The sequence below is a fragment of the Alkalihalobacillus deserti genome, from assembly GCF_020734105.1.
Taxonomy (GTDB): Bacteria; Bacillota; Bacilli; order Bacillales; family Bacillaceae_D; genus Halalkalibacter; species Halalkalibacter deserti.
In genome coordinates this window covers 403,700-461,370 of sequence record NZ_JAJAFR010000002.1, presented here as the reverse complement: position 1 = coordinate 461,370, position 57,671 = coordinate 403,700, and the positions used below count along the sequence as shown (strand labels likewise).

At 37.6% G+C, this 57,671-nt stretch carries 55 protein-coding genes (2 of these 55 running past the window's edge); 3 read left to right on the top strand and 52 right to left on the bottom strand.

Annotated elements, in window-relative coordinates:
• The 4 genes from tkt to LDX58_RS05825 form a co-directional block, all read right to left on the bottom strand.
• On the bottom strand, positions 1-872 hold the start of the coding sequence (gene tkt, locus LDX58_RS05840; protein ID WP_227935907.1) for a transketolase. Its footprint begins 1,126 nt before the window's first position; only the first 872 of its 1,998 coding nucleotides appear in the window; it begins with the start codon at positions 870-872; its stop codon lies beyond the left edge, outside the window.
• 126 nt (positions 873-998) lie between these two features.
• On the bottom strand, positions 999-1,238 hold the full coding sequence (locus tag LDX58_RS05835) for a DUF896 domain-containing protein (protein ID WP_227935906.1): 240 nt from the start codon (positions 1,236-1,238) through the stop codon (positions 999-1,001).
• A 64-nt stretch (positions 1,239-1,302) separates the two neighbouring features.
• Positions 1,303-1,956, bottom strand: coding sequence for a YneB family resolvase-like protein (locus LDX58_RS05830; RefSeq protein WP_227935905.1), 654 nt, complete (start codon positions 1,954-1,956; stop codon positions 1,303-1,305).
• On the bottom strand, positions 1,949-2,161 hold the full coding sequence (locus LDX58_RS05825) for a hypothetical protein (protein ID WP_227935904.1): 213 nt from the start codon (positions 2,159-2,161) through the stop codon (positions 1,949-1,951). Before LDX58_RS05825 ends, LDX58_RS05830 begins: the two co-directional genes overlap by 8 nt.
• A 150-nt stretch (positions 2,162-2,311) precedes the next feature.
• Here LDX58_RS05825 and lexA point away from each other — a divergent pair, with 150 nt between their 5' ends.
• Entirely contained in the window at positions 2,312-2,935 is a 624-nt protein-coding gene (gene lexA, locus LDX58_RS05820) for a transcriptional repressor LexA (RefSeq protein WP_227935903.1), read from the top strand.
• A 25-nt stretch (positions 2,936-2,960) separates the two neighbouring features.
• On the opposite strand, the gene LDX58_RS05815 is transcribed toward lexA, so the two are convergent.
• Both LDX58_RS05815 and LDX58_RS05810 read right to left on the bottom strand, forming a co-directional pair.
• The gene (locus LDX58_RS05815; RefSeq protein ID WP_227935902.1) at positions 2,961-3,254 is read right to left on the bottom strand and encodes a hypothetical protein; all 294 of its coding nucleotides are present in this window, start codon (positions 3,252-3,254) and stop codon (positions 2,961-2,963) included.
• Between the two features lie 176 nt (positions 3,255-3,430).
• Positions 3,431-3,658: a phage holin gene (locus LDX58_RS05810; RefSeq protein ID WP_227935901.1), complete on the bottom strand. Its 228-nt coding sequence runs from the start codon at positions 3,656-3,658 to the stop codon at positions 3,431-3,433.
• A 731-nt stretch (positions 3,659-4,389) separates the two neighbouring features.
• Between LDX58_RS05810 and sda the strand changes: the two genes are divergently transcribed.
• Positions 4,390-4,539, top strand: a complete 150-nt coding sequence (gene sda / locus LDX58_RS05805) for a sporulation histidine kinase inhibitor Sda (protein WP_227935900.1) — start codon at positions 4,390-4,392, stop codon at positions 4,537-4,539.
• A gap of 850 nt (positions 4,540-5,389) precedes the next feature.
• On the opposite strand, the gene LDX58_RS05800 is transcribed toward sda, so the two are convergent.
• The 6 genes from LDX58_RS05800 to spoVK form a co-directional block, all read right to left on the bottom strand.
• Positions 5,390-5,548 (bottom strand): hypothetical protein, encoded by a 159-nt coding sequence (locus LDX58_RS05800; protein ID WP_227935899.1) that lies wholly within the window; start codon positions 5,546-5,548, stop codon positions 5,390-5,392.
• A gap of 167 nt (positions 5,549-5,715) precedes the next feature.
• Positions 5,716-5,838 carry a DUF3954 domain-containing protein gene (locus LDX58_RS05795; protein WP_227935898.1) on the bottom strand — a complete coding sequence of 41 codons (123 nt, stop codon included), beginning with the start codon at positions 5,836-5,838 and terminating at the stop codon, positions 5,716-5,718.
• Between the two features lie 318 nt (positions 5,839-6,156).
• On the bottom strand, positions 6,157-7,506 hold the full coding sequence (gene glnA / locus LDX58_RS05790; RefSeq protein ID WP_227935897.1) for a type I glutamate--ammonia ligase: 1,350 nt from the start codon (positions 7,504-7,506) through the stop codon (positions 6,157-6,159).
• A gap of 240 nt (positions 7,507-7,746) precedes the next feature.
• A complete protein-coding gene (locus tag LDX58_RS05785) occupies positions 7,747-9,000 on the bottom strand; it encodes a methionine gamma-lyase family protein (protein WP_227935896.1) in 1,254 nt (417 codons plus the stop codon).
• A 10-nt stretch (positions 9,001-9,010) separates the two neighbouring features.
• Entirely contained in the window at positions 9,011-10,285 is a 1,275-nt protein-coding gene (hflX, locus tag LDX58_RS05780; RefSeq protein WP_227935895.1) for a GTPase HflX, read from the bottom strand.
• Positions 10,286-10,580: 295 nt separating this feature from the next.
• Entirely contained in the window at positions 10,581-11,534 is a 954-nt protein-coding gene (spoVK, locus tag LDX58_RS05775) for a stage V sporulation protein K (protein ID WP_227935894.1), read from the bottom strand.
• A gap of 388 nt (positions 11,535-11,922) precedes the next feature.
• Here spoVK and LDX58_RS05770 point away from each other — a divergent pair, with 388 nt between their 5' ends.
• The gene (locus tag LDX58_RS05770; protein ID WP_227935893.1) at positions 11,923-12,921 is read left to right on the top strand and encodes a tyrosine-type recombinase/integrase; all 999 of its coding nucleotides are present in this window, start codon (positions 11,923-11,925) and stop codon (positions 12,919-12,921) included.
• A gap of 305 nt (positions 12,922-13,226) precedes the next feature.
• Here LDX58_RS05770 and hfq read toward each other — a convergent pair whose 3' ends face one another.
• The 40 genes from hfq to LDX58_RS05570 all read right to left on the bottom strand — a co-directional run.
• Positions 13,227-13,460, bottom strand: a complete 234-nt coding sequence (gene hfq, locus LDX58_RS05765) for an RNA chaperone Hfq (RefSeq protein ID WP_227935892.1) — start codon at positions 13,458-13,460, stop codon at positions 13,227-13,229.
• 30 nt (positions 13,461-13,490) lie between these two features.
• Positions 13,491-14,432, bottom strand: a complete 942-nt coding sequence (gene miaA / locus LDX58_RS05760) for a tRNA (adenosine(37)-N6)-dimethylallyltransferase MiaA (RefSeq protein ID WP_289623462.1) — start codon at positions 14,430-14,432, stop codon at positions 13,491-13,493.
• A 43-nt stretch (positions 14,433-14,475) separates the two neighbouring features.
• The gene (locus LDX58_RS05755) at positions 14,476-15,249 is read right to left on the bottom strand and encodes a class I SAM-dependent methyltransferase (RefSeq protein WP_227935890.1); all 774 of its coding nucleotides are present in this window, start codon (positions 15,247-15,249) and stop codon (positions 14,476-14,478) included.
• Between the two features lie 281 nt (positions 15,250-15,530).
• Positions 15,531-17,396, bottom strand: coding sequence for a DNA mismatch repair endonuclease MutL (mutL, locus tag LDX58_RS05750; protein WP_227935889.1), 1,866 nt, complete (start codon positions 17,394-17,396; stop codon positions 15,531-15,533).
• A gap of 39 nt (positions 17,397-17,435) precedes the next feature.
• On the bottom strand, positions 17,436-20,036 hold the full coding sequence (gene mutS / locus LDX58_RS05745; protein WP_227935888.1) for a DNA mismatch repair protein MutS: 2,601 nt from the start codon (positions 20,034-20,036) through the stop codon (positions 17,436-17,438).
• A 253-nt stretch (positions 20,037-20,289) separates the two neighbouring features.
• The gene (locus LDX58_RS05740; RefSeq protein WP_227935887.1) at positions 20,290-20,850 is read right to left on the bottom strand and encodes an outer spore coat protein CotE; all 561 of its coding nucleotides are present in this window, start codon (positions 20,848-20,850) and stop codon (positions 20,290-20,292) included.
• 564 nt (positions 20,851-21,414) lie between these two features.
• Positions 21,415-21,843: a YlbF/YmcA family competence regulator gene (locus LDX58_RS05735; protein WP_227935886.1), complete on the bottom strand. Its 429-nt coding sequence runs from the start codon at positions 21,841-21,843 to the stop codon at positions 21,415-21,417.
• The gene (gene miaB / locus LDX58_RS05730; RefSeq protein WP_227935885.1) at positions 21,840-23,468 is read right to left on the bottom strand and encodes a tRNA (N6-isopentenyl adenosine(37)-C2)-methylthiotransferase MiaB; all 1,629 of its coding nucleotides are present in this window, start codon (positions 23,466-23,468) and stop codon (positions 21,840-21,842) included. Before miaB ends, LDX58_RS05735 begins: the two co-directional genes overlap by 4 nt.
• Positions 23,469-23,742: 274 nt before the next feature.
• Positions 23,743-24,609 carry a 2-oxoacid:ferredoxin oxidoreductase subunit beta gene (locus LDX58_RS05725; protein ID WP_227935884.1) on the bottom strand — a complete coding sequence of 289 codons (867 nt, stop codon included), beginning with the start codon at positions 24,607-24,609 and terminating at the stop codon, positions 23,743-23,745.
• Complete coding sequence (locus tag LDX58_RS05720) at positions 24,610-26,373, bottom strand: 2-oxoacid:acceptor oxidoreductase subunit alpha (RefSeq protein ID WP_227935883.1); 1,764 nt, start codon at positions 26,371-26,373, stop codon at positions 24,610-24,612.
• Between the two features lie 236 nt (positions 26,374-26,609).
• A complete protein-coding gene (locus LDX58_RS05715; RefSeq protein ID WP_227935882.1) occupies positions 26,610-26,870 on the bottom strand; it encodes a stage V sporulation protein S in 261 nt (86 codons plus the stop codon).
• Between the two features lie 158 nt (positions 26,871-27,028).
• Entirely contained in the window at positions 27,029-27,823 is a 795-nt protein-coding gene (locus LDX58_RS05710) for a TIGR00282 family metallophosphoesterase (RefSeq protein ID WP_227935881.1), read from the bottom strand.
• Between the two features lie 359 nt (positions 27,824-28,182).
• Positions 28,183-29,748 carry a ribonuclease Y gene (gene rny / locus LDX58_RS05705; RefSeq protein ID WP_227935880.1) on the bottom strand — a complete coding sequence of 522 codons (1,566 nt, stop codon included), beginning with the start codon at positions 29,746-29,748 and terminating at the stop codon, positions 28,183-28,185.
• Between the two features lie 161 nt (positions 29,749-29,909).
• Positions 29,910-30,575, bottom strand: a complete 666-nt coding sequence (locus LDX58_RS05700) for an OLD family protein (protein ID WP_227935879.1) — start codon at positions 30,573-30,575, stop codon at positions 29,910-29,912.
• A complete protein-coding gene (locus LDX58_RS05695; RefSeq protein ID WP_227935878.1) occupies positions 30,568-30,816 on the bottom strand; it encodes a hypothetical protein in 249 nt (82 codons plus the stop codon). The genes LDX58_RS05700 and LDX58_RS05695 overlap by 8 nt, the downstream gene beginning before the upstream one ends.
• A 15-nt stretch (positions 30,817-30,831) precedes the next feature.
• On the bottom strand, positions 30,832-32,259 hold the full coding sequence (locus tag LDX58_RS05690) for an AAA family ATPase (RefSeq protein WP_227935877.1): 1,428 nt from the start codon (positions 32,257-32,259) through the stop codon (positions 30,832-30,834).
• A complete protein-coding gene (locus tag LDX58_RS05685) occupies positions 32,252-33,241 on the bottom strand; it encodes a metallophosphoesterase family protein (RefSeq protein WP_227935876.1) in 990 nt (329 codons plus the stop codon). The genes LDX58_RS05690 and LDX58_RS05685 overlap by 8 nt, the downstream gene beginning before the upstream one ends.
• Positions 33,242-33,451: 210 nt before the next feature.
• A complete protein-coding gene (recA, locus tag LDX58_RS05680) occupies positions 33,452-34,501 on the bottom strand; it encodes a recombinase RecA (protein WP_227935875.1) in 1,050 nt (349 codons plus the stop codon).
• A 204-nt stretch (positions 34,502-34,705) separates the two neighbouring features.
• Entirely contained in the window at positions 34,706-36,334 is a 1,629-nt protein-coding gene (locus LDX58_RS05675) for a DEAD/DEAH box helicase (protein ID WP_227935874.1), read from the bottom strand.
• Positions 36,331-37,584 (bottom strand): competence/damage-inducible protein A, encoded by a 1,254-nt coding sequence (locus LDX58_RS05670; protein ID WP_227935873.1) that lies wholly within the window; start codon positions 37,582-37,584, stop codon positions 36,331-36,333. The genes LDX58_RS05675 and LDX58_RS05670 overlap by 4 nt, the downstream gene beginning before the upstream one ends.
• A 15-nt stretch (positions 37,585-37,599) precedes the next feature.
• Positions 37,600-38,178 carry a CDP-diacylglycerol--glycerol-3-phosphate 3-phosphatidyltransferase gene (gene pgsA / locus LDX58_RS05665; RefSeq protein ID WP_227935872.1) on the bottom strand — a complete coding sequence of 193 codons (579 nt, stop codon included), beginning with the start codon at positions 38,176-38,178 and terminating at the stop codon, positions 37,600-37,602.
• A gap of 284 nt (positions 38,179-38,462) precedes the next feature.
• Complete coding sequence (locus tag LDX58_RS05660) at positions 38,463-39,371, bottom strand: helix-turn-helix domain-containing protein (protein WP_227935871.1); 909 nt, start codon at positions 39,369-39,371, stop codon at positions 38,463-38,465.
• Between the two features lie 12 nt (positions 39,372-39,383).
• Entirely contained in the window at positions 39,384-40,157 is a 774-nt protein-coding gene (locus tag LDX58_RS05655; protein WP_227935870.1) for a DUF3388 domain-containing protein, read from the bottom strand.
• Positions 40,158-40,361: 204 nt separating this feature from the next.
• Positions 40,362-40,613, bottom strand: coding sequence for a DUF3243 domain-containing protein (locus tag LDX58_RS05650; RefSeq protein ID WP_227935869.1), 252 nt, complete (start codon positions 40,611-40,613; stop codon positions 40,362-40,364).
• A 205-nt stretch (positions 40,614-40,818) separates the two neighbouring features.
• Positions 40,819-41,538: an elongation factor P 5-aminopentanone reductase gene (ymfI, locus tag LDX58_RS05645; RefSeq protein ID WP_227935995.1), complete on the bottom strand. Its 720-nt coding sequence runs from the start codon at positions 41,536-41,538 to the stop codon at positions 40,819-40,821.
• A 1-nt stretch (position 41,539) separates the two neighbouring features.
• Positions 41,540-42,835, bottom strand: a complete 1,296-nt coding sequence (gene yfmH, locus LDX58_RS05640) for an EF-P 5-aminopentanol modification-associated protein YfmH (protein ID WP_227935868.1) — start codon at positions 42,833-42,835, stop codon at positions 41,540-41,542.
• On the bottom strand, positions 42,832-44,124 hold the full coding sequence (yfmF, locus tag LDX58_RS05635; protein WP_372459114.1) for an EF-P 5-aminopentanol modification-associated protein YfmF: 1,293 nt from the start codon (positions 44,122-44,124) through the stop codon (positions 42,832-42,834). Before yfmF ends, yfmH begins: the two co-directional genes overlap by 4 nt.
• Before the next feature lie 34 nt (positions 44,125-44,158).
• Positions 44,159-44,878 carry a GntR family transcriptional regulator gene (locus LDX58_RS05630; protein ID WP_227935866.1) on the bottom strand — a complete coding sequence of 240 codons (720 nt, stop codon included), beginning with the start codon at positions 44,876-44,878 and terminating at the stop codon, positions 44,159-44,161.
• 33 nt (positions 44,879-44,911) lie between these two features.
• A complete protein-coding gene (locus LDX58_RS05625; protein WP_227935865.1) occupies positions 44,912-47,251 on the bottom strand; it encodes an FtsK/SpoIIIE family DNA translocase in 2,340 nt (779 codons plus the stop codon).
• 118 nt (positions 47,252-47,369) lie between these two features.
• Positions 47,370-47,591 carry a YlzJ-like family protein gene (locus LDX58_RS05620; protein ID WP_227935864.1) on the bottom strand — a complete coding sequence of 74 codons (222 nt, stop codon included), beginning with the start codon at positions 47,589-47,591 and terminating at the stop codon, positions 47,370-47,372.
• A complete protein-coding gene (locus LDX58_RS05615) occupies positions 47,588-48,337 on the bottom strand; it encodes a ClpP family protease (RefSeq protein WP_372459113.1) in 750 nt (249 codons plus the stop codon). The genes LDX58_RS05620 and LDX58_RS05615 overlap by 4 nt, the downstream gene beginning before the upstream one ends.
• 220 nt (positions 48,338-48,557) lie before the next feature.
• Positions 48,558-50,225, bottom strand: a complete 1,668-nt coding sequence (locus LDX58_RS05610; protein WP_227935863.1) for a ribonuclease J — start codon at positions 50,223-50,225, stop codon at positions 48,558-48,560.
• A gap of 331 nt (positions 50,226-50,556) precedes the next feature.
• The gene (gene dapA / locus LDX58_RS05605; RefSeq protein WP_227935862.1) at positions 50,557-51,435 is read right to left on the bottom strand and encodes a 4-hydroxy-tetrahydrodipicolinate synthase; all 879 of its coding nucleotides are present in this window, start codon (positions 51,433-51,435) and stop codon (positions 50,557-50,559) included.
• Between the two features lie 38 nt (positions 51,436-51,473).
• A complete protein-coding gene (gene dapG / locus LDX58_RS05600) occupies positions 51,474-52,697 on the bottom strand; it encodes an aspartate kinase (protein ID WP_227935861.1) in 1,224 nt (407 codons plus the stop codon).
• Positions 52,698-52,713: 16 nt separating this feature from the next.
• On the bottom strand, positions 52,714-53,754 hold the full coding sequence (gene asd / locus LDX58_RS05595) for an aspartate-semialdehyde dehydrogenase (protein ID WP_227935860.1): 1,041 nt from the start codon (positions 53,752-53,754) through the stop codon (positions 52,714-52,716).
• 146 nt (positions 53,755-53,900) lie between these two features.
• Complete coding sequence (locus tag LDX58_RS05590; protein WP_227935859.1) at positions 53,901-54,494, bottom strand: dipicolinate synthase subunit B; 594 nt, start codon at positions 54,492-54,494, stop codon at positions 53,901-53,903.
• Positions 54,495-54,507: 13 nt separating this feature from the next.
• Positions 54,508-55,392, bottom strand: a complete 885-nt coding sequence (gene dpaA, locus LDX58_RS05585; protein ID WP_227935858.1) for a dipicolinic acid synthetase subunit A — start codon at positions 55,390-55,392, stop codon at positions 54,508-54,510.
• Positions 55,393-55,709: 317 nt separating this feature from the next.
• Positions 55,710-55,952, bottom strand: coding sequence for a YlmC/YmxH family sporulation protein (locus LDX58_RS05580; RefSeq protein WP_227935857.1), 243 nt, complete (start codon positions 55,950-55,952; stop codon positions 55,710-55,712).
• Between the two features lie 158 nt (positions 55,953-56,110).
• Complete coding sequence (locus LDX58_RS05575; RefSeq protein WP_227935856.1) at positions 56,111-57,349, bottom strand: M16 family metallopeptidase; 1,239 nt, start codon at positions 57,347-57,349, stop codon at positions 56,111-56,113.
• A gap of 11 nt (positions 57,350-57,360) precedes the next feature.
• Positions 57,361-57,671: the 3' end of a polysaccharide deacetylase family protein gene (locus LDX58_RS05570; protein WP_227935855.1), read on the bottom strand. It continues 670 nt past the right edge of the window; 311 of the gene's 981 nt are visible here — the last part of the coding sequence; the start codon falls outside the window, past its right edge; the stop codon is at positions 57,361-57,363.

The window sequence follows — 57,671 nt, the reverse complement described above, 5'->3', positions numbered from 1 at the left end:
TCTGACGGAACATGGAATTCTTCTTCATGTTCCCACTTGTAAGCCGATTTCGTTAAGACAACTTCGTCTTTTCCAAGTGGAGCTCCGTGAGAAGCTGACTTTCCAGACTTGTTAGGAGAACCATAACCAATGACTGTCTTTATTTCAATTAATGTTGGTCGATCATCTTTCTTTGCTTCTTCAAGCGCACTACTGATTTCATCTAAATCAGTACCATCTTCGACACGAATAACCTGCCAACCATAAGCCTTATAACGCTCCTCTACACTCTCAGAAAAAGAGATATGCAAATCTCCATCTAACGAAATATCGTTTGAATCATATAAAACGACGAGACGTCCTAATTTAAGATGGCCAGCTAAAGAAGCTGCTTCAGCAGAAACCCCTTCCATTAAATCGCCATCACCACAAATTGAGTATGTAAAATGATCAACTATATTAAAGTCCTTTTTATTATATGTTGCAGCAAGATGACGCTCTGCCATTGCCATACCAACCGCCATTGCAACACCCTGTCCAAGTGGTCCTGTCGTTGCTTCAACGCCAGGTGTATGTCCAAACTCAGGATGACCTGGTGTCTTGCTACCCCATTGACGGAATTGTTGTAACTCTTCTACTGATAAATTATACCCGCTTAAATGCAATAAACTATATAACAGCATTGATCCATGACCTGCCGATAAAACAAAACGGTCACGATTAGCCCACTCTGGGTTTGATGGGTTATGATTCATAAATTTAGTCCAGAGGCTAAGGGCCATTGGTGCGGCTCCCATAGGTAATCCCGGGTGTCCTGAATTTGCTTTTTCAATACTATCTATTGATAGTGTACGAATCGTATTCACTGCAAGTTGTTCTACTTCCTTAGCCATACTATATTCCCTACCTTCCAAAAATACTTTTTCTATGCTTTACATCATATACTTTATCCTTATTTTCTACAAGCATGCAAAAACTATTTTCCGCAAAAAAAAACCTCTTTAAAACAGTAAGAGGCTTTAGTGCATACGTTTATTTTGACTTTTTTTACTTTCCTTTAAAGCATCAGGAGTTACATCATTTCCATTCTCATCAACGACCGTAACACTATGAAGTTGGTTTTTAAAAGAATTACGAAAAGTTTGAAGATACTCTTTCCGTAGCAATTGTTGTTCCTTTTCCTCTTGTTTAGTTAATCCTATTGTTTTCGCGCGTTTTGATAATTCATTTATTCGATTTAACTTTTCTTTTGATAACATACAGCACCTACCTTCGTCAAACGTTCACCCATCATACTCTACAACATTGCATGGACGTTTTCAACTATGACGAACTTTCATTTCGTCTGCAATATTCTAAATAGCGTCTATTGACTGTAGCCTTAGAAATATCATATCCGAACCCTCTAAGTGTAGCGGCTATGTCGTGAAATGTTAATTCCATTTTTCGCAATCGAACAATTTCATCAATGGGAACTTCTATTTTAGTTCGTCCTGCTCCACCACCTACTTTTAAATTTCTCTCGGGACGATATCCATTTTTAATAGCTTCTTTCATCCCTCTTTTGATTTTACTATTATGTATTTTACGCTGAAACTCTTCTACAATGGATACAATATCTAGCACCATCTCATCAGCTTCAGACAATGTAAGTTCACCATTATCATGTATCGTTAAGATTCTAACACCAGCTTTTCTTATCTGATGTAATAAGGCTGTTTTGGCATGTCCTCTCCCTAAACGAGTATCATCTTGGACGAGAAGAATATCGACCCCACCTTGACTAATTTCACTTAACACATTAAGAATTCCCTCTCGATCAACTTCAAACCCACTAGCTTTTTCTCTTATAATGTCTACAATTTTTAATTCTAATGTATTTGCTAGTGCTACTAACTCAACAGCCTGTCTTTCCAAAGATGTCTCTTGGTTTTTCTTGTCCGTACTTACACGACAATAAATAACAGCTCTATTCATTATCATCCTCAGTAGAAGGACTTAGATAGACAAAAGAACTGTTAACCGTTTTATTTACCTCTATTACATTAAGTTGATCTGCTTGTTCTGTCATTTCAGTTAATTCATTTATAGGAGCAGAAAGAATGATCGTTGCATACATGAACAGCAATACAAAAACTGCAGATAAAATAATAAAAATTTCTTGACTTGAAAGACGTTTCATCATATTAATCACCTCTATAGAATACTTGTTCGTATTTACTTTAAACCGAACATTCGTTTGTGTCAACATTTTTTTTAGAACTAACGTTTGCGTTACGTATGTTCGCATGGTACTATTTAGGTAATTAGGAAAGTAAGTGAGGTGGTATAGGTGTCAAAGCTATCAAAGCGACAAATTGAAATACTAGATTTCATTAAAATCGAAGTGAAAAAGAAAGGGTATCCACCTTCTGTGCGCGAAATAGGAGAGGCAGTTGGACTAGCATCTAGTTCTACGGTTCATGGACATCTTTCACGTTTAGAGAAAAAAGGATATATTAGAAGAGACCCTACTAAACCGAGAGCAATTGAAGTGTTGAATTTGGAGAGTGATTTAGTTGCAAATCCAGATAGAAAAACTACATATGTACCTGTTCTTGGTAAAGTAACAGCCGGTTTACCCATTACAGCTATAGAAAATATTGAGGATTATCTACCTCTACCAGAACACCTTGTTTCGGACGACAAAGCCTATGTGCTGGTCATCCAAGGTGACAGCATGATTGAAGCTGGAATATTTGATGGGGATATGGTCATTGTCCGTCAACAACAAACGGCAAATAATGGAGATATTATTGTTGCTATGACAGAAGAGAATGAAGCTACAGTAAAACGTTTTTTCCGGGAGAAAGATTATATTCGCTTACAGCCTGAAAATTCGACAATGGATCCAATCCTTTTAAAAGAAGTTACCGTTCTTGGAAAAGTAATTGGTGTATTTCGTACTATTCATTAAAATAAAAAGCTTGCGACTGCATCGACTACTTAGATGCAATGGTAAGCTTTTCTTTTTCTTTTCTTCGTTCTTTAAGATAAATTCGAAGCACGAAAGTCATAACTAGTGCACTGACAATGACCATACCATACCCGCCCGAACCTTCATAAATAAGAATTCTAAATACACTCCGCAGGAAAAACATAAATGATAAAAGATAGATTATTAATAGCAACGTTTTCTTACTCAGTTCAATCACCTCTTCTTCATTATTAATGAAAAACGTATATGCGACAAGATTTATAAATTCAATAAATTGATTGATTGCAATACTAATCATACTTTTTGAATTTTTTGGCTATCCTATAGACAACATGGTTAGCACTTATCACTCCACGAAAAACATCATTACCATGTTAGAGGGTGACTTTAAAGCTCAAAATTCAAAAAGCGAACATTTAACTTGCTAACATCGCTTCATTGTTTTCAATGCTTTTTGGTCATCCCTTTTGCCTTTTAGGTTAATTTATGCTTCTTTAAAACCTCTTTTTGTTGCAACCCTTTTTTACTAAGGTAATTATTTTTCCACCCTGTCCAAATAAAATAGACTCCTGATAGAATCGCTACAACATCGTTAACAAATTGTTCCGAAATAGTCTGATAACCTAGCAAGTTTAAGACTGCATTTAAAACCGCTACAATTAAAAAAGCAAAACGTGAAATCGAAGCTCTATCTTTATTCATTTCTATGCCTCCCAATCTCAATGAGGGTACTGAAAGAGGTACGATTTTCACCTTTTTCACTTTAAGCAATGAGCGGAACCGTTGCTTTGTTTTAAGCCTGCTATGAGTGGGTTTCTCATAGCAGGCGCGCAACGTGTGGAGCCATTGCTGCTTCCCCGAGTATGCTAAAAGGGACTTTTTCAGTGGCCTCATCTCAACTACTCTGGTTTTGTTCTCTTTTCTTAGAGCTAGTCTATGACTGAGTTAAATAAACATGACGGATGTTTACATAAGTTACAGATATAGTTTCAATAATAAGTCGTGTTAAACCCACAACCCGAAGGTACATTCTTCAGATTAAACTACCTTTGGAAGCTCATTAACTTGCATGAGACCACCTTAAAGAGATGATTTTTTTTAAGAAGTGTTATCATGAAAATAACAAGCCTTAAGAAAAGGAGTATTATGTAATATTTCTTACAGAATACCCTGATAAAACCTGAATCAGCCTATGTATTTTAAGCAGAAACAAACATAACTACAATAAGGAGAAATTATATTAGTATCTTTATTATTGCAAAGACTTTTTTCTCAAATCCATTTTAAAACCGACACGAATGTATGTAACCTATTTGTAACACAATTTATCTGGTTTTTTCTCTAATTTCGCTTTATTACGTTAGCTAGATAAGTTACAATTAATTTTGTGTTTTAAAAAGTTCATATGTACTTTAGAAAGAGGTTTTTATACTATGTTCAAAAACTTAGACGATCAAGATATGCTAGAAGCATATTACGAAGCAGTTCAAAATGATTTATGTATAGATTTCATCTCAATTTTAAAAGAAGAATTGGATGCAAGAGGCCTTCATGACAAGCTAACAACGGACTCTGTAATTTAATAACTTATTCTCATAAATTAGCGTGTACCCCATGTTAATTTTTCTTTTTCTTCTAGTTCCACCAGCCATTTAATATATTTTAACTCTTTTATAGTTAGTTTTCTTTGTAATTTACCTTCGAAAAAACTTTTATAAAGTTTTGCACTCTTGACGTTTTTCAGTTTTCTCACTCCCTTTTAAAAATATAATACAATTCCGACAAAATTACAAGGTTTTCATTTAATGAGAACAAAATCCCAATTAGGTCTTGTACTATCAGCGAAAAACGTCCTAGTGACACTTCCATTTTACTTGCATTTCCCTAAGCGATTTTTGCAAAATCACTAGAATCGCGAAGTTAGCGTTCTTCTTCCCTCTATGTAACTTTAATCTGCTTTATGATCTCGCTGTGCAGTACGTTCTGATTCGATTTGTCGCTTTGTTTACATTATCATTCAAATGAATGTCTCTAATCCTGTACCGCCCTGTATTATATGAATACTAATGCAGAATTTGAGCTCTAATCATTAGGCATCTTTACGTTGGTGGAGGGTGGGGAACGATATTTTCACGACTGATTTTCTCGTAGTTGTTGAGCAGTAACAGCAATTACATACCGATACTCCTTTTTTAGAACATATCCCATATCTACTGATCTATTTCTAATTTAATGTTTTTCCATGTTTCACTATACGTGTGATAATGTTCAGCAACATAGCTATAGCTAAATCTAAAACTCTACACCGCGAATAAACTGCTCCATTCCTCCACTTAAAATAAAATAGAGCCAACACTAAGTGCTGACTCCTGTTTCTTTTGAACCTAACAAATTCTTAAGCGATATTAAAATTAAGGCCACATTGCACTCTATTCAGTCTTGCGGATCTTCATCCCAAGAAAGAGTTATCACTTTTGTATAATCTCCTCTTTCAAAATCTTCCTTTGTAGCATTTCTACTTAATTCCTCATCGTCATCAATTCCAGTTGCAACTGTTGCTTCAAATTTTTCTGTTTTTTCCTTATCCTTCATTGATATCCATCCTTTTTTTGAGACTTCGTTTATTAGGATGCGTTACCGTAATCAAAATCATTAATGGTAAATGTTAGTACAACAACTATGTCATTATCCTGTAGTTTTCGATAAGTTTCTATTAATTAACTACAACTTCTTGATCTTGGTATTCTTGACTCGATTAACTATACTACCAATCCAAACAGCAACTTATTATCAAAACCACTGGGCGGTGGCTCTACGGAGGTAACTTGACCATTTCTCACAACTAATAGCTGGTTACTTTTAACCCCAATTTCTATGGTCATTATTTATAATTGGCTTACGTTCTTTAAGCCCTGACATTCAATAACCCTCCACTTGTCTAAATTGATCTTTTATGTGATCGATGCATGTTTCTCACATCCGTTAGTTCCAAGATTCTTATTGTTCAGTCCTTCGTCCGAGTTGACTACTATAACCTATAGCTAACTTGTTTATGGGAGAAAAGCGGTAAGGCTAGAGACGGATGAAGTTCAAATCTGACAATACCCGAATCTCCTATAGTAAATCCAGTGCCATTCTCGAGACATATAAGGCACACAGGGAAAACCCTCAACACCAGTAGTGTCAAGGGTTCTAAAGTCTTAATAATTCTGCATGTATTGGTCACGTTCCCACGGATGTACTTGTGTTCTAAACATGTCCCACTCAATTTCTTTTGCTTCAACGAAGTTTTCAACTGCATGCTCTCCAAGAGCTTTGATCATTACATCGTCTTGGACTAGTCTGTCGATAGCTTCTTTTAATGTTGCAGGAAGATCATCGATACCTTCTTCAATACGCTCTTCTTTGCTCATCACATAAATGTTACGATCTGTTGCAGCAGGAGGAGTTAATTTCTTCTTAATTCCATCTAGACCTGCCGCAAGCATTACTGCCATAGCTAAGTATGGGTTAGCCGCTGGGTCTGGACTACGAACTTCAACACGCGTACTTACTCCTCTTGATGAAGGAATACGGATAAGTGGGCTACGGTTACGCATAGACCAAGCTACGTATACTGGTGCTTCATAACCAGGTACAAGACGCTTGTATGAGTTCACAATTGGGTTAGTAATCGCTGTGAATGCTTCAGCATGTTTTAAGATACCTGCTAAGAATTGCATCGCTGTTTCACTTAATTGTGATTCAGTCCCTTCATCAAAGAAAGCATTTCCTTCTTTTGTGAATAAAGACATATTACAATGCATACCTGAACCGTTTACACCAAAGAGTGGCTTCGGCATAAATGTTGCATGTAGACCATGTTTACGAGCAATTGTTTTAACAACAAGCTTAAACGTTTGAATGTTATCACAAGCGGTAATCGCATCAGCATATTTAAAGTCAATCTCATGTTGACCAGGTGCCACTTCATGGTGAGATGCTTCGATATCAAAGCCCATGTCTTCAAGCTCTAAAACAATATCACGTCGGCAGTTTTCACCTAAATCTGTTGGCGCTAAATCAAAGTATCCGCCCTTATCATTTAACTCTAATGTCGGCTCGCCGTTTTCATCATTCTTAAATAAGAAGAATTCAGGCTCTGGTCCAATATTGAAAGCTGTATAACCAAGTTTCTCAGCATCTTTAAGAACTCTTTTAAGAATGCCACGAGGATCACCTGCAAATGGAGTTGGCTCTTCACCAGGCTTACCTGGTAGATAAACATCACAAATCAAACGTGCAACTCTTCCTTTTTCTGGTGTCCATGTGAAGATCACCCAAGTATCCAAATCTGGATATAGGTACATATCTGACTCTTCAATACGAACAAACCCTTCAATTGAAGATCCATCAAACATCATTTTGTTATCTAATGCTTTAGTTAATTGATCAACTGGAATTTCCACATTCTTAATCGTTCCTAATAAATCAGAAAACTGAAGTCGAATGAAACGAACGTTTTCTTCTTTTGCAATACTCAGAATATCTTCTCTACTATACTTTGCCATGTTTATGTATACCCCTTTCAAAATGTTTAATTTTAATTCACCATTTTGCCTGTTACTCATGTCATTAATCATTAACCTAGTAATTGTGTTTATGTATTGAACACCTTGCTTTGAAAGCATTCAGATAACGTACTATTACCATGTTACTCGAAGCAATCACTCATGTCAACCGCTGTCAAATTACCTGACATTCTGTTTAATTTGGTAAGAAAAAACTCATTTTTTGCCACTGTCAAAATCTTATTTACGATCATATATTGAATCGATTGATTGAAGAACAGCTATTTTCACATGCTCATAAGTAAGGCCACCTTGAACATAAGCAACATACGGTGGACGAATCGGACCATCTGCTGTTAATTCAATACTTGCTCCTTGTATAAACGTTCCAGCAGCCATGATAACAGGATCTTCATACCCAGGCATCTGACTTGGTTGTGGAGAAACATGGGCATTGACTGGTGAAGCTGTTTGAATGGATTGACAGAAAGCAATCATTTTTTCAGCTGTTGGAAAATGCACAGATTGAATCAGATCAGTTCGTCTTTCTTCCGCTTTAGGTGAAGTATTCATCCCTATTTTCTCTAGTATTGCAGCCGTAAACACAGCTCCCTTTAACGCCTGAGAAACGACATGTGGAGCTAAGAAAAAGCCTTGGTACATTTCTAGTAGACTATAGAGACTAGCTCCCCCTTCAGCACCAATTCCAGGAGCTGCAAGCCGGTAAGAAGACAGTTCCACCAACTCTTTTCTTCCGACAAGATAGCCGCCTGTTTTAACAATTCCTCCGCCCGGATTTTTGATTAAAGAACCAGCCATTAAATCAGCTCCAACATCACACGGTTCTCGCGTTTCCACAAATTCTCCGTAGCAGTTATCGACAAACACAACTACATCCTCTTTAATGGACCTGACAAATGAAATCATTTCTTCAATTTGTCCAATCGTGTAAGATGGACGGTCACCGTAACCTTTAGATCGCTGAATCCCTATCATTTTTGTGTTTTCATTTATTTTACTTCGAATGGCGTCTTCATCAATCCAACCTGACCCCAGTAAAGAAACTGCTTCATACCCGATATGGAACTCCTTTAAAGAACCATTTCCATTCCCGCGGATACCGACAATCTCTTCTAATGTGTCATAGGGCTTTCCTGTGATATACAATAACTCATCGCCTGGTCTTAATACCCCGAAGAGAGCTGTTGCGATAGCATGGGTTCCTGAAATGATTTGGGGACGAACAAGGGCCGACTCTCCTCCGAACACCTCTGCATAGATGGATTCAAGTGTATCACGACCAACATCGTCATACCCATAACCTGTTGAAGGCGTAAAGTGAAAATCAGCCACCTGATGGTTTCGAAAGGCAGCCATTACTTTTGCTTGATTTACTAATGCAATTTCCTCTATTTCCTGATGATGTTCTCTTATTTGTTGCTCTACTTCTTTAGTTAGTTCATTTAGTTCTTTTTCGTGATTCAACTTCAGCATTCATTTCCCTCTACTTTCGTTCTACAATCGATCGGATCGTTAATTCATGGCCTAAAGCAGTATCAGGTAAGACAAAACCACGAACTTCATAATGTTCGGTTTCTTCAATCCAATCTTGTTTTTTGATCAGCGTTGTTTCACGACATTTTGAAAGCAGGCTTCCTTCATCTGCTTTTAAAAGAACATGATATTCCTTCATTTGCTCCATTAACTTTTCTTCAATTGCATGTTTTAAGCTTTCTAAATCTTCCTGATCAAAGGCACTAATTTCAATGGAGTCTTCCTCATGTGTTGGAAAGAAGTCAGGATCTTTCTGTTCACTTTTATTGTACACGATTAATTGTGGGATCTGCTCTGAATCTAATTCTCTTATGAGCTGCTTGACTGTTTTTTCGTGCTGAACATAATCAGGGTTTGAGCTATCGACTACGTGTAGAAGCATATTCGCTTCTTGTAACTCTTCAAGCGTTGATCTGAACGCTGCAACAAGTGTTGTTGGTAAATCTTGAATGAATCCTACCGTATCAGATAGTAACACTTTCATGCCACTAGGTAGGTTAAATTCTCTAGTTGTCGGATCCAGTGTGGCAAACAATTGATTTTCTTCAAGTGTTTCGACCTCGGCTAATCGGTTTAAGATCGTTGATTTCCCTGCATTCGTATACCCAACAATCGCCACTTGGAACGCTTCATTCTGCTTTCGCCGCTCACGGTAACGTTGACGATGGCCGACTACTGCTTCAAGCTGATGCTTGATCTCATCCGTTCTTCTACGTATATGACGGCGGTCAGTTTCGAGTTGGGTTTCCCCTGGACCTTTTGAACCAATTCCACCACCTTGACGGGAAAGAGCTAAGCCTTGTCCTGCAAGACGGGGCAACAGATAGGAAAGTTGGGCAAGTTCTACTTGTAATTTTCCTTCTCTTGATCTAGCCCGCTGAGCAAAAATATCTAGAATCAGTTGAGTTCGATCTACAACCGTTATTTTTGTTCTTGTATGAACGTTACGGATTTGACTTGGTGATAATTCATCATTAAACACAATGGTGTCTACGTTTTTTTCATCAATTAAGTTCTGAAGTTCTTCTACTTTTCCTTTACCTATGTATGTAGATGGTTCAACCTTTTGTCGCTTTTGTGTAAGCGTTCCTACAACGGTTCCTTTTGCCGTTTCAACAAGACTTTTTAACTCATCCATCGAACGTTCAAAAGCGAGATCATCATTATCCAATTGACATCCTACTAGGACAACGTTTTCTGTCTCTCTATGATTTATTTCTTGCACGTATTTGCCACATCCTTTGTTTACGTTCTTACTTTACTATTTACCCTTTGTGATCATACATACGCATCATACCATGAACAGGAAAAAAAAAGAAAAGATGATTTGTGCGATATAACTATTATATAGAGAATAACCTTTTTATACGATTGTTTATTATGCAAATTCTGAACTAAATAAATTCTTTCTTATTTTTTATTAAAACCAATAAGCACATCTATATCAAAGATAGTAGATGTGCTATCAATATGTTAATTTAAAGGCTCTTGGAAGGCTAACCCGCTTTTTCGATTTTAGTTTAATTTAATTTCACATGTGAAGAACTAAAATTAAAATCCTCACGTTTCATCATTAAAAGCGACTCTTTATCGAAACGATTCTCTCTTAGTAATCGTACAGCTTGCATCCTAATCGCTTCTTCAATGATATTTCGAATATAGCGCCCATTGCTAAATGTTCTTTCCTGTTCTTGTCTAATTTTTCTTATATGCTCTTTAATATGAAACTCGCCATCTCTCGTTAACTCATATTCACGTTCTCTCAACATTCGCCGGACCATTTCCATTAGTTGCTCAGTTGTGTAATTGGGGAAATCGATGGCAATTGGGAAACGAGATGGCAGTCCTGGATTAAGCGATAAGAAATACTCCATTTCATTTGAATAGCCAGCTAATATTAACACAAAATCATGCTGATGATCTTCCATCGCTTTCACTAACGTATCAATAGCTTCTTTCCCGAAGTCCTTCTCTCCTCCTCTTGCTAGCGAATAAGCTTCATCAATAAACAAAACTCCCCCACTCGCTTTTTTTAGAACCTCTCTCGTTTTTTGAGCAGTATGACCAATATATTCACCAACTAAATCTGCACGTTCCACTTCCATAAATTGCCCTTTGGCCAAGATGCCCATTTCATGGAGGAAACTTGCTATGATTCTAGCTACTGTTGTTTTTCCTGTACCAGGATTGCCTTTAAAGATCATATGAAGAACTTGCTTACTTGCCTTTAAGCCCATTTCTTCTCGACGTTGATTAATGTAGAGCCAAGCATATATTTCATTTACAAGCCGCTTTACTTCTTCAAGGCCTACGTATTCCTCGAGTTTCTTTTCAAACCTCGTTAAAATATCATGTTCTTCCTTTTCCTGTTCTGTAGAAAACAGCGAATCTTTCTGGCTTATTCTGTCCTCTGTTTTATGATTCAGTACAACGTTAATTCTCCCTCTTTTTTTTGAATTAACCGGGTTACTCATGATGTACACCCCTTTGCTGTTGCATCTAATACCTAGGTTTTATTTCCTTATACCACTATACGCAAAAATGGGCGAACTGTGACAAACACCCATCTTTCAAAGCACCAATATTTTTTCTTCTTTATATGTACCATCTTACGCAGTTAAAAATGGAAGGATGCCAATTTTTGAGCTTCTAATCCAATCATCCAAACACAAAGTCAACAATAACAAATGAAAGAACGGATATTGACTAAAAAAATACAAACTAGTCAGCTTTCTAGCCTTTTATAGACAATTAGGGTTCCTAAAAGAAGACAAACCTCGCTATTTTAGGCTGGTTTTATTCATTTAGCAGGAAAATGAGAAAGAAATAGCTAAATAATCATTATAGGGAGGGGTGTGTGTAATGGAGTATATGTTTCCGTCATTTATCCAAGAATACATTGACCAGCTTACACGCAAAGGTAGAAAAAGTTCCACGATAAAACGTTATATGTACGATATAAACGATTTCTCCTATTGGCTGCATAAAAAACGGGCTACAACAAAGGAAATCAACTGGATATCCATAACTAGAGAGGAATTAGAACTTTTCTTTACAGAATTAATAGAAAAAAGGAATTACCATGTACGGACGATAAGGCGCATTCATAGTGTTTTAAAGCAACTAGCTCGCTACCAGAAATCACTTGGTCAAAGTGAACTCAAGCCAATTGAAGAAATAGATCCCCCAGAGATGACTTATAGCTTATTACAAGAATCAGAATGGCTCACGTTAAAGGAAAAACAACAGCTATTTAAAACTCTTACTTCAACAAATGGATTATCTGATCAACAGATAGAGACATTTCCATTCTACAGGGAGAGAAATACATTTATCATTCGTTTATTCTTACAATACGGACTTACCTTGCATGAAGTACATCACCTTTCCATGAATGACATTAAGTTCGAACGTAACCAAATCAAAATTCAGTCAGCAAACCTAGTACGAATGATTAAACTGAATGAAGAAGATAAACAACTCGCTTATTCTTATTTTAAAAAGATCCCAGAACCTGTTCGTCCACGGTTTTACAGTAACGACCCTTTTATTATCGCCTTTGATTTTAAACGGAAAACATTCCACTGGTCTTATGACGATGACCAGCCAAAAAGAATGTCTATGATTGCTATACAGAAAATGTTACGAATGGAAGTGAAACGTGCCCAGTTACGAAAAGGTATTAGCGCTCAAACACTTAGAAATACATTTATTCTTTCAACACTTTTAAAGGATATACCTTCTGATGAACTGGTACAGCGTATTGGCTACACAACACCCCTATCACTGAAACGCTATATTGATACCGTAAAGTCTATGAAAGAAGATCAAATGAAACTTCTTTTAGCGAACGGGGCGTAAAAAGCCTTATTCATTCCTATCAAAAATAAAGCTTTTACGTTTGGAACGGAGCATTGATGGCTGATTCCCATCGTAGCAATCTTTGGAGTTTCACTGTCATTCACCAGTTTACTTAAGGTGATTCTTATAAGATTGATTTCCAAAAGATCTATTAGTGGATTTATTATTCGGCCATTACAATATCAACCGATTTTCTACTTAGCGTAACCCTAGAAGGAATCAATTAACAGGTTTACTAGCGATAAGTTCTGCGCCAAATAAATAAGAAAAACTCCAAAGGTTTATACAAACCTTTGGAGTTTTTCTTATTCTGCTTCTTCGGTTTTTAATTGAATATTACGTTGTGGGGCAAATGTTGAAATCGCATGCTTGTAAACAAGTTGTTGCTTTCCTTCTGTTTCTAAAACTACCGTAAAGTTATCAAATCCTTTAATTAGACCGCGAATTTGAAAACCATTTGTTAAAAAGACGGTCACTGAGATGTTATCTTTACGTAATTGATTTAAAAATTGATCTTGAATATTAATAGGTTGTTTCATCGGGGTGTCCTCCTCTAATTGACTCTCTCTTTATTTCGATATAAAAGGGAGTTTTCCTTCAATAAATAAACGAATTTCGTTAAAAGTTTGTTTGTCTAATCCGTCGGAAGCGTCGAACCATGTTGTTTCCGTCTTATTTCGAAACCAAGTTAATTGTCTTTTGGCATATCGTCTTGAGTTTTTCTTCAGTGTTTCGACCGCTTCTTTTAATGAACTATGACCATCGAAATAATCAAAAAGTTCCTTATAACCAATTGCTTGTACAGATTGACAATTTCTTATTCCACTATCGTATAGACATTTCGCCTCTTCTAGTAAGCCTTGTTCCATCATCATGTCTACTCGGTGATTAATTCGCTCATACAGCTTTGAGCGCTCCATAGTCAGTCCAATCATGACAACTTCATACGGTGACTCGGTATTCTCTTCAGTCTGTTGCTCGGAAAATGGAATTCCCGTCGCTTTCGTTACCTCAAGCGCTCGAATGACACGCCGAACATTATTCGGATGAATGAACTCTGCCGCTTTTTCATCTACTTTTTTTAACATCTTATGTAATTCTGTTGTACCCACTTCTTTCACATGGTGCTCAAGTTCTTGTCTATACTTTTCATCTGTAGGCATAGACTCAAACCCATATTTTTTTGTGATCGCATTAACATACAGTCCAGTTCCTCCTACTAGTAAAGGAATCTTTCCTTTTTGATTAATTTCTGTGATCAAAGGAATACATCTTTCTTGAAATTCTGCAACTGAAAAGGGATCTTTAGGAGTTTTGATATCAATCAGATAATGTGGAACTCCATCTTGTTCAGCTGTTGTAACTTTAGCTGTGCCTATATCCATCCCTTTATACACTTGCATCGAATCACCACTGATAACCTCACCTTTATAGGCTTTTGCAAGTTTGACACCTAAAGCCGTTTTCCCAACAGCTGTTGGGCCTACAATGACTATTAGCTTTTCTTTCATCATCTTCTCCCTATTTTCATAAATTCAAACATTAGTTGAGTTTTTAAATTTGTATATAAGCATAATGAAAAGCTGAGTGTTGACGTTTAATCACATTAAAGCCAAAACGTTGGAATCGAGCAGTTTGATAATGATCTTTTAAAACTACCCGAGTTTTAGCTACTCGTAATGCATGAGAGATTACCTTCTCGTTAAGATCATCATGACAAGCAAATTGCTTCAATCCCCTAATTCCGGTGGAGTCTGAAAGATGTTGTTCAAACATCGGATCAAAATACACTACATCGTATGACTGATTAGGGAGAGAGGCTAAATAGGATAAGTGATGGTCATGAACGACGCTAATTCGTTTCATCGCATCTAACATTTCCGTTCCTCCTTCTTGCCAACTTTGAAGACCGCTCTGAACCATATAAGCTAACGTTTGATTAGCCTCTACTCCTGTCACAAGCCCAGACTTCCCAACAGCTAATTGCGCGACAAGACTATCTGATGCAAGTCCTAATGTACAATCAAGAAAGGACATCCCTTTCCTTAAACCAGCTGTTTCGACAAGAGGATCATAACCTGTTCTTAAAAATTGTTTTACCCTAAACATAGCAGAGTTTGGGTGATAAAAAAACGGCTCACTTCCCTCTTTTGGATAAAGAGTTTCTCTCGCTTTGCCTACGACAAGAACGTCTTCCGCGTAGGTATTAATTAGATCTTGAACAGAAGTATCGCTTCGGACTATAAAACGGCTGTTCAGTTGTGAGCTCCATGACTTCGCCTTTTCAGATAAGGCATCTGCTCTTTTTCTAGCTGTTGTCACAATCATGTTCTTTGGCTCCTCCAAAATTTTCACCTATCGTCCGTGTTCCAAAAGGAGCAAATTGGCTTAATATGCTCCGCTCATTGCTGATAGATAGTTCAAAAAGGTAAAGTTCGACCTTTTCGAACTATTTCGACAGCTTATTATCCTTAGTGTTTGCAATGGCTCCTCTCGCTGCGCGCTTCTCCGAGAAGCCCACTCGGAGAAAGCTTAAAACCCTGCAGCGGCTCCGCTCATTGCTGATAGATAGTTCAAAAAGGTAAAGTTCGACCTTTTCGAACTATCTATCACATCACTCGTTTAAACATTTTTTCTAGTGCGTACGTTGAGAAGTGAACTAGAATGGGTCGTCCGTGTGGGCAAGTAAAAGGGTCACTACTTTTTCTTAGGGATTCTAGCAAGGCAAACATTTCGTCTTGGCGAAGATGCCGATTCGCTTTTATTGCAGCTTTACAGGACATTAAAATAGCCGCTTCCTCACGTAATTTCGCTAAATTGACACGACGATGCTCTAATAAATATTCAATCATTTCACGAATGGTTTCTTCCTCATGACCTTTTGGTAACCAAGTCGGATGAGCCCTGACGACATATGCTTGTGTTCCAAAAAGCTCAAGAAATACACCAACAGCATTTAGATCTTCTAGATGCTCATTAATGATCGACATCTCTTGTGCAGTGAATTCGAACGTTATTGGGATTAATAATTCCTGCAAACGCGGATCGACTTCGGCTACTTTATCACGAAAATATTCGTACTTAATTCGTTCTTGCGCTGCATGTTGATCAATTAAATACATTCCTGTCTCATTTTGAGCGATAATATACGTCCCATGCATTTGTCCAACAGGATAAAGAGCCGGAATACGTTCAAGGGTCTGCTGTGGTCGCTTTGAACTTTCTTCTACTTCTGGGTTCATAACTTCTTCTTCAAATTCTTGTTTTTGTTCAGGCGATATGGTAGCTTCTTTTACAGTTATCGTATTTGGTTTTGTCCACATAGGAAGTGACTTGTCTGCCTCTTTACTCACCAACACATTTTCTTTTAAAGAGGGCTGAGCTGTTGGTTCTGCCTTTCCATACACTTGTTCGAAATCAAACGACACTTGCTCACTTTTATAACTTTGAAATTCCGTTCGTTTCTTTGGATCCGCCGCCGGAATTAAGCTTTGTTTTTCAAAGACTTCCTTAATAGACTTCGTAATTAGATGGCCAAGTTCTTCTTCCTTGCTTAACCTGACTTCGAGCTTAGCAGGATGCACATTAACATCAATGAGTTTTGGATCCATATTAATCGCAAGTACTACTAATGGAAATCTCCCTATAGGAAGGAGAGTATGATACCCCTCTTGAATCGCTCTTGCTAGCGCATAGTTGCGAATGTATCTTCCATTTACAAAAATTGACATATATTGCCTTGATGCTCTAGTTAGCTCTGGCATTGCAACAAAACCACTAATCTCATAATCAAGCGATTGTCCTGAAATAGGAACGGTCTTTTTTGCCACTGCTCTCCCGTAAATCGAAGCCATTACTTGACGGATATCACCATTCCCTGCTGACCGTAAAACTTCTTTATCTTGATGATAAAATTCAAAGGAAACATGTGGATGCGCCATAGCTAGTCTATTAATGATATCGCTTATATTCCCGGCTTCTGTATGAACGGTTTTTAAATATTTTAACCGTGCTGGTGTATTAAAAAACAAATTTGTAACAATAATTTCTGTTCCTTTTCTCGCAGTTGCTGTTTTTTTATTTATAATTCTGCCACCTTCAATTTCAAGCTCCGTACCAGGACCATCTCCTGTACTTGTTTTTAAGCTGACATGAGCAACTGATGCAATACTCGGTAATGCCTCTCCACGAAACCCAAGTGTCGCAATCTGAAAAAGATCCCGGTCTGTTCGGATTTTACTCGTTGCATGACGATAAAAGGCCGTTTCAACATCGTCTCCCGCTATTCCATCTCCATTATCGACGATACGAATCGATGATAATCCACCTTCTTCAATTTCAATTAAAATATGAGTACTATTTGCATCTAACGAATTTTCTATTAATTCTTTGACAATAGAAGCAGGACGTTCGACGACTTCCCCTGCCGCTATTTTATTAGATAATGCATCGTCTAATTTAATAATTTTTGTCATCGAACCCCTCCATTATAGTTGTTGTTTTTTAATCAAGCGTTATTTTAACAACCGTTGCAGCTCATTAATGAATTGTATCGCTTCGATTGGTGTCATATTTAACACATCTTTCTTGATTAGCTTCTTCAGGACTTTTTCTTCTTGCTCTGACACATCAACCTTTGATTTACGTTCCTTTACTAATACAGGTTGATCTGGTTCATCAATAAAAAGAGAAAGTTGTTGTTCTTCTTTTACATCTGGTTGTTGAACTTTAATTGTTGCTGTTGTTTCTTCAAACTGTTTAAGCAGTTTTTCAGCTCGCTCTGTTACTTGGGAAGGAAGTTGTGCGAGTTCAGCTACATAAATTCCGTAACTTCGATCGGCTTGTCCATCCACTACTTTATGCAAGAATACGACAGCTCCATTTTCTTCAACTGCAGACACATGTACATTTTGTAAATCATCTAATGTTTCATCTAGTTGGGTTAACTCATGATAATGAGTTGAGAAAAGCGTTTTAGCCCGTACTACATCATGAATATACTCAATAATTGCTTGTGCTAACGCCATTCCATCATATGTTGAAGTTCCCCGCCCTATTTCATCGAGTAAAATCAAGCTGTTTTCTGTTGCTTTTGTTAGCGCATATTTTGTTTCAAGCATTTCAACCATAAATGTACTTTGCCCACTTGCTAAATCATCGGCAGCTCCTATTCTTGTAAACACTTGATCAAAAATAGGAAGTCTCACTGAGGTTGCTGGAACATAACAACCAATTTGCGCCATAATCGCGAGTAGTGCCAATTGACGCATGTACGTACTTTTACCTGCCATATTAGGTCCTGTAATTAACAGCATCTCTCTACCTTCATGCATTTGCACGTCATTGGCTACGTACTGACCCTTTTCAATCACCGTTTCCACAACAGGATGCCGACCGTCGACAATATCAATATCCCGCTTGCCTGAAAACAATGGTCTCACATAATGTCTCTTTTCACTTACAGAAGCAAACCCTGCTAAAACATCGATCTCACTAATTGCATGAGCAAGTTGTTGAATATACTCCAAGTATTGTTTAGCTTCCTCTCGAACGATCACAAACAAGTCATATTCAAGTTGCTCCATTTTCTCTTCTGCATTTAAAATAAGAGCTTCTTTCTCCTTGAGCTCGGGAGTTACAAAACGCTCTGCATTTGTTAACGTCTGCTTACGATCATACCGACCTTCAGGAAGTAAATGAAGGTTCGCTCTTGTGACCTCAATATAATAACCAAACACTTTATTAAACCCAATTTTTAACGATCTAACACCGGTTGCCACTTTCTCTTTTTTCTCCAATTCAGCAATCCATTGTTTTCCGTTTAGGCTTGCATCTCGATAAGTATCGAGCTCTTTGTGATAACCCGGACGAATCATCCCTCCGTCTGTTACAGAAATCGGTGGCTCTTCTACTAAGCTCCGCTCAAGTAAATCAATTAGTTCATCAACCTGAAGTTCTGTACTAAACCAACGATCTACAAACGTCGGTGCGATCTTGTTTATATACTCTTTTAATAGAGGCGTCTTTTGTAATGAACGCTTTAATTGAACAAGCTCACGAGCATTTACACTTCCATAAGCAATTCTACCGGCTAATCTCTCAAGATCATAGACATGTCTTAACTCATCTCTTAATTCTTCTCTTTCAAAATAACATTCTTTAAACGCTGTCACTAGTGTTAAACGCTCATCAATCTCTTGTTGATTAATAAGTGGACGCTCAATCCAATTTTTAACTAGTCTTCCTCCCATTGCTGTTACCGTTTGGTCAACAATCGCAAGTAAGGAGCCAGCCTTTTTCTTTTCTCTTAGAGACTCTGTTAACTCAAGGTTTCTTTTCGTATGCGTGTCCATTTTCATAAAGGAATTGTTTTGGTAATGCATCACTTGTTGTAAATGACCTAATGCTCGCTTTTGTGTACGAGTTAAATATTGTATAAGCCTCGCAAAACTCATGATCAACTGATCAGAATGTAGATTCTGTACTAAATGACGATATTCTTCGTGAAGATCTGTTTCATTTTCAAACGATACGGTGACCGGACATTTTTCTTGAATTCTTTTCAAAACACTTGAATCTAATTCAGTTTCGACGACAAGTTCTTTCGCTCCAGAACTTGCGATATCTTGGATTACTTCATCAAGATCACCGTGAATAAGCGTAACCGCGCACTCACCAGTTGTCAGATCCGTTCTAGCTACACCGTAAGTAGTTTCATTAAATCTCGTTAACGCCACTAAGTAATTATTTTCCTTTTCTTTAATCGTGTTTCCATACATCATGGTTCCAGGAGTTAGTACTTTTACGACCTCACGCTTAACAACACCTTTTGCTTGTTTAGGATCCTCAACCTGTTCGCATAAAGCAATTTTATATCCTTTTTCAATTAAACGGGACATATATTGATCAGCCGAATGATAGGGTACTCCACACATCGGAATCCGTTCTTCTCCTTGTCCTCGACCAGTTAACGTAATCTCTAATTCTTGTGCCGCTAAAACGGCATCATCAAAAAACATCTCATAAAAATCACCTAAGCGAAAAAATAAAAAGGCATCCTTATGTTGGGCCTTTATTTCTAAATACTGCTTCATCATTGGGGTAATCTCTGCCATTTTTGTCCTCCACCGTACAATATTAATCTCTTATATTATAGCATAGCTTCTCTAAAACTCGCATTAGGGATAAACTCCCTCTAGTTGGTAGGATGCTGAAAAAAAGGTTGATTTTTACCTTTTTCGTATGTCCTCCATAAGGACAAAAAGAGATTGGCAAACGAATTGCGATTATAAAGCTCGCTTCACTCTTTTGTCGGCTACAGTGCGAATATATAAAAAAAGCAAGCCACTTTTGGCTTGCTCTTTTGTCTTATTTATCAAATTCGCTGTGAAGAAAATTGGGATCAAGACGCTCATATTCCTCATCACTAACATCATCATGCTCAGCTGCAGGAATATCTTCTAACAGACCATCTGGATTAACGGCTACTGCTACTTTTGTTTCTCCAATACATTCTACAATAAATTCACGTTCTACTTGCACATCAACATTTGCTCCATTTTCAGAGATGGTTGCTTCAAGCGTGTTCGGTTGTTGAATCGCTCTTGCAATGACATCCATTTCATCTGAAAGAATGTTTGAATCTTGCATTGTAAGTTGAATTGCATCTGAGTAAGTAACTGTCTGTGTAGCAACGTCTGTTTTTGTATTTTTGTTATACGAAAACCATACGTTAATGTCATAGCTACCTTGCACCACAACCGTGTCGCCCTTCTTTTCTGCACTGTACTTGTGGTTGATGATCCAGCAGCCAAGAATGCTTGTCGGTCTGTGTGAAGGGCTAATCGTATGAGTTGCTTCAGAGAACTTACGACCTTTTCCACATACCGCTTTTGTAATAATCTCACGATAGTTAAATTTTTGAGACATGAAACAAAACCCTCCTTTTTCTCATATCATATCGAGTTGTCGGTCGCTCGTGTCGGCTCTCATGCCTAATTCGCTCCGCCAAATGCTTCACTGTCATCCTATGCAGGGCGAATAACCAATGTGCGAAAAAGATATAAAGATGATAGCAAAGCGTTATCTGTATCACGATATGTCGCGATTACAAAGTTTAGTACATGAATCGTTAAAAGTTCCCGAAAATCTAAAAGATTTATTGCCAAAAGATTTAATTCATGAATTGTTTTACCTGCTTTTTTCAATCTTTGTACCAATAACAATTTGGCCAAATAACCTCTTAATCCATCTATATGAGTTTAGAATCACTATTAGAATCTACAGCTGAAATTAGGTGTTAAAAAAGTCTAATTCATTTAAAAATCGAGATGAACTACTTTTCGTCATCGAAAAAAGTCTTCAACATCATTACTACCAAAACGTATATAAATAATAGAATGAATTAGCAAAAGACCAAATCCTAATGGAATTGGTCTTTTGCTGTTCCTATTTAATTCTCTAAACGAAAAGACTAAAATTAGAACGTTTTTACTACTGACATCCACCATCAAAATATGGATTCTTCGTGGTCGTCCCTTTAAGTAAATCTCCACCCATAGAAGTGATGATTTCATCTGTCACTGTTTTAGAAATCGTGTTTGATACCATTTGTAGTAACTCATTTACTTCAACTTGACTTGACTTAAATTCTTGCACTAGTGGAATCGAATCAATTTCTTCATGCAATGCGTCAATTTTAGCTTCTATTTCTTTTAATGCCTCTGATTTTCCATAATGCTGAAGGTTCACAGCTTCTTTTTGAAGCTTCTTTATTTCGGCAATCAATTCTTGCACTCTTAAATGCTCATTAATTTGTTTTTCAGCTCTTTTAAAAAAGTCAACTTCTTCTGTTTCAGCCATCATTTTTGCAAGTTCTTTTGCTTTTAAACGAATATCATCTCTTGTATAAATTGTTGTCATGATCCTTTTACCTCCGCCATCTCAACCAAATCACCATTTAGTGACCATGTTTTTGCTTCTGTTACTTTCACGTATACAATTTGGCCTATCATTGATTTAGGTGCTTTAAAGTTTATCATACGGTTGGTTCTTGTCCGACCTGCTAACACCTCTGGGTTTTTCTTACTTTCTCCTTCTACTAACACTTCAACGATTTGATCTTGATATTCCAAATTTTTCTTCGCTGAAATTTCATTCACTAAGGCATTCAGTCTTGCTAAACGTTCCTTTTTTACATCCATTGGCACATTGTCTTCCATTTTTGCTGCAGGTGTTCCTTCACGTGGAGAATAAATGTACGTAAATGCACTATCAAATTCAATTTCACGTATGAGAGATAAAGTCTCTTCAAATTGCTCCTCTGTCTCATTTGGGAATCCTACGATTATATCTGTTGTAAAAGAAGCGTTTGGGATCGCCATTTTTATTTTGTGAGCTAGTTCCATATATTGCTCTCTAGTGTATTTTCGAGCCATTAGCTTTAAAATCTCAGAATTTCCATGCTGGACTGGTAAATGAATGTGTTCAACAAGGTTTCCACCTTTAGAAAGAACAGAAATCAAATGATCATCAAAATCCCTCGGATGACTCGTTGTAAAACGAACGCGCGGGATAGCAATTTTGTGAATTTCATCCATTAGATCCCCAAGTCCATATTTCCGATCAACAAGATCTTTTCCATAGGCATTGACATTTTGACCTAGTAACGTAATTTCTTTATAGCCTTGTCGTGCTAAATCGCGGACTTCAGCAATGATATCCTCTGGTAAGCGACTTCGTTCCTTACCGCGCGTATAAGGCACAATACAATACGTACAAAACTTATCGCAGCCGTACATGATGTTAACCCAAGCTAGTGTCTTACCTTGTCTAGATCTAGGCATATTTTCAATAATATCGCCTTCTTTTGACCAAACTTCTATCACCATCTCTTTTCCAAACAGAGCATTACGAAGAAGCTCTGGTAAGCGATGAATGTTATGAGTACCAAAAATCAAATCAATATGCTGATGCTTTTGCATAATGCGGTTAACGACATTTTCTTCTTGAGACATACAACCACATACACCAACGATTAGTTCTGGGCGTTCTACTTTTAATGTTTTTAAATGTCCAATCTCACCAAATACTTTGTTCTCTGCGTTTTCACGGATCGCACATGTATTTAAAAGGATGACATCTGCCTCTGTCGTTTCCTCTGTTGACTCAAAGCCCATTTCAAGTAAGAGCCCAGCCATATGCTCTGAATCATGTGTATTCATCTGACAGCCATAAGTCCGAATGAGAAATTTTTTGCCGCTACCAATTCCCTTCATATCCTCTGGAATCAAGCTATCTGGGCGAAGAACTTGGATATCTTCTTTCCCACGACGTTTTCCTTGCTTGTAATCCGGCTGATCATAAATGGAAATTTCTCGTCCTTCGATTCGAATCACTTTTTTATGATCTTCTTCTGATATAACTTTTGCCTTAGAGAAATCAAAATACATACTATAATCTTTATTAGATTTATCGTTTGTCGATTTAATGTTCTCTGTAGCTTTTGAAGTATTTCCTAAACGTCCTAAACGTTGATCTTCATTCATCTATAAAACTCCTTCCATCCAATCATTCAACCAAAATATAAAAAGCTCATAAACTCGAGCGAATTTTAGTGAAGTTTCCTTTATACATTATACGTGGAACTTTACATAAACTCAATGAATCTTGTTTGTCCATCTTGTGGTAGTCATAATTAATATCGCAGTGCCCATTTTTCATAAGAGTATTGACTCGTATTTAAGGGTAACACTATAGCATTCAACTTTATACTTGAAAAATAAAAAGTCGATGCTCCGTGTATAGAGCATCGACTTTTATTTACATAAATTGAGCCATCATTTCCTTGAATTTTGCTTCATCTAATTGTAAATCTTGGTGAGCAAGCGGCTTTTCATCATACGTAGGAATTAACTCCTGGTAAGAGCGTTGCTCCGTATTTTGATAAATAAGACCCGTTACAAGACCATTATGCTCCATCAATGTTTGCATAGCCTTCATACGATTGTTAGGATCGTACTCTTCGACATCTGCTAGTTTCGTAATGTTTTGCTTAAACCAATCATACGTGTTCACTTTATTAAACGTAACACATGGACTAAATACGTTAATAAGAGAAAAGCCCTTGTGATTAATTCCTTGTTCAATTAGTGAAGTTAACTCTTTTAAATCACTTGAGAAACTTTGAGCGACAAATGTAGCCCCTGCAGTAAGTGCCATTTCCATCACATTTAAAGATGCTTCAATTGACCCACCTGGAGTACTCTTCGTTTTAAAGCCCATGTCACTACGTGGTGATGTTTGTCCTTTTGTTAATCCATAAATTTGGTTATCCATAACGATGTACGTGACATCAATATTACGACGAATCGCATGAACGGTGTGTCCCATTCCGATCGCAAATCCATCACCGTCTCCACCAGAAGCGATTACAGTTAAATCACGGTTCGCCATTTTCACACCTTGAGCTATTGGTAAAGAACGACCATGGACACCATGAAGACCATATGAGTTAATATAGCCAGAAATACGACCTGAACAGCCAATACCTGAAACAACAGCAAGGTCATCTGGCTCAATACCAACATTTGCTGCTGCACGCTGGATCGCTGCTTGTACAGAGAAATCACCGCAACCAGGACACCAGTTAGGTTTTGTTTTATTACGGAAATCTTTGAATGTGGCCATTTATACCAACTCCTTGCTTGCTTCAATTAAATTCTTACATGTTTGGTGTAGTTCACCTGGTAAGAAAGGATTTCCATCATATTTTAATACGTTTTCGATTTTAACATCGCCAACATTCATTTTAATAATATTCGCTAATTGAGCGGTGGCGTTGTTTTCAACAACGACTACTTTTTTCGCTTTCGCAATTTGCTCTTTTAATGCGTCTGTTGGAAATGGATGTAATAAGCGGATTTGAGCATGGTTCACTTTAATTCCATCCACTTCTAGTCTTGGCTTTGCTTCTTGAATCGTTCCACGAGTAGAATTGACTCCAATAATAAGAACATCTGCTTCTTCATGATCAGCTTGAACATAAAGAGGGTTCTTAAACGTTTTAGGTAAGTTTGCTAATTTACGCAAACGCTTATCCATTTGAGCAACTCGGTTTTCAGGGCTCTCAGATGGTTTTCCTGTCTCATCATGTTCAACACCCGTTACATGGTGAATGCCATTTTTCGTCCCTGGAATAACTCGATTAGAAACACCAGATTCGGTTACTTCATAACGCTTATAATAAGCTCCATCTACTCTCTCAGGTAGTTCCTCACCAAGCTGAAGCGATCCACGACGAATTTCCACTTTATTAAAATCTAAAGGTTCTACCGTTTGTTTACCTAAAGATAAAGCTAAGTCTGTCACTAAAATAACGGGGCATTGGAATTCTTCTGCTAGGTTAAAAGCTTCTACTGTATCATAAAAAGCTTCTTCTACTGTGCTTGGCGTCATCACAATTTTAGGAATATCGCCATGTGTACTGAAAATCATCGCCATTAAATCTGATTGTTCTTGTTTCGTAGGTAATCCTGTACTTGGACCGCCACGTTGAGTATCCATAATCACAAGAGGTTGTTCTGTCATACCTGATAAACCAATCGCTTCAGCCATTAATGATAGGCCTGGTCCTGCAGATGCTGTAAATGAACGTACTCCTGCATAGTTCGCACCAATCGCCATTGTACAAGCTGCAATCTCATCTTCGGTTTGAATAACAGTACCACCAAATTCTGGTAATTTTTCAATCATATATTCCATAATTTCAGATGCTGGTGTGATTGGATAAGCTGCCATAAAACGACTTCCTGCAGCAACTGCCCCCATGCCAATTGCATCATTTCCAATCATAAACATGCGTTTCTTACCATCTGCTTGTTCTAGTTGTAAGTCTGGAAGTTGATCTCCAGCTTCATTGCGGAAATAGTTGGCTCCAGCATGAATTGCTTCCATATTCTTCTCAACAACAGTAGCGCCTTTTTTCAAGAAAAGATCTTCTACTACGTCTTGATACGCATCAGGGTTTAATCCTAAAATGGCACTAGACGCTCCAACTGCAACCATATTTTTCATAAGGGACGTACCGAGATCTGCTGCAATTTCAGTAAATGGTACGGCAAACAAACGTACATCATAACCTTCTGTTAGAACAGGACTGAATTTGGCATCAGCAATAATAACTCCATCTTCACGAAGTTCATGAATATTTACATCGATCGTTTCTTGATCAAATGCGACTAGAATATTCAAATCATCTGAAATTGAATTTAATGGTTTGGTACTAACACGAATTTTATTGTTTGTATGTCCACCTTTAATTCGTGACGAAAAATGACGATAGCCATATAAAAAATAACCTTGACGATTCAATGCAGAAGCGAAAATTTCACCTGTACTCTCAATACCTTCTCCTTGCTGACCGCCAACTTTCCATGATAATTGCTTTCTCATTCTTTCCACCCCTAACTTATCTAATAAATCAGTTTTTTTTTGAATTTATATTATCTTAGCATATTCCCGATCAAAATACTAGACTTTCTAAATTTAAATATTATTACTAGTAAACGTTTTTATAATAGTCTCTCCCACTTGAAAAAGCAAGTATATATTAACAGTTTCTATGTTTGAGTTTAAAAAAGAACCCTACTTACACATAAGGTAAGTAGGGTTCATACAGCTATACACCATTATCTAGGCTCAACAATTATCTTCATTGCTGTTCTTTCTTCCCCATCGATTTTAATATCAGTAAAAGCAGGGATGCAAACAAGATCAATTCCACTTGGGGCTACGAACCCACGGGCAATCGCAATTGCTTTTATTGACTGGTTGAGCGCTCCTGCTCCAATTGCTTGAATCTCTGCTGCTCCACGTTCACGGATCACTCCGGCTAGGGCGCCAGCAACAGAGTTAGGTGTAGATTTTGCTGAAACTTTTAAGACTTCCATTTCTTGTACCTCCTCTGTAAACGATAAGTGGGCTGTTGATGATTACGATTGTCGTCTAATAACGAGCAAGAAATCGCTAATCGTACAAGATGTTCATCTAATTCATCATATTTCAGAAAACCTAACCTTATTCCTAAAATAAGAAATTTATAGGTTCATTACGAATAAAATGGATGATCTTCGTTAATTAAGATACGTTTAATTGATGTTGCCTGTCCTGTTTTCGGGTTCAGGTCGATCACGACAGCACTTAATTGCTCTCGCCCTTCAGCAACATTAAAACGGACTGGAAGGTTTGTTAAAAAACGATGAAGGACAGCTTCTTTTTCCACTCCAAGAATTCCATCATATGGTCCTGTCATTCCAACATCGGTTAAGTAAGCTGTTCCTTGTGGTAAAATACGTTCATCAGCCGTTTGAACATGTGTATGAGTTCCAACTACGGCAGATACACGTCCGTCTAAATACCACCCCATAGCTTGTTTTTCACTAGTTGCTTCAGCATGAAAGTCAACAAAAATAAATGGAGTTCTTCCATTTAGTTCATCAAGGATTTCGTCAGCTTTTTGAAATGGACAATCAATGGCTGGTAAAAACGTCCGCCCCATTAAATTAATAACGGCAATTTCGAGTTGATTGTATTTAAATAATGTATATCCTTTTCCAGGTACTCCAACTGGATAGTTTGCTGGACGCACGAGTGAATTAGCATGATCAATAAACTCAAAAATTTCTCGATTATCCCAGCTGTGGTTCCCGAGTGTTATTACTTGTGCACCTGCATCTAAAAAGCCTTTATAAATCTTTTCTGTAATCCCTTTACCTGAAGCTGCGTTTTCACCATTGATTACAGTAATAGTTGGCTTATACTGTTTCTTCAGCTTCATTGTATATTCCTTAATCATATTTCGGCCTGGAGAGCCGACTACATCACCTATAAATAAAATTCTCATATATGCTCCTTTAGTAATATCTAGTTTATCTTCTGTATGCCTAAACCCTAAATTAAAATATGAAAAAAGATGAAGGGTGTCTTAAATGATGTACGCCTGTCCGAGAAGTACACTCGAACAGACTTAAAACCTTGCATCGGCTTCGCTCATTGCTTAGAGAATGTTTAAAAAGGTAAAAAGCGACCTTTTGATTAATAAACGGCAATGGCTTCACACGATGCGCGTCTGCCCGAAAAGTACACTCGAACAAACTTAAAACCTTGATCGGCTTCGCTCATTGCTTAGAGAATGTTTAAAAAGGTAAAAAGCGACCTTTTTAAACATTCTCTAAAAAAAATAAAGTGACGATAATCGCCACTTTATTTCGCATACTCAACCGCTCTTGTTTCTCGGATTACCGTTACACGAATGTGTCCAGGATAATCGAGTTCTTCTTCAATTCTCTTCGTGATATCTCGAGCCAGTTTATGAGCAGATACATCATCGACGACATCTGGTCGTACCATGATTCTTACCTCACGTCCGGCTTGTATAGCATAGGTTTTTTCAACGCCTTCAAATGACTCTGATATTTCTTCGAGTTTTTCTAAACGACGTATATATGTTTCAAGCGTTTCTCTACGCGCACCTGGTCTTGCAGCTGAAAGTGCATCTGCTGCTGCCACAAGTGTTGCAATAATGGAAGTTGATTCTGTATCACCATGGTGAGAGGCAATGGCATTAATAACAACTGGATGTTCCTTATACTTCGTTGCTAATTCTACCCCAATTTCAACATGACTTCCTTCCACTTCATGATCAATTGCTTTTCCAATATCATGAAGAAGACCCGCTCTTTTCGCAAGCTTCACATCTTCACCTAATTCAGAAGCCATTAACCCAGCTAAGTGAGCTACTTCCATAGAATGCTTCAGTACATTTTGACCATAGCTTGTTCTAAATTTAAGACGACCGAGAATTTTAATTAGATCAGGATGCAATCCATGAATTCCCATTTCAAATGTCGTTTGTTCACCATACTCTCTGATCGCTTCGTCAACTTCACGACGTGACTTATCGACCATTTCTTCAATACGAGCAGGATGTATCCGTCCATCTTGAACAAGTTTCTCCAATGCTGTACGAGCAATCTCACGACGAATTGGATCAAAACCAGATAGAATAACTGCTTCAGGCGTATCGTCAATAATTAGATCAATACCAGTTAATGTCTCTAATGCACGAATATTACGACCTTCTCGACCGATGATTCTGCCTTTCATCTCATCGTTAGGCAATGTAACGACAGAGACTGTTGTTTCTGCTACATGATCGGCAGAACAACGTTGGATGGCAAGAGACAATACTTCCTTCGCCTTTTTATCAGCTTCTTCTTTCGCTTGTGCCATTCGCTCTTTAACAATGAGAGCCGTTTCATGAGAAATCTCTTGCTCGACCTCACTACGAATCGTTTCACGAGCTTCTTCGCGGGAAAATCCAGATATACGCTCAAGCTCTGCTTGCTGCCTATTCAAGATTTCCTCCACTTTGCTATCCATCTCTTCAATTTGTCGTTGTTTTTTGGTGAGAGATTCCTCCCTTTTATCCAAAGACTCTTCTTTCTTATCTAAGGTTTCACTCTTCCGGTCAAGAATCTCTTCTTTTTGAACCAAACGATTCTCTTGTTTTTGAATCTCATTTCTACGCTCACGAACCTCACGTTCTGCTTCTGTACGAATTTTATGAGCCTCATCCTTCATTTCAACAATGGCCTCTTTTTTGTTCGCTTCCGCATCACGTTTCGCATCATCAACAATTTGTTTCGCTGCATGTTCCGCACTCGAAATTTTCGCTTCTGCAATGGATTTTCGAACAAGATATCCAACAACTGCACCAATACCTGCAGAGACAACAAGCAAAATGGAGATGATTAATATATCACCCATACTCTTTCACCTCCCCTTGCTATCTAATTGTTGGTTTCAATTTTGTCATACTTTCTCAATTATTAAAAACAAACGCATATAACCTTTGATCGCGGAAAAAATAAATATGACATAAAACTCTACCGCACTCTAGTTAATTTTAAAGCTCGTTTTCTTTAATGTCAAGTGTTGTCAATTTTAGCAACTTCGCTAATACCATCTCTGATCGATACTTCATAAGCAAGATCTCCAGATTGGGCTAAGTGATAATTATGGGTAATCATAATAATTTGTCGATTAAACATCGTACTCAATGACTTAAGAAATTCATATAAATAAAGAACATAATCACCAGAAACATGTTTACCAGGTTCGTCTAAAAGAAGAGGGCCTTCTCTTCTTGGTTGTACGGTTTCAATCAAAGCAACTCTTAAAGCAAGAGTCACGATATCAACTACACCACCACCTCTTGAATCCTGCGGTCTGGTCTTAACTTTTACACCCTCGTATTCAGATACTACGTAAAATTCCGCAACCGCTTTATTCCCATGCTCTTCAAGTTCAATTTGAAACGAAAACAGCGGACCAAACACATATTGTAAGGCATTTGTTACTAATGTCTCTATTTGCTGTTTCGCTTGTTCTCTCGCATATTCTGCAGACTGTTGCAGCAATACCCTTGCTTTTTCATACGTATCGATCGTTTCAAAATAAGAATCTAGCTCTTGGATTTTCTCCGCCACCTGATCTTCTAGCAATGCTCTTTTGGCATCCAGTCGTGTCCATCTGTTTTCAGCTTTCTTAAACCGAGTCTTCAATTGCTCTAACTGAACGAGCTGACTATTCATTTTCAATCAGTTCCTTTGGAATCAACTCCCATGTTTCTTTTAAAGACAAATCGATTTCCTTTTCTAGCCGTTGGATTTCCTGATCTAATTCTTCTGGTTTCACACCAAGTTCTTTCAATTCAGCTAATAATCGACTTTTTTGATTCTCAAGTTCTTCAAGTTTTGCCTCTGCGCGGTAACGCATATCTCTTGCTTTATCAATCGCCTTTTTTATTTGCGTCAACTGTTGTTCAACAGACATCTTAAACACCTCTTTTTAGTTGTTTTCATTATGCTTACAAATCAATTGACCACATGTTGGGCAGTTTCCCGCCGCTAGCAATTGTTTTTGTAATTCTTCCTCAGCCCTTTTTTGTTCCTGAGTTTGCTTCACCACAAAACGCTTGCCTTCTTGTATTCTCATTTGATAATCTTTCAGTTGCCCGTGTATTGATTGAATACGTAAAAACCGCTCTGTCGCTTGTTCAACGGTTTCTTGTTTTCTAGTAACCTCTTTAAGGTCTGGTAGTTTTCGATAAACTTGTTCAATCTTTATTCTTTGATTTTGATTTAATTGTACTCTTTCTTCTAGGTGTAGTAACTGCTTTTGTTTCAATCTTTTTTTCGCTATTTCTTCCACTGAAGCAAGGTTGACTGAATCAACAAATGCTGATTTTTCCATGTGGCTCTTTTCTTGTTTAATCGAGTAACCAAGCTCTTTTAATCTCTTAACATTTAAAGTCAATTGCTTCAAAAGAGTTAAGTCTTGTTTGGATCTTTCATATTTTTGATTTATTGTTTCTATATGTTTTGTTTTCATTACCCAAGTAAGGCAGATATCAATAGCATGCTTTAATTCTTGCATTCTATTACTTTTCTGTCTAAACACCACATATTGTTGAACCATTACTTTCATTTGGTCCAATTTATTTTGCCAACTTTCTACGTCATTGACAAGTAGACTAGTTTTCAATGCACGTTCTTCTTCTAGTTTTAATTGTTGCCATCTTGAATTAAGAAGCTCAAGCTTATCTTTTTTGCTAACCTTTATTTGTAGCTTCTCTATCCTATTCTCAGATTCTATAAGCTTTGTCTTTAGTTCATTTAACCTAGCATATGGTTCAAGCTCAACCTTTAATTTTTCGATAACTACTTGCTCTTGTTTCATTCTAAGATTCAACTGTGAAAGGTCTTTTGTTGTATCTCGAATCGCCATATCTAAAAAGTGAGCTCCACTTATCCTTCCAAGTGTCTTTGCTCGAATCGAACTCGTTTGTTCTAATAAGAAAGGACCATCTAACTGCTGAGATAAGTGAATCATTAACTCATTATCTTGATCAATGCGCATATGTCCCATCCCATGAGCTGCCATTACTTCTTCAGGAACATGAATACCAAATCCTTCAAGAACCAGTTTTTCTTGACCAGGTCTTTGAACAGTGTAACGATTTTTTGAACCTGTTCGTTCACGAATAATAACCGTATCATTTTCAAAACAAACTGTCACTCTTACAAAATCTCCTGATACACGTATGAAATCCGTTCCCCTAGGTTGATTATAAAGTGCCCACCGAATCCCTCTTAAGATCGCTGTTTTTCCACTGTCCGACTGCCCGACAATCACATTCAACCCTTGACTAAATTCAACATACGTGTCTAAGTGAGATTGGAAGTTTTCTAATCGAACAGATTTAATATTATTCATAATCTTCTTCCTTCCAAACCTCCTCAATGACCGTCATCCTCCGAAGCGCTTCTTGTTTTACTTTTTCTTCTACATTTTTTAAAGAAGCAATTTCTAAGATGATGTCACTCATATTTAATGATTGAAATCGAGAAGACTCCTTCACTTGTTGAACAAAACTATGCAACTTCTCTTCTTGATGAACAGCTTTTTCTAAAAATGTTCGATCTAGAACTTCTTCTCCTAAACATGCACATTTAATCGTAACTTCTTTTAACGAAATGTCTCGACCTTTAACCTCACCAATTACAACTTTTGGCATTCTGCTTATCTCTGACCAATGATTATTTACCCGAGCTAGCGCACCTGGATTACAGATATATTTACCATTCCGTTCTTTAATTCCGAAGCCCCCATGAAAATGACCCGTAAATAAAATGTCTGCTGTCGTTCCCCAAATATGATCAATAATGGTGTGTGGAACCCCTTCAGGCAAAGCCTTTTCAACTAACATACTATGAACGATATGAATCAAAATATCAGCTTCAGTCATATTTGCTGGATAATAATCCAGCTTTGGATCTCTTTGATCTAAATCATAATGGTAAGGTTGACCACTAATTTGAATACGCAACCCATCATTTTCAATTAAAACTGGATTGTTTTGATCAATGATCGTCATAACACCAAACGAATCCATTAACCCAAGCATCGTTCTTGAAATTGTTTCTGGGTTATGTCCAAAAGTATCATGATTACCTGCTACTACATAAATAGGCATATTTGCTTTCATAAATATTTTAGCGAATTGTCCAACCACATTTGGCGATAAATCGGGGCGATCGAAGACATCTCCTCCATGTAAAATCAGATCAACCTGCTCTTCATTAGCTAAATCGACTACTTCTACTAATTTTTCTTTTAGCGTATCTACATAGACATCTAAACGATTCTTCGGTGTTGTCCCTCGAATATGCGTATCGGTCACATATAAAAACTTCATCGAACATACATCTCCCTTACATATTCCTTGACTCTACTAAGCTCTGTACCAAAGCCTAGTTAACCCCTAACTACAATTAAAAAGGCTTCTATCAATTTCAAGATCGATAGCTGTTTTTCTTATTTCTTAAGCAAAGGATCGAACTTTGTAAGGTACTCATCCTAAAAAGGAAATAAGCACCTTTAAATAAGGTGCTTACTTTTTCTTATTTTACTTCAAATCAAAAGAAACTTCCTCAAATTCCTCTTCTGCTGCAACCGGTACTTCAATCTCACCATTAAGTCCATGATGATCACGGATGAGTTTTTCAATCTGCTCAGTAAGGTGTGCATTCTCTTTTAAGAATTGTTTTGAATTTTCACGACCTTGACCTAAACGCTCCTCATTAAAGGAATACCACGCTCCACTCTTTTGAACAATATCAAGATCAGATGCGATATCTAAAATAGAACCTTCACGCGAAATACCTTCGCCATACATAATGTCTACTTCAGCTACTTTAAATGGTGGAGCTACTTTATTTTTCACTACTTTAATTTTGGTTTTGTTACCAACAATGTCATTTCCTTGTTTCAGTTGTTCTGCACGACGTACTTCAAGACGAACAGACGAATAGAATTTTAAGGCGCGCCCACCTGGTGTCGTTTCCGGATTCCCAAACATAACACCAATTTTTTCACGAATTTGGTTAATGAAGATCGCAATTGTTTTTGATTTATTGATCGAACCTGAAAGCTTACGTAATGCCTGTGACATTAAACGTGCTTGTAAGCCAACATGACTATCACCCATGTCACCCTCGATTTCTGCTTTTGGAACAAGAGCGGCCACACTGTCAACAACGATAATGTCAACTGCGCCACTTCGTACAAGTGCTTCAGCAATTTCAAGAGCTTGTTCACCCGTATCTGGTTGTGAAAGCAATAGCTCATCAATATTTACACCTAAATTTTGTGCATAAACAGGATCAAGGGCGTGCTCAGCGTCAATAAACGCTGCCTGACCACCTTGACGCTGAACCTCAGCAATCGCATGAAGAGTTACTGTCGTTTTACCTGATGATTCTGGGCCGTACACTTCAATGACACGCCCCTTTGGATATCCGCCAACCCCAAGCGCGATATCAAGTGCTAGAGCGCCACTTGAGACAGTTGATACTCGTCTCTCAGCTTGTTCTCCAAGCTTCATAATTGACCCTTTACCAAATTGTTTCTCGATTTGACGCAGTGCCATGTCGAGGGCAGCCTTACGATCACTCATTTAAATCTCTCCTCTATAATGAAAAATATTATATATATGAATTGGAAAAGCGAATCTATGTTTTGTTCTTTTCTATCATACCTTTTTTCTTCGCTTTTGCCAATAGTTTTTACGAACATTTATTCGCTAAAATGGTAAGGGATTTGAAGGGTGGGAAAGAAAATAAGAAAGAGCCCGAGGTGGGGAACTCTCTCTTTATTGATATTAGCTACGTGTGGAAGTTGGGCGACGCTCTCCTGTAGGTGGACGTTCTCGTTTCGGGCGAGGTTTTGCTGGTTCTAAATTAATTCTTGCACCACTAATCCTAGAGTAACGCAGAGCCTCATAGACAAACGGAGCAGCTTCTTCAGGAACTTCTACAAATGTGAAATTTTCAAAAATGTCAATTTTTCCAATTGATTTACCGGGGATACCAACAAGATCCGAAATCGCTTCTATTAATATTTTCGGTGTCATATTTACATTTCGACCTACATTAATAAAGAAACGAACCATTCCTTTTGCCGCGCCAGTTTCACCAAAATTATATCCAGATTCATCGGATGATGAGGAAGGTGAGAAGTTCATTTTCAAAAGCGCTGATACTACGGCGTGTGCTGAAAATTCATCGAGGACCTCATCTACAAGTGGAGAAAACAAATCTATTTCTTTTCCACCTGTTGCGATCGCATCAGAGATTAGCTTCTTCCATGATCCTTGCTGTTTCACAACAACTTCTTCAATCGTAGGAACATCTTGTGACGGAATACTCATTTTAATTTCTTGTTCAATCGAACGCAAGTGTTTCATCTCACGTGGTGTAACAAGAGTTAACGCTAATCCTTTACGTCCGGCACGACCTGTACGCCCAATTCTATGAACATAACTTTCCGGATCTTGCGGAATATCATAATTGATGACATGCGTTACATTTTCAACATCAATACCACGAGCAGCAACATCCGTAGCAATTAAAAATTCAATCGAGGAATCGCGAAACTTTTTCATTACAGAATCACGTTGAGGTTGAGTTAGATCTCCATGTAACCCATCTGCTAAATAACCTCTAGCTTGTAAGGCTTCGGCAAGTTCTGCAACCCCTTTTTTTGTTCGGCAAAACAAAATTCCTAACTCTATATCCTCACTGTCAATAATCCGACAAAGCGACTCGATTTTATTACGCTCAAGAACTTTATAATACATTTGATCAATTAACGGTGCGGTCACTTCACCCTTATTAATCGTAACAATCTTAGGTGTTGACATATATTTATGTGAAAGCTTTTTAATTGCAGGAGGCATCGTTGCTGAGAATAAAAGCGTTTGTCTATCCGTGTTAACCTCACGAAGAATCGCCTCAATATCATCAACAAAACCCATATCGAGCATTTCGTCGGCTTCATCAAGTACAATCGTATGCACACGATCTAATTTCAATGTTTGACGACGCAAATGATCTAAGATTCTTCCCGGAGTTCCAATTACGACCTGTACACCTTGTTTTAAAGCACGGATCTGATGACCGATCGATTGCCCACCATATATAGGTAAAGTTCTGATCGATTTGTGAACCGATAGCTTTTGTAATTCTCCTGAAACTTGAATCGCTAACTCTCTTGTTGGTGTAAGGATCAATGCTTGGACGAAGCGATCTGAAGTCACTTTATCAACAACTGGAATCCCAAATGCTGCTGTTTTCCCAGTACCTGTTTGTGCTTGACCAATTACATCTCCACCCTCTAATATAACAGGAATTGCTTTTTCCTGAATAGGAGACGGCTCCTCAAACCCCATATCTTTTATAGCTCGTTTAACTGATTCTGAAATCTGAAAATCGTTAAAATACATTGTCATTCTGCTTTATTCCACCTTTTCAATTCGTTCAATAAATAAAAACACCCATATTTCACAGCGCGGTCTCTAACTGCTTCACGCCCACCTGTTAGATTAAGCTCATAATAAATTGGTTCTTCCGCTAATCCAGCTATACCAATAAAAACCATTCCAGGTTCTTTATTTTCTTGCGTATTGGGACCTGCTACACCTGTAAAACTAATAGCGATATCCGCACTATATTGTTTTTTTGCAGATGATGCCATTTCCATAGCACATTCGCGACTAATAACACCGTACTCTTCTATTGTTTCTTTCGACACTCCCAAAACATTTTCCTTCACATCGGTTGCATAAGATACAATTCCACCTCTGTAAACGGAGGACGATCCAGAAAAAGACGTGAGCCATCCTGGGAATTTTCCACCAGTTAAGCTTTCTGCTGTAGCAATCGTACAGCGTTTTTCTTGTAATAGTAAAAACAGTTGCTCCATTAAAGAAGTATCCTCATACCCATATAAATATTGACCCACACGTTCTTGAATACGTTCCTCTGTTTCATCTAACAATCGTTTTTGCTCATTTTTATCAGCGTGTTTCACAGTAAGCCTTAACGTCACTTCACCTTCACTAGCGAGTGGTGCTATCGTCGGGTTCGTCTGTGCTTCAATTAAATCTAAAACATCCGTTTCTAATTGAGATTCCCCAATGTCAAAAAAACGTAAAACTCTTGAAGTAATTGACTCACGACCACCAATTTCTTGCGATAAATAAGGTAACAATTCTTTTGAGTACATAGGTATCATTTCTTTGGGAGGACCTGGTAGTAAAACAAACTTAACTCCCTTACAGGAAACAACCATCCCTGGAGCCATTCCGTAATGGTTAGATAACACATGACTTCCCTCGATCACCAATGCTTGCTTACGATTATTTTCAGACATTGGTCGATTTCTTTTCTTAAAAAAAGCTTCAATATTATGTAGCGATTGGACATCATGAACTAACGATTTACTCACTAACGCCGCTACCGATTCTTTTGTAAGGTCATCCTTTGTTGGTCCTAACCCCCCGGTTAAAATGACTAAATCAGACCTCGACTGCGCCTGCTCTAAAGCATATGTTAGTCTTGAGTGATTATCGCCAACTGTTGTTTGGTAATATACATTCACACCAAGAATAGCAAGTTCTTTTGAAAGAAAAGCTGCATTCGTATTTACAATTTGCCCAAGTAATAGTTCAGAACCTACTGAAATAATCTCCGCGTTCATCTTATCTACCGCCTACTATTTTGATTTAAGAAGAATATGTTGATTTTTTTGAAAATACTCAACACCGGAAACAATCGTTAAAAAGGTTGCTACCCAAACAGCAATCATATCAAATGGCAGAGAGACTGCTTGGAATGGCCAGTTATGTAACATTAAAGCTGAAATAGCAACAATCTGCGTGACCGTTTTTAGCTTCCCTAATTTACTGGCGGCAATTACATCACCATCGGCAGCTGCAACTAGACGTATTCCCGTAACTGCAAACTCACGACTAATAATAATAATCGCAATCCATGCAGCAAGAAGTTGTAATTCAACAAGTGCAATAAGCGCTGCCGTAATAAGTAACTTATCGGCAAGCGGGTCTAAAAATTTCCCTAGATTAGTAACAAGTTGATATTTTCTTGCATAGTAACCATCTAAAAAATCAGTTACGGCTGCAATTATGAAGATAACAGTTCCAATTAAATGAGCAAGCGGAATCATTGTTCCTAAAAAGTTTACTTCCTTAAATGGAAAGGGTACTAATAAAAAAATCATAAACAATGGAATAAGAAAAATTCGAGATATCGTAATTTTATTCGGTAAATTCAACAAAGTTCCCTTCCTTCATAAACAATGATAGCTAAATAAATATTCAAAAAAACTAAGTTTTAAACCTTTCATCCTCTTAAGCAAGGTCGTTCAAAAAACAACCTCTATAAATACATTGTATCATAATTGCTAGTAATTGATAAATTCAACCAGTTATTAATAAATAAAAAAAAACACTCAAACCCTGCTGGGGTTTAAAAAGCAGTTCCGATGCTCATAGCCTAGCTAGGCTATGAGCATCGACTTTTCTGTTCGACCTTTACAAGGAATTATGAGTCCCTCTCTTACTCTGAAGCTTCATCTAAGATTGTGATATCGAATTTTTGATGCGATATGTCTTGGGGGAAATCGAGTGGTTCCCCGTTTATAAATAAGTCAACATGTTGAGAAGCACCGAAGTTAAAGATCACTCGCTCTTCCGCCTCGAGATCCAACGGTGGTATGTCATCGGTTTGGGAAGGTTGACCGCTATAAAATGTTTTCCCTAAAGCATTTTTGACATCTATATACGAGCTACCAGATAACTCAATACGAACATCTGACAATCGGCCATTTTCTAATTCAAAAAAAGAGGTTTTCCCCTCACTCCTAATGAATGAAAGGGTGAAACTCGGTTCAGGCTCTACCTTTTCTGGTTCAGCCTCTACTTTTTCTTGTTCAGGTTCGTCAATCACGTTCCCTTCATCTGCTTCAAGATCTTCTTCAACGTCATTTCCTACACCAGGAGAAAACTCCGCATCTAAATTCTCACTATCATCAGGTGCAATAGCACCATCGTCTTTTGTTCCACTGCTTTGAGCGATAACCCAGATTCCAACAACAATTACTACGATAAAAAGAACAGCTACTAAGGCTGGTACAAATGACCCTTTTTTTGTTCGTTTTTTCGAAGATGGTGTTGGTTTCGTTCGAGCTGTGCGAGACGGTAAATTAACTGCTTCACGTTGCGGATTAGGAAGCTCATCTCGATATTGATCAAATAATGGTTCTGGATCTAATCCGATTGCTTCAGCGTACGTTTTGACAAATGCCCTCGCATAGAAAATTCCTGGCAGTGTATCAAAACGTCCTTCCTCAATCGCAATTAAGTAACGTTTTTGAATTTTTGTCGTTTGTTGAAGGTCATCTAATGAAATCTTATTTTGTTCACGTGCTTCTTTTAATTGTTGACCTAATTCTGACAATTCTAACACCTACCTACACCTTTAACTTATATCAAAAGAGGAGAAACCTGATTCTACTATTTCGTATGTAATCTCTTCTCCATCATCATTCCTTAACTCAATAATACAATCAAAATCATCTAATTCATATTCTGTTTCACGAACAAAGATATCCGGATGCTCAACTACTTTTACAGCTGGTAATCTCATGATATCACTAACAAGCGTACGGTGCTTTTCCGTTGATCGCATTGTTGTCACGATTCCATCAATAATGAAAATATGGTCTTCACTCATTTCATCTTCAGCCAATGTACTTCTAACTGTTTGTCTTAAAAGTGTGGATGAGATAAACGACCATCTTTTATTTGCACAGACACTAGCTGCAACAATCGATTCGGTTTTTCCTACTCGAGGCATTCCTCGAATTCCTACTAAGAAATGACCTTCGCGTTTAAATTGCTCTGCCATGAAGTCCACTAGCAATCCCAACTCAGTACGAATAAAACGAAACGTCTTCTTATCATCAGCATCTCTCTCAATGTAACGACCATGCCTAATAGCTAGGCGATCACGCAATCTTGGTTCCCTGACTTTTATGACACTAATATCTTCAATTGTTTCTACAATAGCTTGAAATCTTGCTACTTGATCATCACTAGAGCTTCTAATTAACATACCACGCTTCATATTATCAACACCATTTATTGTAACAATGTTAATAGCTAACATACCAAGGAGAGACGAAATATCTCCAAGCAATCCAGGTCTGTTTTTATAAATTTGATATTCCAGATACCATTCCTTTAAACTCATTTGCGTCACCCTTTGTATGTATTCAACTATCATGATAATTGATTTTAGATATAAATGAAAGAACTTTGTCGGAAATAATTGTAGGTTGACAGATTTATAATTAATATGATTACTCATTTACCATAGTTTACTTCCTACTGCTACTATTATGTATTGCGACTTTACAAATAAAAAACGCCGCTAATAGCGACGTTTTTATTCTAATTAGCCTTCGTTTTGAACAAGCTTCACCATCATACTTGCAATTGCGTGTTGCTCTTGCTCATCAGCTACTTTCCATAATTCAGCTAAAACGCGCTCTTGCTCGTTTTTAGGGTCAACTTGCTGCGCCAAATACTCACCAACTTGATAAGCAACATCAGTTACAACATTTGAGCTCATACCTTCATTTTCAGCTTGGTTTAAACGGTTACCCAAAAAATCTTTCCATTGTTCCCAATTATCGAGTACAGACATAATTAGCTCCTCCTTGTTAATGTACTTCGATCTTATTTTTTTCAAATTTAGAAGAGATTATTCATCGCTTCCATTATTAAAGATCTTATTTTAATGGTATCGTAAGGTTGATTCTTTTTTTAGCGATAAAAAAGACTAGAAAATCTTAATTGGGATGTACAACGCGCTGTGTGTGTCAGTTAGCTACTTTCTCAGCACTCACCTACTAACAATACCAAGCGCCGTTTACTGAAAGAATTTGTCCGTTTATATAATTAGCTTTATCAGAAGCAAGAAAAACAACAGCGTTTGCCACATCATCTGTCGTTCCAAGAACATTGGCTGGAATCTCAGCCTTTAATAACTCAAGATCCTCACTGTCTAACATATTTGTACGGATTGCTCCTGGTGCAACACCATTTACTTGAATATGGCTTGGTGCCACTTCTTTTGCTAATCCTTTTACAAAACTATTCAATCCGCCTTTCGCTGTGGAATAAATCACTTCGCAGGAAGCCCCCGTTAACCCCCATATAGAAGAGATCACAATAATTTTCCCCTGTTGTTGTTCAATCATGTTTGGCAACAGTCTTCTTGTAATTCTCATTGGATTAATTAAATGAATATTCATTACTTCACTCAGTTGTCTATTTGTGACATCTGTAAACAAACCAAAATGAGCGGTACCAGCATTATGTACAATCACTTGAAAAGCTTTGTATTTTGGCAGTTGATTTAGAAGTTGTTCATCACCGTTCTCACTTGTTAAATCAGCTTGGACTAGTGTAACGGTTGCTCCTTTTTGTCTACACTCGTATGCGACCTTGTTTACGGCTGTTTCATTCTGACTATAATGCAAAAAAAGAGAGCAGCTAGGAGAAGCCAGCTCTTGCGCAATTGCTGAACCAATCCCTCCTGATGCTCCCGTAATTAAAATATGTTTCATTTTATTCTTCAAATCCTTCCGCCTTCACTTGACAAACCGTGAAGCGATCAAATTGAAAATGATCCTCTAACACTTCTTGCAAATGATCCACTTTAAGGCTCTCTAACATTGAAACGACATCAAATAAATTCATATCATTAAACTCATAGCGAGTAAATTGATTTGCTATATACTCAGGCGAATTTAGTGAACGTAAGAACGAACCAATTTTTTTCTTTATAGCACGGTTGACTTGCTCGTCTGTAAGCTTGGATTTTTTAAACGTCTCGACCATTTCTTTAATTCGACTAGAGAGCTTATCTGGATACATCGTATCTCCACCAATAATCGTAAAACCAAATCCTGCTTCTGCTGAGTGGTCAAATGAAAATGAATCATCGATAAGTCCTTCATCAAATAACGCTTGATAGTTATCTGAACTTTGGCCAAACATGAGATCTAGAATGACGTTAAGCGAAAGCTCTCTTTTTAATAATTCATTTCCTTGACGTAATGCTCCTTTTTCCTTAAACCCCATAAGACATTTCGGAGTTTGGACAGGCATTGTGATCACATTTCTTTCTTTTGCTACTGTGTCTGGCTCCTCATCAAAGAAACGCTGAATTTCTTTTAGTTTCGAGAACTTTTTCTGTGATTGATTCCTTTTAACTTGAGTCATCACCTCTTCGGGATCTACTGGACCAATAACAAATAATAACATATTCGCAGGATGATAGAACGTTTCATAACATGAATACAACAAATCTTTTGTAATATGTGAAATCGATTCAATCGTACCCGCAATATCAATCTTAACAGGATGATTATGGAACATATTTTCAATTACACCAAAATACGCTCTCCAATCAGGATTGTCATCATACATCGTAATTTCTTGATTAATGATTCCCTTTTCTTTTTCAACACTTTCTTCAGTAAAATAAGGGTGCTGTACAAAATCTAAGAGGGTTTCAAGATTCTTTTCCACATTCGTCGTACTAGAGAACAAATACGCCGTTCGAGTAAAGCTTGTAAAGGCATTAGCAGATGCACCTTGTTTACTAAAATCTTGGAATATATCTCCTTCTTCATCTTCAAACATTTTATGTTCGAGAAAATGGGCAATGCCATCCGGAACTTGAACGGACTCTTCTTTACCAAAAGGTGTAAATTTTTGATCAATCGATCCGTATTTTGTCGTAAACGTTGCAAATGTTTTATTAAACCCTTTTTTAGGAAGAATGTATACATCCAGTCCATTATCTAGCTTTTCATGATAAAGAGTTTCTTCTACTTGTGAGAATTGAACTGGTTTCATTTGTTCGCCTCCTTACCTGTTAAAAAATAAATCGTATCCAAACGAACTTTTTCAGCGACTTTTACAATATCCTCTTTAGTTACTGCATCAATTTGTTGCAACCATTCTTCAATCGTTCGTTTTTCCCCGCTAACAATTTGATGGTAGGACAATTCCACTAAGCCCCGCGCAACATCCGCGGTTTCAAGAATCTGATTCTTTAACATCGCTTTTGTTTGTTCAACCTCAGCGTCGGTAAAGTCACCTTTTTTCATTGCTTCAAATTGCTCTTTTATGATTTCGACAGCTCGATCATATTTATTAAATTCAATACCTGACATCACCATCATTATGCCTTTATGACTTTCAAACCTTGAAGCAGCGTAGTACGCTAAACTTTCTTTTTCACGTACATTCATAAAAAGTTTCGAATGTGAAAATGCACCATAAAGTCCGTTACAAACTTGCATAGCTACATAGTCATCATCACCATATGTGGTATAGGTACGAAAGCCCATATGGAGCTTTCCTTGTTTTACATCTTGTTCTTCATTTACGATGTTTACATCAGTTACATCCGGACTTGGCGTTGTCTGATTAGGTGCGACTTCTTGTTTTTCACCAAGTATCTGAAAGTGTGTTGACACCATCTTAGTTGCTTTATCTTCGTCAAAAGCCCCAACCATATATAGATCAAATTGATTCGTTTGAAGAACGTCTTTGTAGTAGTTGTATATAGATTGAGGAGAAATGACCTCAACCTCTTCTTCTGTTCCAAAAGCAGTTAACGCAAACGGTTCATTTTTACACATTTCTTCAGTCACTCGGACATTTGCATAACGCATCTTGTCATCATATACAGATTTAATACGTTGCTTTAGAGATCGCTTCTCACTTTCCACTACCGAGTTAACAAACGTACCTTCTTTCAATTGTGGATCGAAAACTATTTCAGCCAACAACTCAATAGCTTGCTCAAATAACGGTGTAGCATCTGAAAGAAAACGCTCATTGGCTACATCTAGACGTATGGTGATCACATGCTCTTCACCTTTTTTTTGGACATCGGTTGCAAGCATTGCTCCATACATATCATCTAAACGCTCACGCAATTGCTTTCTAGTCGGACTTTTTGCCGTACCATTTTGCAAAAGATGGGGAAGTAATGCTCTCATCGCTACTGTTTCTTTGGTTAGCGGTGCTTTTATCATTAAAATGAGTGAATTAGTTTTGTACTTATTCGTATGCATGGAATGAACGGTTAAGCCTTGCAATTCATGGATACGTTCAATTAGTTGATCCACGTTCATCATCTCCTTTTTACCAATCTTGCTTAGGTTATGCTTACACTCTTTTTCTTACTACGTGAAACTTAAATTTATCAGCACGAAAATAATTTAACGAATATAACAAAGGCTGTTCAGACTGATTATAATGCATTTGTTTCAATAATAATAGGGAGGAACCAGGCTCACATTCTAATAACTCTGAGACGTGTTCATGATAACCAATTGGTTCAATATACGTAATCGCATATGTAATGGAATGACCTAGTTCTTCTAAGAAGCGAAAGATTGATTTTGTTTCATGAATAGAATGATTTTTCAAAAGATCGTTCGGAATCTTATCTAAACAGTAGACAACAGGTGATCCATCGGCCGTTCTTACACGCTCGATTTCCATTATCTCTGTTAACTCCTCTTTTAGGAATTTTCTTCGATCTTCATCTGTTGCCACTTCTACTGCAGAAGATAAGAAAATAGTGCCTGGCTCCATGTTAGCTTTAACGATCATATCAGTCACACTATATAACTCTTCAATACCTGCTGAGAACAACGGCTTAGTGTGAACAAATGTACCTACCCCATGTCTCCGAACCACCACATTTTCTTCTTCTAAAAGACGTAATGCTTCTCGTAATGTGGCACGACTTACTCCTAAAATTTTTGAGAGTTCAAACTCAGAAGGTAACTTCTCACCTTCTTCATAAACTTTATTCTCAATATCATTCTTTATTCGGTCTATCACTTGTAAATATAATGGTCTGTGGTCTGCTTTAATCACACTCTCTACCCCTTCCACGGTTCCCCAACTCATTTAAATTGAAGCCTCATCTTCTCTAGGTTTCTCAATGAGTACTTCCCTCGGTTTACTTCCTTCATATGGCCCAACAATTCCTCGAACTTCCATCTCATCAATTAGCCTTGCTGCTCTTGTATAACCTATTCTAAACCTCCTTTGAAGCATAGAGACAGAAGCGGTGTTCATCTCAGTCACAAGTTCAACAGCTGAATCATATAAATCATCCTCCGCTTTCTCAGAAACAACTTTTTCTTCTGAAGGCGCCATATCTTCTTGATATTGAGCTTTTTGTTGAGAGATAACAAAATTAACGACATCTTCAACTTCACTGTCAGATAGGAATGCTCCTTGAATTCGTTTAGGTTTGGTTGCACCAACTGGCATGTAAAGCATGTCCCCACGGCCGAGCAACTTCTCTGCACCACCTGAGTCTAAAATCGTCCTTGAATCGATTTGTGATGAAACTCCAAATGCAATTCTCGATGGAATGTTTGCTTTAATAACACCCGTAATTACGTCAACGGAAGGGCGTTGTGTAGCAATAATCATATGAATTCCTGCAGCACGTGCCATCTGAGCAAGCCTTGCAATCGAGTCTTCCACATCTCCAGACGCTACCATCATTAAATCAGCTAACTCGTCCACAATTACAACAATATAAGGCAATAGTGGTTGCTTTGCTTCTTCTTTTTCATTTTGGCGTTTTACGAGATCATTATACCCCTCAATATTTCGAGTAGCGCTATGTGAGAATAAATCATACCGTCTTTCCATTTCTGCAACGACCTTTTTCAGAGCTTGTGATGCCTTTTTGGGTTCCGTTACAACAGGAGTTAACAGGTGTGGTATGCCATTGTATATTGTTAACTCAACCATTTTTGGATCAATCATCATTAATTTCACCTCATGGGGCTTCGCTTTTAACAAAATACTTGTAATGATTCCATTAATACAAACACTCTTTCCGCTTCCTGTTGCACCAGCTACAAGTAAATGAGGCATTTTATTTAAGTGTGCTAATACAGGTTCCCCTGAGATATCTCGTCCAAGGCCAACGGACAGGACATTTTTATCTTTTTCAGATTCAGGTGAATCAAGTACCTCTCTTAACGTGACAATAGCGACTTCTTGGTTTGGAACTTCGATACCAATGGCTGACTTACCAGGGATAGGTGCTTCAATTCGAATATCTTTAGCGGCAAGTGCTAAAGCTAAATCATCTGCTAAATTAACAATTTTACTAACCTTTACTCCCACACTTGGATTGACTTCATACTTTGTAACCGCAGGTCCTAAATGAACTTTTGATACTCGCGCTTTTACACCGAAACTTTCTAACGTCTCTTCAAGTTTCTTTGCATTTGCCGTTAAATGTCTCTTTTCATTAATTTGACTCGGGTTATTAGGTAATTTCAAAATATCTACACTAGGTAGTTTATAGGACTTATTTGTCTCCTGTGCTGTCACAAGTGGGGTTTGAACCTCCACATTGCCTTCCAGTCCCTCTTCTGTTTGTTGCTTTTCCACCTTATCGTTTTTCACTACTTCTTTTTGATTTGGAACTTGATAGGTCTTTTGAGTAAAATCAACAATTTCAGGTTCAACTTTTTCGGGAGGCTCATCTTCAACATCCAATTCATTAAGAGATTGCTTCTTTTCCTCTTTTCTGGCCTGTCTCTTAGCTTTTTGCACTTCTCTTTCTTCTTGAACTCGTTCTTTTGCCTTTTCTCTCATTAGTTTTAATTCCTGAAATAGACCGTTGAACGTATCAAGAACAAATAAATAAAACTTTCTAAAACCCTTACCAATAATCTCAGAAATCGACTTGCCCGTCATAAGAATGAAGCCAATAATGAATAAGATGAAACATAAAAAGTATGTACCCATCTCAGCAAACAAAAAATGGCTAACGGCGAACGCAATCGCACCAATCATTCCACCACCTAAGTCTGCAGGCGACGATTCTCCCCTCATCTCCATCCAAAACAGACGCCAAGTATTACGAATAACCGATTGATCTGAAAAGCCCTCTCGACCACTCAATTGGTGAAAAAGCCCAACATGACTGAATAAGACAAATGAGAGGATTAAAACATATAATCCTGAAATTCTTCTCGACCAAAGCTTTGGATTTTGTCGTTTTATCATAATGTATAACGAAACAACTAGAAGCCCTATTGCAAGCACGATAAACCATTCCCCTAAGAAAAAACGAAAAAGTCTGACAACCGTTTCTCCAACGGTCCCTATTCGTGCAAAAGTTACAACAGCAATGACTAGTAAGCCGAGACCGATCAATTCATACGTTAGCTGTGATTTCCACTCGGTTTTTCTTTTTTTCTTTCGCCTAGCCATACATTTCACCCTTTGCTACTAAATCTAACCAACATATATAAGAAGCAGCCAAAATTGGCTGCTTCGACCATGCTTGGATTAAATTAATTATAGCATAAGACATTCTTTGTCTACATAGCTAAAGTTGAGGTTTTGCTTGAATTATTGCTCCTGGTGTATATTTTTCATTGAGATAATTCATGGCATTTCCACTTATTAGTCGAATGACACGATATTGTGTGTGGTTGATTTGTTCAACGACTAAATGCCCTGCTTCACATGAGATCACCTGCTGAGAATTCCAGTTGTTATCATCTTCTGGAAAGATATATTCATGCGGCATCATCGTATAAAGAATCATTGAACCACACCTCCTTGTTGATCAGGTTTGTTTTGATCAATTAATTCATTTAACTTTTTCAAAGATTGCCCAATTCCACCAACCTCATTAATCAATCCATACTCTACAGCATCTGTACCCACAACATTCGTTCCAATATCTCTTGTTAAATTCCCCTTGGAAAACATTAATTCTTTAAATTTTTCTTCTGTTATACCAGAATTTTTTGTTACAAAGTTGACAACACGCTCTTGCATTTTATCTAAATACTCAAATGTTTGCGGTACACCTATGACTAATCCTGTTAACCTTACAGGGTGGATCGTCATCGTTGCCGTTTCAGCAATAAAAGAGTGATTCGCTGCAACAGCAATTGGTACACCAATGGAGTGACCTCCTCCTAAAACAAGAGTAACAGACGGTTTAGACATTGATGCAATCATTTCTGAAATGGCTAGACCAGCTTCTACGTCTCCCCCCACTGTATTGAGGATTAATAAAAGTCCTTCAATTTTCGGATTCTGTTCGATTGCAACTAGTTGAGGAATGATATGTTCATATTTAGTCGTTTTATTTTGTGGTGGGAGTTGCATATGCCCTTCAATCTGCCCCACTATTGTCATACAATGAATATTGGTTTGTCCCATATCCGCTACATTCGTTTGTCCGAGTTCTTGTATCTTTTCGATGATCCCTGAGCCTTTTTGATCCTTTTGTGGCGTGGCAGGTGCTGGTTGTTGTTCTAGGTTCGGATTATCCATCGTCATTCACAACTTCCTCCTTTAACATATCTAGAAATAGTATGAACGCGTTCCACCTTTATCATCCAAAAGAAAGGCGATCTTTTTACAAATTTACGTGAATCGAATTTATATCTTTATCCGATCCCTTCATTAGCACAGAATAATCATGTTTTAATATTGTTACTAAAAAAAATCGAGTAAATAAATCTAAAGCGATTTATACTCGATTTCACTATACTATTATTTATACTTCCATAATGATTGGCAGGATCATAGGACGTCTCTTTGTTTTTTCAAATAAAAATCGACTTAATCCTTCTCTTACATTGCTTTTTAAAGATGACCATTCGTTTACATTTTCATTCACACATTTTTTCAAAATAACTCCAACTAGTTCATTTGCATCTTCAAGTAATTTTTCAGATTCTCTCACGTAGACAAACCCACGAGAAATGATGTTTGGTCCTGATACAAATTCACCGGTCTTTTTATTTAGTGTGACAACGACTACAAGAATTCCGTCTTTTGAAAGTAAACGGCGGTCTCTTAATACGATATTACCAACGTCCCCTACTCCAAGTCCATCAATGAGCACATTTCCAGAAGGAACCTTACCCGTCTTTCTAGCTTGTCCATTAGTGAACTCAACCACTTCTCCTTTGTCCACTAAGAAAATATTTTCTTGTCGAACTCCCGTTTGAATTCCAAGATCGCGATGGGCATGCTGCATTCGAAATTCACCATGGATAGGAACAAAGTATTTAGGTTTCATTAAGTTTAACATTAGCTTTAATTCTTCTTGACTACCATGGCCAGAAGCATGAACCTTTGTTGATCCATAAACGACTTCTGCCCCTAGTCGGTACAGTTTATCAATAACAGCTGAGACAGATCTTTCATTTCCAGGAATGGCCGATGCTGCAATAATAATAGTATCTTCAGACGTAATTCTAATCTGACGATGAGCGCCTTTTGCCATACGTGTTAAAGCAGACATTGGCTCTCCTTGTGACCCTGTAGTTAAAATAACTAACTGCTCATCACGATATTTACCAACCTCATCAATTTCAATAAATATATCCTTTGGTGCATCAATATAACCAAGCCTTGTCGCAATCGTTATAACTCGAATCATACTCTTTCCTACAATAACCATTTTTCGATTGGCCTTTACTGATGCTTGAATGACTTGCTGAATTCGATGAACGTTTGAAGCAAACGTTGTGACAATGATACGTCCTTGTGTATGTTCAAATACTTCAGCAATCCCCTGACCAACTTCTGTTTCAGACTTTGTTAAGCCCGGTCGTTCTGCATTTGTACTGTCTGACAAAAGGCATAATACTCCACGCTCACCAATTGCAGCCATTTTACCAATTTCAGCTTGTTTGCCATCCACAGGTGTTTGATCAAACTTAAAATCACCTGTATGGACGATTGCTCCTTGTGATGTTTGAAAACATACACCAACTGAATCAGGTATACTATGATTTGTACGGAAAAAGCTAACCGATGTTGATCCAGCTGTTATTTTTGAATTCTCATCAATTAACCTTAATGAAGTTTGGCGGATAATTCCTGCTTCTTTTAACTTTTCTTCTACTAGGCCAAGGGTTAATTTTGTTCCGTAAACAGGAACATTTATTTTCTTTAAAACATAAGATAAGCCACCAATGTGATCTTCATGGCCATGTGTTAGGAATATTCCTTGCACACGGTCAGCATTTTCAACTAGGTAAGACACATCTGGAATAACAATATCAACACCCAACATGTCGTCATCTGGGAACATCAAACCAGAATCAACCACTAGGATGTCTTCATCAACCTCAACTACGTACATATTTTTACCTATTTCACCGACTCCACCTAAGGCAAAAACACGTACTTTCTCTATATAATCTTTTGACAATGGACGTTCCTCCTACTATATGACTTAACTCATACCGAATTAGTTTTCACTATTACTCTTTACTACCGTTCATTCATCCTTGGCGTAGATGATCTAACTATCGCTAAAATAACAGACGACCGCATCTTAAACTACGATCAAATCCAACCCGAACAAATCAATTACGTTTAGTATACCTTAACAGTGAAACGAAAAACAAGACTGAACTTCCTCGAATGTCAGCGTAATACAAACACAATAAAATTCACTATAATTAGAAAAATATAGCAAATAGCTCTCGACAAAAGATTTGTTATACGAAAATTCACAAAAAAAAAGCCACCCTAATGGATTAGCTTTTTTCAATCTGTAATAATGTAGTTTTTACAACATTCTCTTGTTGAGAGTTTAAAGGAATAAGCGGAAGTCGTACCCCTCCAGCTTGGATTCCTTTCGTATTTAGAGCAAATTTCACGCAAGTTGGATTTGGTGCAAGAAACATTGCTTTCATAACTGGTAAAAGGGTTCTATGGTGTCTACCGGCTTCTTCCACGTTACCGCTATGAAAGCATGAGATCATCTTTTGCATTTCCTTGCCAATTACGTGTGCAGCAACTGATACGACTCCATGTGCTCCAATTGCCATTGCCGGAAGCGCGTTGGCATCGTCTCCTGTATAAAGAAGGAAGTCAGGATCAGTAGCAGAAATAATTGCTACCATCTGCTCTAAGTCACCACTAGCCTCTTTAATCGAAACAATGTTTGGGATTTTTGATAAGGCAATAGTTGTTTCGGCTTCAAGATTGGAACCTGTTCTCCCTGGTACATTGTAAAGCATTACAGGAAGCTTTGTTGTTTCGGCAATTTTTTTAAAATGCTGGTACATTCCTTCTTGAGAAGGTTTATTGTAATATGGGACAACTAGCATAATCCCATCTGCACCAATATCTGTTACTTGCTTTGTTAACTCAATAGATGCCTGCGTATTATTACTTCCTGTTCCCGCAATAACCGGAACTCGATGATCAACGTAATCGACGCATAATTGAAAAAGTGCAAGTTTTTCTTTTGTTGTGAGCGTTGGTGATTCCCCTGTCGTTCCAGCTACAACAATTGCGTCGGTTCCGTTTGCAATAAGATGATCAATAAGTTTCTTTGTTTTTTCAACATCTATTAAGCCTTTATGGTTAAAGGGAGTAACCATCGCAGTAATAATATGGCCAAAGTCCATAACCTTCAGCTCCTTGTTTTAGGGTATCCTTGTAAACTTCAATCTTGCTGTTGCCCTAGTTGTTCCAAATGAAACATATGATGGAGTGCGTTTACTGCTTTAACCATATCTTTTTCTTTTACTAATACCCAAATGGTTGTATGAGAATCTGCAGATTGAAGAATTTGAATGTTATTCTGAGAAAGCGCGCTAACTATTTTAGCCGTGACACCAGGAACACCAGTCATTCCTGCTCCTACAGCAGAAACTTTTGCACACCCTCTCGCCACTACAGGTTCATACCCCATTTGATGAAGGACTTCAATTGCTTTATCAGTTACATCTTCCATTACGGTATAGACAACACCATGGGGATTAATATTAATAAAATCGACACTAATCTCCTCTGCTGCCATCGCTTTAAACACTTTTTCTTGTAGATGATACTCGCCTTCTTTGGCGAAAATTTTAATTTGAGATATATTAGCTAAGTTTGTAATTCCAGTTATAAGTCGGTCTTTTACCTCAGCGGTTTTCTCTGTAGGCTTCACGGTCACTAGGGTCCCTTTACTTTCAGAGTATGTCGACCGGACGTGAATCGGCATTTTCGCTTGCATCGCAACTTCAACAGCTCTTGGATGAATTACCTTAGCACCTTGATAAGCCATATTACAAATTTCCTCATAAGACATCGTATCGAGCGGCTGTGCATCTTTTACGATACGTGGGTCAGCTGTCATAACACCTTCGACATCTGTAAAAATATCAACCCATTCAGCTTGAAGAGCTACCCCTAAAGCCGTTGCTGACGTATCACTTCCACCTCTTCCGAGTGTTGTTACTTCGCCAGTGGAAGTTTGACCTTGAAATCCAGCGACAACAACAACATCCTGTTTTTGAAGTTGCTCCTTCACAAAATCGCACTGCATATTAATAATCTTTGCATTTGTAAAATCATTATTTGTTTCAAATCCAGCTTGAGCTCCAGTACACGCAAAAGATGTAACACCCATACTTTTTAAAAGATTAGAAAAAACAACTGACGAGATCACTTCGCCACAAGAAACGAGAAGGTCTTGTTCTCGTTTCGTTACATGCTTTTCATCAATCAAATTGAGCAAAGTGTCCGTTGCGTATGGCTCACCTTTACGACCCATTGCTGAAACAACTACGACTACTTTCAAACCCTCTTCAACCGCTTTTTTTACATGATTGGCTGCAAGTGATCTACTTTTCTCATCACGAACAGAAGTACCGCCAAATTTCTGAACAATAATTTTCATAAGACACCTACTTTGATTACGATAGAAGCTCTAATTTCACGAGACTTTCAGCAATTTGTACTGAATTCCACGCTGCACCTTTTAGTAAGTTATCTGAAACAATCCACATGTGATAGCCATTATCACGATCGAGGTCTTGACGAATACGTCCAACAAAAACATCATTTTTACCTACACACGCTGAAGCTAGTGGATACACTTGGTTCGCTGGATCATCTTGTAGTGTAATTCCAGGAGCTGTTGAAAGAAGTTCTTTAATTTCTGCAACTGTTGCTCCACCTTTTTCTGTTTCAATATAAACAGATTCAGAATGTCCTGTTTCAATAGGAAGGCGAACACAAGTAGCTGCAACTTCAAGCTCTGCCATGTGCATGATTTTTTTCGTTTCATTGATCATTTTCAGTTCCTCAAATGTATAACCATTGTCTTGGAACAAATCGATTTGTGGAATGGCATTAAAAGCAATCTGATAATGTTTTTTGTCTCCACCTACTGGTAAGATTTCAGGTGTGAATTCATTTCCTTCGAGAATGTCTTTGGTTTGTTGCTTCATTTCTTCAATTGCTTCAAGTCCAGCGCCTGAAACAGCTTGATAAGTTGAAACGATAACCTTTTTTAGACCATATTTTTCACGAAGTGGCTCTAACGCTACAACCATTTGAATAGTCGAGCAGTTTGGGTTTGCAATAATTCCATTATGAGCACGTAGATCTTCCTCGTTCACTTCTGGAACAACAAGTGGAACGTTAGGGTCCATTCTGAACGCACTCGTATTATCTACACAAATTGCACCACGTTTTACTGCTTCAGGTGCTAATGCCTTCGAAACAGAACCACCAGCTGAGAATAAGGCAATTTGAACACCTTCAAACGATTCAGGTGTTGCTTCTTCTACTGTATATTCTTGCCCTTTAAAAGTTAGGATTTTTCCTGCAGAACGTTTTGAAGATAGTAGTTTTAAACTAGCAATCGGAAAGTCTCTTTCCTCTAGTGTTTTTAACATTTGTTGACCAACTGCTCCAGTTGCACCGACTACGGCTACATGATAATTTGACATTTGTTAATCTCCCCTTTATCTAGTTACAAGTTAATAGAGTTTTTTTAAGATGGAATGATTATAGCATATTCATCCTAGTTTGTATTCTGCTGCTACCCTATTAAACTTTAAGGGAAATATTTCTTTTATGCAACCACGTGAAATCCTTAATCTCTGAATTTTTCAACTAGTACAGGCTGAAATTGCTTACCAGCTATGGCAGACTCAACCGTATCCACTAATGCTTCCATTCTGGCCACTAGCGAGTTTGGCTTTTTAATAGGATCATCTTGACCAAATGGAATAAAATAAATATTTTTTGTAGCCATGAGTCTCATAATGTTCACACCGTTAAGCCCTAATGCATCATTTGTTGAGATTCCTAGAACGACTGGATTACCACTACGTAATGTCGCTTTTGCTCCCATAAGAACCGGACCATCAGTCATTGCATTTGCTAATTTACTTGTTGAATTACCTGTAATGGGAGCAAGAACCATACAATCTAATGGGGTTTTAGGACCAAAAGGCTCTGCTTTAACAATGGTATCAACAATAGGTTCTTTTGTAATATCTTCAATTCTTTTTAACCAGTACGCACTTGTTCCAAACTTTGTATCTGTCGATTTTACATTCCCCGAAACAAATGGAGTGACCTTCGCGCCTTTTGCAATTAACTTTTCTATCTGAGGCATTACTTCTTCATAAGTGCAGTGTGAAGCTGATATACCAAACCCAATATGTTTACCTTTTAAAGACATAACTCATCCTCCTCTAATGAATCGACTCTTTTGTCAACAACACAGCTAAAACTTCTGCTAAAATTTGCCCAGCCGTTTTAGGTGCAACAATCCCTGGTAACCCAGGAGCCAGCAACGCCTTCATTCCCCTTTTTTCTGCATAACGAAAATCAGTTCCACCTGGCTTAGAGGCTAGATCAATAATAAGAGTGTGAAGAGGCATTTCCGTTAACACATTTGACGTTAGAACAAGGGCTGGTATTGTATTAATACATAAATCAATGTCTTTTAACTCGTCTTTTAAATTTGACGTGTCAAAAGGAGTCAGACCCATTTCTGTGATTCTAGCTAGTTGATGTGAGGCGTTTGCACCAACTTTTACTTCTGCACCAAGTGCATTAAATGTTCTTGCTACTGACATCCCAACTCTTCCTAATCCTAGAACAGCAACTTTTGCTCGATGGATTGTAATATCTGTATGTTGAATCGCCATCATTACGGTTCCTTCCGCTGTTGGGATTGAATTGTAAATAGCCACATCATCTCGTTCCATTAATTTAACAAGAGAACGATCTGCTGTTGCGGTACAATGGTCCAAATAATCGTTACTAATCCCGGAATAAACCACACAATGATTTGGCGTCTTTTTTAAATGGTCAAGTTCTAGTTCTATTGTTTCATTTGAGAAGATGGTTTCAATTTTCCCATCCATACTCACACCACTGACAGGTAACAAGATAGCATCTACTGTTGACCATTCGATATCATCCATCGTTTGTTTAGATGCACCAATAAAACCATCATTTAGTTGATCAAACCCGACCATCGATATTTTAGCATCGAGTGCTGACAGCTTACGGATGATTTCTAATTGCCGTGCATCTCCTCCAATAATGACTACGTGTTTGTCTGTTAACATCTGTTCTTGTTCTCCTTTCTTTCATGCGAATCTGATTATCATCGCAGGCTGCTAAAATAGAAAGAGGTTCTTTGATACAAGCCCAACCCTATCGGCAAAGGATGAACAGCAACGATTCACCATAGCATATGTGATATGTATTAAATAGGTGAATACCATTTTAGGCAGACATGAGTCTAATTTAAAAACTAAAAAAAGCAGCCCTTTATTAGGGCTGCAGTTCGTCTTTAAAGTTTATAAATATTGAGAAATGTTGATAAATTAGGTGAACATAGTTCTGACATGGTGATAAAAATGGCAACTAAATAAACGGTCTCTTAATCGTATGGATCAAGATTAATGATAATCATATCTTCTCCAATTTTTTTGATTTGCTCCCAATAAACCGTCACTTCTCTATCCTTTTTTCCAAATCCAAACCATTTCATCGTTGGAATAATAAAAGCTTCAATTTCTCCAGTTTCTTGATTGATTAGCAAATCAGTCTGACCTAGTATTCCTAATCTCTCACCTTTTTGGTAGTCAATAATTTCTTTGTTGTTAATTTCACTTAATCTCATCATTAACCCTCCCTGCCCTGCTTTGTAGTATGAGTATGTGAAAAGAAAGCAAAAAAGACCAGGCTACTGATAATAGTCTAGTCTTTTTCTAATTTTGTATAGGTAAGTCACATTAGTTCCTATCAAAACACAAAAGGGTTAACATATCGTCTCTAGAACTAAGCTAACGCTGTCGGAAGCGATCCTGTTGTGTTAATTAAAGAAATAGAAGGTTTTTCTTTTAAAATTGACATTGCTAATTGGTTTACATCTGAAAGTTTCACTTGATCAATTTCATTCACGATATCATCTAACGTTCGATGCTTTTTCAATAGCAATTCATTTTTCCCATTTCTGCTCATACGACTGTTTGTACTCTCTAGACTAAGCATTAAGCTTCCTTTTAGTTGCTCTTTTCCATTTCTTAATTCCTTTTCTGACATTCCTTGTTCTGCTAACAAAGAAGTTGTTTCTAGTAATGATTTCGTTAATTCATCTAATTGAGCATGTGCTGTACCAGCATAGATCGTTAACATTCCACTGTCTTGATAAGATGAATGGTATGAAAAAACCGAGTAACATAAGCCTCTTTTCTCACGGATCTCTTGAAATAAACGACTACTCATACTTCCTCCTAATAAGTTATTTAAAAGGACAAGAGCATAGACATCTTTTTCTCCGATTGCTAATCCAGGATATCCAAGGCATAAATGTGCTTGTTCTGTTTCTTTTTTTCGAACCATTGTCTTCGAAAGAAACGTTGGTCGTTCATCTTGATGTTGATACGTAGTTGGATTAACCTTTGAAAAAATTTCTTTCAATTGCTCGATTATTTCATCTGTCAAGTTTCCTGCAATAGAAATGACTACGTGATCTCCTGTATAAAATCGTGACATGTAATCCCTTAGAGAGTCTCCATTAAACGTCTCTAACGTATCTACAGTTCCTAAAATTGGATAACCTAACGCATGACTACCATAACTAGCTTCGCTAAGGAGGTCATGGACAATATCATCTGGCGTATCATCGACCATTTTGATTTCTTCAAACACAACATTTTTCTCTTTCTTCAATTCAGTCTCATCAAAAACAGAGTTAAAGAACATATCCGATAGAACATCAACTGCATATTCCGCATGATCGTCAAGAACTTTTGCATAATAACAAGTATATTCTTTAGACGTAAAAGCATTTACCTGTCCACCAATTCGATCAAAGGATTCTGCAATCTCAGCTGCTGTTCTCTTTTCAGTTCCTTTAAAAAACATATGTTCCAAAAAGTGAGAAACCCCGTTCTCTTCCTTTTTCTCAAAACGAGAACCCGTTCCAATCCACACTCCAATCGAAACAGAACGAACGGTTGGAATGTTTTCAGCCAAAATTCGAACTCCATTATCTAATTCTATTCTATTTATCACTCTTTGTCCCCCTATTTGTCATCAAGGGTTACACCTAATGTAACTCGCTCTTCTGATAAAACTTCAGATACGGTTCCAATCCTATATCCCTTTTTCTGAATACCAGTTATTAATGCCTCTAATGCTTCTGCCGTTGGTTCGGTCGGATGCATCAGGATCATCGCCCCATTGTGCACCTTGGATAAAACACGATTCACCATTTCACTTGGATTAGGTTTCCTCCAATCAACCGTGTCAACAGACCAAAGAATTGTATGCATCCCTTGTTTACGAGCTTGATCTACTACTGTTTGATTAAAGCTCCCACTTGGAGGAGCAAACC

Excerpts from the sequence above, each read along its gene's own strand:
- LDX58_RS05770 (WP_227935893.1), top strand. The coding sequence starts at position 11,923 with ATGGAGTATATGTTTCCGTCATTTATCCAAGAATACATTGACCAGCTT.
- glnA (WP_227935897.1), bottom strand. The coding sequence starts at position 7,506 with ATGGCAAAGTATAGTAGAGAAGATATTCTGAGTATTGCAAAAGAAGAA.
- LDX58_RS05675 (WP_227935874.1), bottom strand. The coding sequence starts at position 36,334 with ATGACAATGTATTTTAACGATTTTCAGATTTCAGAATCAGTTAAACGA.
- LDX58_RS05590 (WP_227935859.1), bottom strand. The coding sequence starts at position 54,494 with ATGTCTTTAAAAGGTAAACATATTGGGTTTGGTATATCAGCTTCACAC.
- LDX58_RS05650 (WP_227935869.1), bottom strand. The coding sequence starts at position 40,613 with ATGTCTGTACTCGATAATTGGGAACAATGGAAAGATTTTTTGGGTAAC.
- LDX58_RS05800 (WP_227935899.1), bottom strand. The coding sequence starts at position 5,548 with ATGAAGGATAAGGAAAAAACAGAAAAATTTGAAGCAACAGTTGCAACT.
- recA (WP_227935875.1), bottom strand. The coding sequence starts at position 34,501 with ATGAGTGATCGTAAGGCTGCCCTCGACATGGCACTGCGTCAAATCGAG.
- ymfI (WP_227935995.1), bottom strand. The coding sequence starts at position 41,538 with ATGAAACATATTTTAATTACGGGAGCATCAGGAGGGATTGGTTCAGCA.
- LDX58_RS05690 (WP_227935877.1), bottom strand. The coding sequence starts at position 32,259 with ATGAATAATATTAAATCTGTTCGATTAGAAAACTTCCAATCTCACTTA.
- rny (WP_227935880.1), bottom strand. The coding sequence starts at position 29,748 with ATGGGTGATATATTAATCATCTCCATTTTGCTTGTTGTCTCTGCAGGT.
- mutL (WP_227935889.1), bottom strand. The coding sequence starts at position 17,396 with ATGACAAAAATTATTAAATTAGACGATGCATTATCTAATAAAATAGCG.
- sda (WP_227935900.1), top strand. The coding sequence starts at position 4,390 with ATGTTCAAAAACTTAGACGATCAAGATATGCTAGAAGCATATTACGAA.
- LDX58_RS05795 (WP_227935898.1), bottom strand. The coding sequence starts at position 5,838 with ATGACCATAGAAATTGGGGTTAAAAGTAACCAGCTATTAGTTGTGAGA.
- LDX58_RS05720 (WP_227935883.1), bottom strand. The coding sequence starts at position 26,373 with ATGAGAAAGCAATTATCATGGAAAGTTGGCGGTCAGCAAGGAGAAGGT.
- LDX58_RS05700 (WP_227935879.1), bottom strand. The coding sequence starts at position 30,575 with ATGAATAGTCAGCTCGTTCAGTTAGAGCAATTGAAGACTCGGTTTAAG.
- LDX58_RS05710 (WP_227935881.1), bottom strand. The coding sequence starts at position 27,823 with ATGAGAATTTTATTTATAGGTGATGTAGTCGGCTCTCCAGGCCGAAAT.
- LDX58_RS05695 (WP_227935878.1), bottom strand. The coding sequence starts at position 30,816 with ATGTCTGTTGAACAACAGTTGACGCAAATAAAAAAGGCGATTGATAAA.
- LDX58_RS05725 (WP_227935884.1), bottom strand. The coding sequence starts at position 24,609 with ATGGCCACATTCAAAGATTTCCGTAATAAAACAAAACCTAACTGGTGT.
- LDX58_RS05810 (WP_227935901.1), bottom strand. The coding sequence starts at position 3,658 with ATGAATAAAGATAGAGCTTCGATTTCACGTTTTGCTTTTTTAATTGTA.
- LDX58_RS05785 (WP_227935896.1), bottom strand. The coding sequence starts at position 9,000 with ATGCTGAAGTTGAATCACGAAAAAGAACTAAATGAACTAACTAAAGAA.
- LDX58_RS05580 (WP_227935857.1), bottom strand. The coding sequence starts at position 55,952 with ATGAGATTAAGTGAAATTAACAACAAAGAAATTATTGACTACCAAAAA.
- LDX58_RS05825 (WP_227935904.1), bottom strand. The coding sequence starts at position 2,161 with ATGAAACGTCTTTCAAGTCAAGAAATTTTTATTATTTTATCTGCAGTT.
- mutS (WP_227935888.1), bottom strand. The coding sequence starts at position 20,036 with ATGGCAGAGATTACCCCAATGATGAAGCAGTATTTAGAAATAAAGGCC.
- LDX58_RS05715 (WP_227935882.1), bottom strand. The coding sequence starts at position 26,870 with ATGGAAGTCTTAAAAGTTTCAGCAAAATCTACACCTAACTCTGTTGCT.
- LDX58_RS05655 (WP_227935870.1), bottom strand. The coding sequence starts at position 40,157 with ATGAGTTTAAAGGAATGGTATCTGGAATATCAAATTTATAAAAACAGA.
- LDX58_RS05625 (WP_227935865.1), bottom strand. The coding sequence starts at position 47,251 with ATGGCTAGGCGAAAGAAAAAAAGAAAAACCGAGTGGAAATCACAGCTA.
- dapG (WP_227935861.1), bottom strand. The coding sequence starts at position 52,697 with ATGAAAATTATTGTTCAGAAATTTGGCGGTACTTCTGTTCGTGATGAG.
- LDX58_RS05670 (WP_227935873.1), bottom strand. The coding sequence starts at position 37,584 with ATGAACGCGGAGATTATTTCAGTAGGTTCTGAACTATTACTTGGGCAA.
- hfq (WP_227935892.1), bottom strand. The coding sequence starts at position 13,460 with ATGAAACAACCTATTAATATTCAAGATCAATTTTTAAATCAATTACGT.
- LDX58_RS05615 (WP_372459113.1), bottom strand. The coding sequence starts at position 48,337 with ATGACGATGGATAATCCGAACCTAGAACAACAACCAGCACCTGCCACG.
- LDX58_RS05740 (WP_227935887.1), bottom strand. The coding sequence starts at position 20,850 with ATGTCTCAAAAATTTAACTATCGTGAGATTATTACAAAAGCGGTATGT.
- LDX58_RS05835 (WP_227935906.1), bottom strand. The coding sequence starts at position 1,238 with ATGTTATCAAAAGAAAAGTTAAATCGAATAAATGAATTATCAAAACGC.
- dpaA (WP_227935858.1), bottom strand. The coding sequence starts at position 55,392 with ATGTTAACAGACAAACACGTAGTCATTATTGGAGGAGATGCACGGCAA.
- spoVK (WP_227935894.1), bottom strand. The coding sequence starts at position 11,534 with ATGAGTAACCCGGTTAATTCAAAAAAAAGAGGGAGAATTAACGTTGTA.
- LDX58_RS05755 (WP_227935890.1), bottom strand. The coding sequence starts at position 15,249 with ATGATTGTGACAACAGCTAGAAAAAGAGCAGATGCCTTATCTGAAAAG.
- LDX58_RS05830 (WP_227935905.1), bottom strand. The coding sequence starts at position 1,956 with ATGAATAGAGCTGTTATTTATTGTCGTGTAAGTACGGACAAGAAAAAC.
- LDX58_RS05685 (WP_227935876.1), bottom strand. The coding sequence starts at position 33,241 with ATGAAGTTTTTATATGTGACCGATACGCATATTCGAGGGACAACACCG.
- miaB (WP_227935885.1), bottom strand. The coding sequence starts at position 23,468 with ATGAATGAAGATCAACGTTTAGGACGTTTAGGAAATACTTCAAAAGCT.
- dapA (WP_227935862.1), bottom strand. The coding sequence starts at position 51,435 with ATGGACTTTGGCCATATTATTACTGCGATGGTTACTCCCTTTAACCAT.
- LDX58_RS05815 (WP_227935902.1), bottom strand. The coding sequence starts at position 3,254 with ATGATTAGTATTGCAATCAATCAATTTATTGAATTTATAAATCTTGTC.
- LDX58_RS05735 (WP_227935886.1), bottom strand. The coding sequence starts at position 21,843 with ATGACAACAATTTATACAAGAGATGATATTCGTTTAAAAGCAAAAGAA.
- LDX58_RS05620 (WP_227935864.1), bottom strand. The coding sequence starts at position 47,591 with ATGATTCTTTATACGATGATGCCGCATGAATATATCTTTCCAGAAGAT.
- yfmH (WP_227935868.1), bottom strand. The coding sequence starts at position 42,835 with ATGAAACCAGTTCAATTCTCACAAGTAGAAGAAACTCTTTATCATGAA.
- miaA (WP_289623462.1), bottom strand. The coding sequence starts at position 14,432 with ATGAAAGAAAAGCTAATAGTCATTGTAGGCCCAACAGCTGTTGGGAAA.
- asd (WP_227935860.1), bottom strand. The coding sequence starts at position 53,754 with ATGTCAAATTATCATGTAGCCGTAGTCGGTGCAACTGGAGCAGTTGGT.
- yfmF (WP_372459114.1), bottom strand. The coding sequence starts at position 44,124 with ATGAACGTGGATCAACTAATTGAACGTATCCATGAATTGCAAGGCTTA.